Consider the following 46,555-nt stretch of genomic DNA (forward strand, 5'->3'; position numbering starts at 1 on the left):
GGATGTCCTTGGTGGCGGCGGTGCCGCTCAGCACTGCTGCACCGTTGAATTTGGTGTCGGTCGAGATACGCCCGATTTCAGTGTTCAGCGACTGGACTTCGGTGTTGATGTTGCTCCATTCGGCAGTGCCGTTGGTGCCGTTCGAGCCCTGCACCGCCAGTTCGCGGATACGCTGCAGCGCGTCGGAGATGTTCGACAGTGCGCCGTCGGCGGTCTGGATCAGCGAGATGCCGTCGTTGGCGTTACGCGCTGCCACGGTCATGCCGCGGATCTGCGAGTCCATCTTGGTGGCGATCGACAGGCCGGCCGCGTCGTCCTTGGCGCTGTTCACACGCAGACCCGAGGACAGGCGCTGCAGCGAGGTCGACAGGTCGTTGGCGGAGGTGCCGAGGTTGCGTTGTGCGTTCAGCGAAGCCAGGTTGGTGTTAATGACGGACATGGTGGTTCTCCTGTTATCAGAGTACGGCTTGGTAAGTTCGTTTGTTGGTTCGTCGCTTGTTCAGCGGGGTTGATTTCTTTAACGGAGTGCTTCGAAAAAGCTTGAGGGTATTTTTTAAAAAAAGTTGGATATGGCCAACTTTTCATGATTTCCCTGCTACGCCCTCCGTCTTGCAAACCCTTGAATTAAGGGCGCTTTCACGATTACAACGGGCAATAAATCTTCGCTGCCTCTCGCTACAATGCTGGCTGTCAAAACTCGCCCGCGCTGTTGTTGCCGTTTTCGTCAGCGCCGGCGTTTTCTTTAACTGGACATCCCGCGCATGCACACCATCGACCAAGCACCACCGAGCCAAGCCGACGAATTCTTCGCCCAGGGACTGGACGCGCACCGCCGCGGCGACCTGGGCACGGCCGTCCACTTGTACGAACAGGCACTGCAGCGCGAGCCGGGTCATTTCGACGCCCTGCACCACATCGGCATCGCGGCCTATCATGCGGGCAATCACGACATCGCCCTGCAGTTCATCGGCGCCGCCATCGAGCGCAATCCCCAGGTGTCGACCGCCTATGGCAACCTGGGCAATGTGTACCAGGCCCTCGGCCAGCATGCCGCGGCACTGGCCTGTTACGACGAAGCCCTGCGGCTGGACGATGCGAATGCGGATGCGCACTACAACCGCGGCAACGTGCTGCGGCGCCTCGACCGGCTCGAGGACGCCCTGCAGAGCTACGAGCGCACGCTGGCGCTGCTGCCGGGCGACGTCTCGGGCTGGAACAACCGCGCGGTCGTGCTGCAGGACCTGAAACGCTACGCCGCGGCGCTCGCGAGCGTCGACCAGGCCCTGGCCCTGGCGCCCGGCCTGGCGGCCGCCCACAATAACCGCGGCAACATCCTGGTTTACCTGCACCGCCGCGACGAGGCGATGCGCAGTTTCGAGACCGCCATCGGGATCCAGCCCGATTACGCGGACGGCTGGTCGAACCTCGCTGCCAACCAGGCCGCACTGGGCCTTTACGAGCAGGCGCAGGCAAGCTACGCGCGCTCGCTGGCGCTGGGGCCCGAGGTACCCGAAACCCACAAGCGCAAGGCCGACCTGCTGCGCGCGCGCGGCGACCACGACGGCGCGCTGGCCGCCTACGAACGAGCGGCCACGCTCAGGCCCGCCTATGCCGAGGCCCAGCTGGAGCGCGGACGGCTCCTGATGGAATGCGACCGCCACGACGAGGCGCTGGAGTGCCTGCAGGCGGCGATCGCCGCCGATCCCGACAACCGCCTGGCCCACCTCCACCGCGGCCTGCTGCTGCATCGCCGGAAAGAGTATCAAGCGGCGCTGGCCAGCTTCGACAAGGCGATCGCCCTGAAGGAAGACGATGACGCCGATTCCCAGGTCGTGCGCGGCAATACGCTGCGCGAACTGGACCGTTGCGAGGAGGCCGTGGAAGCCTACGAGCGCGCGCTCGCGCTCGCGCCGGCGCACTACAACGCGCTGGTCGGGCATGGCATCGCCCTGCAAAGGCTGCGCCGCCACGACGCGGCCCGCGCGAGCCTGGCCCGCGCGATCGGGATCGCCCCGAAGGAAATCAGCGGTCATCTCAACCTCGGCAATCTGCTGCAGGACATGGGCGACACGGGAGGCGCGCTGGCCAGCTATGACATCGCGATCGCGCTGAACCCGAACGAGCCGATGATCTACAACAACCGCGGCAACCTGTACGAGGGCATCGGCCAGTTCGATGCCGCGCTGCGCGAATTCGACAAGGCGATCGAGCTCAAGCCCGACTTCGTCGCCGCCCACTGGAACAAATCGCTGGTGTGCATGCGGATGGGTGAATTCGGCCAGGGCCTGGACGGCTACGAATGGCGCTGGAAAGCCGAGCACCTGGCGGTGTTCCGCGAAAACCGCGACTTCCCCCAGCCGCTGTGGCTCGGCCAGCAGGACCTGGCGGGCAAGACCATCCTGCTGTATGCCGAGCAGGGGCTGGGCGACACCCTGCACTTCTGCCGCTACGTGCCGATGGTGGCGGCGCGCGGCGCGCGCGTCATCATCGAAGTCCAGCGCCCGCTGGTGAAGCTGATACAGCCCCTGTCCGGCGCCGCCGAGGTGATCGCCAAGGGCGACGCGCTGCCGGCCTTCGATTTCCATTGCCCGCTGCTGAGCCTGCCGCTGGCGTTCAAGACGACCCTTGCCACGATTCCGGCCCCGGACGCCTATCTGTCCAGCGACCCCGTCCGGGAAGCCGGCTGGCGTGAGTTGCTGGGCCCTGCCCGCGGTCCGCGCGTGGGCCTGGCGTGGAGCGGCAACCCCGTCCACAAGAACGACCACAACCGCAGCATCCCCTTCGAGGAATTCGCGCGCGTGCTCACTCCGGCCTGCGAATTCGTCTCGCTGCAGAAGGAGCATCGCGAAGCCGACCTGCCGCTGCTCGCGGACAGCGCGGTGCGCGATCTCAGCGAACTGCTGCACGACTTCACCGATACCGCCGCCCTGTGCGCCGCCGTGGATGTGGTGGTGGCGGTCGATACCAGCATCGCCCACCTGGCCGGCGCGCTGGGCCGGCCGGTCTGGATCCTGCTGCCCTATGCGGCCGATTGGCGCTGGCTGGTGGAACGCAGCGACAGTCCGTGGTATCCGAGTGCGCGCCTGTACCGCCAGCAGCTCGGCGAGGATTGGGGCGCCGTGCTGGCGCGCGTGCGCGCCGACCTCGACGCCCTGGCGGAAAACCGGCCATGAGCGGCCCGATCGAAGCGCGGGCCGAGCGGCTGTTCGCCCAGGGCCTGGAGTGGCACCGCCAGGGCGCGCTGGGCGAGGCGCTGGCGGCGTACGAACAGGCGCTGCAGCTGCAGCCAGGCTACGCCGAGGTGCTGCACCACATCGGCATCCTCGCCTACCAGACCGGCGACTACGCCACCGCGGAACAATTCCAGTACGCCGCCCTCGAGATCGACGGCGGCGCGGTGGCGGTGTGGAACGCGCTCGGGAACGTCCTGAAGGCCTGCGGCCGCCACGAGGCGGCGCTGGCCGCCTACGCGCAGGCGCTCGCAATCGACCAGGAATACACGGACGCCCATTACAACTGCGGCAACACCCTGCTGGCGCTGGGCCGTCACGAGGAAGCGCTGGCCGGCTACGACAGGGCGCTCGCGCTCGATCCCGGCCTGGTGCAGGCCTGGAACAACCGCGCCGTGGCGCTGCAGCAGCTCGGGCTGCTGGCGGAAGCGCTGGCCAGCATCGACGCCGTGCTCGGGCTGCAGCCGGGACATGCCGAAGCCCACAACAATCGCGGCAACCTGCTGATGCGCCAGCGGCGCAAGGAAGCGGCGCTGGAAAGCTTCGAGCGCGCACTGGCCTGCCGCCCGGACTATGCCGACGCCCTCGTGAACCGCGCCAGGGCGCTCGATGAGATGGGCCGCTTCGATACCGCACTGGAAAGCCTGGATGCCGCGCTGAAGCTGCAACCGGAACACGCCGAAGCCCACAACAACCGCGGCAACCTGCTGCTGCGGCTGCGCCGGCACGAGGCCGCGCTGGACAGCTTCGCGCGGGCACTGGCCTGCCGCCCGGACTACGCCGACGCCTACGTCAACCGCGCCAAGCTGTTCAAGGACCTGGGACGCCTCGATGCGGCCCAGGCCGACCTCGAGCACGCCATCGGACTCGATCCGGAACTCGCCGCCGCACACTGGAACCTCGGCTTGCTGGCGCTGCTGCGCGGACGCCTGGCGCAAGGCTGGCAGGGTAACGAATGGCGCTGGAAGGTCGACCAGCTGATGCAGGACGGCGAACTGCAGCGCTTCGAGCAGCCGCTGTGGCTGGGCGAGCAGGACCCGGCGGGCAAGACCATCCTGCTGTGGGCGGAACAAGGCCTGGGCGACACGATCCAGATGGCCCGCTATGCCGGCCTGCTGGCGGCGCGCGGCGCCGGCGTGATCCTGGAGGTGCAGCCGGCGCTGGTGGGCCTGCTGTCCGGCTCGCTGACCGGCTCGCAGTCCAGCTTCACGGCGCGCGTGCTGGCGCGTGGCGAGGCGCTGCCCGACTTCGACTTCCACTGCCCGATGATGAGCCTGCCGCTGGCCTTCGGCACCGAACTCGCCACCATCCCGGCCGCGCCTTCCTACCTGCGCGCCGCCCCCGAGCGGATCGCGCAGTGGCATACGCTGCTGGGCCCGGCCGCCCGCGTGCGCGCCGGCCTGGCCTGGAGCGGCAATCCGGACCACACGAACGACCATCACCGCAGCATCGCCTTCGCCGAATTCGCGCAGGCGCTCACGCCGGCCTGCGAATTCGTCTCGCTGCAGAAGGAGGTCCGCGCGAGCGATGCGGCGGCCCTCGCCGCCGGCGCGGTGCGCGACTTCGGCGCGCAGCTGCACGACTTCGGCGACACCGCCGCCCTGTGCGCCGTCATGGACGTGGTGGTGACGGTCGACACCAGCATCGCCCACCTGGCCGGCGCCCTCGGCAAGCCGGTCTGGATCCTGCTGCCGTATGCGCCGGACTGGCGCTGGCTGCTGGAGCGCGGCGACAGCCCCTGGTATCCGGGCGCGCGCCTGGTCCGCCAGGGATACGGCGAGGACTGGAGCGCCGTGCTGGCCCGGGTGCGCGCCGACCTCGATGCACTGGCGGGCGGCCCCAGATGAGCGGCTTCATCGATCCGCGGGCCGCGCATCTGTTCGAACAGGGACTCGCGCTGCATCGCCAGGGCGCGCTGGGCCAGGCCCTGGCCTCCTATGAGCAGGCCTTGCTGCTGCAGCCGGGCCAGTTCGACCTGCTGCACCACATCGGCATCCTCGCCTGGCAGGCCGGCGACCTCGCCACGGCGGAGCAATTCCTGCTGGCCGCCCGCGAGACCGGCGACGGCGTCTCGGCGCTGCACGGCAACCTGGGCAATGTGTTCAAGGCGGGCGGCCGCCTCGAGGAAGCGCTGGCCAGCTATGCGCGGGCGCTGGAGCTGGACCGCGCCAATGTGGACGCCTGGTACAACTATGGCAACACCTGGCAGGCGCTGCGCCGCTTCGACGAGGCGCTCGCCTGCTACGACCAGGCGCTGGCGCTGCAGCCGGACGATGGCCAGGCCTGGAACAACCGCGCCGCCGTCCTGCAGGAACTCGGACGCCACGACGACGCCCTGCACAGCTTCGACTCGGCGCTGCGGCTCCAGCCCGGCAATGCCGAGGCCCACTGGAACCGGGCCCTGCTCCATCTCCGCCACGGCCGCTTCGCCGAAGGCTGGCGCGGCTACGAGTGGCGCTGGCGGGTCTCGCACCTGTCGGTGTCGCGCCAGCGGCGTGACTTTGTACAGCCGCTGTGGCTGGGGGAACAGGACCTGGGCGGCAAGACCATACTCCTGCACGCCGAACAAGGCCTCGGCGACACCCTGCAGTTCTGCCGCTACGCCACGCTGGCGGCGGCGCGCGGCGCCCGCGTCATCCTCGAGGTGCCGCCCACGCTGGTGAACCTGATGCGCACCCTGCCCGGACCGGCCATGGTCCTGGCGCGCGGCGAGGCGCTGCCGCCGTTCGACTACCACTGCCCGCTGATGTCGCTGCCGCTGGCTTTCGGCAGCGCGCTCGAAACCATCCCCGCACCGCCGGCCTACCTGCGGGCCGATGCCGCCAGGGCCGCCGCCTGGACCGCCCTGCTCGGACCGGCGGACAAACCGCGCGTGGGCCTGGCCTGGCGCGGCAGCCAGGAGCACAGGGACGACCAGCGGCGCAGCATCGATTTCGCCACGCTGGCGGAGATCCTGAGCCCGGCCTGCGACTTCGTCTCGCTGCAGGACCGCCACCGTCCCGAGGATGCCGCCCCGCTCGCCGCCAGTCCGGTGCGCACGTTCGGCGCGCGCCTGGCCGACTTCGGCGACACGGCGGCGCTGTGCGCGGCGATGGATCTCGTCATCACCGTCGACACCAGCATCGCCCACCTGGCCGGCGCCCTCGGCAAGCCGGTCTGGATCCTGCTGCCGGCCGCCACCGACTGGCGCTGGCTGCTGGATCGCAGCGACAGCCCCTGGTATCCGCGCGCGCGCCTGATCCGCCAGCGGCGCGGCGAGCCCTGGAGCGCGGTGCTGGCGCGGGTGCGCGACGGGATTGACACTATGACAAACCCGGCCAAGCAGCGAAATAGCAGGGATTCATTGCTCTTAAGTTCGGATGAATCCGGCCGTTAACTAGGTACATTACAGTCCGTTCAAATCGAAAAGTTTCACACGGAGGTTCAAGATGTTTGGAATGACGCCACGCGGCGTGCAAGCTTACGCCAAGGTAGGGTTGGAGACCTCGGTGGTCGCCGCGTCGCCCCATGAGCTGATCGTCCTGCTGTTCGACGGCGCACTCGCCGCGATCCACTCCGCACGCCTCCATATGAAGGCAGGCAAGATCCAGGAAAAAGGCGCATCGATTTCGCGCGCCATCGAGATCGTCAACGACGGCCTGCGCGCCAGCCTGGACAAGAAGGCCGGCGGCGACATCGCCAACAGCCTGGACGGTCTTTACGGCTACATGACCGACCGCCTGCTGCAGGCCAACCTGAAGAACTCGGTGGACATGCTGGACGAAGTGCAGGTCCTGCTGGTCGACCTGCGCGACGCCTGGGCCTCGATCGGCAAGACGCCGGCGGCGCCTGCGGCGGCAGTCCCGAGCGCGGCAGCCATCCTGGCGAGCGCCTGATGATGACCGGCGACGAAATGCTGTCGACCTACGAGACGCTCGAGCGCATCACCGGCGAAATGCTGAGCGCCGCCCGCAGCGCCCAGTGGGACCGCCTGGTCGAACTCGAGCAGTCGTGCACCCTCCACGTGGCGCGCCTGCGCGACAGCGGCGAGGTGGCCCTCGCCCCTGAAGGACGCCAGCGCAAGGTGGAGCTGATCAAGAAGATCCTCGATGCCGACCGCCACATCCGCGACCTCACCATGCCGTGGATGGAAAAGCTGTCGGCGATGATCAACAGCACCACCACCCAGCGCAGGCTGGTCAACGCCTACGGAGGCGTCTGAGGCGGAAATGGCCACGCGCCTCACTTCCACCGGCGCGAATCCGGTCGGCCAGACCGTGCCGGTCGCCGGCATCGAGGCGACCGGCCAACCCCGCCAGCAGGCGAGCCAGCCCACGCTGGCCAGCCTGCTGGGCAAATCCTTGCAGGCCCAGGTGCTGGCGCGCTTGCCCGACGGCAGCTTCGTCGTGCGCATGAACGACCTGGCCGCACGCCTTTCCCTGCCGCCCGGCACCCAGCTCGGCACCCGGTTGCCGCTGACCCTGGTGGCGCTGACCCCGCGTCCCACCTTCCAGCTCCAGACCGGCCAGGGCAGCGCCTTTGCCGAAACCCGGCCCGCGCCTCCCGAGGGCGACTTCCGGCAGGCGCTGCCGCTGTCCTGGATCGGCGGCGGCGAAGCGGCGCCGGTCCGTGCCGCCGCCATGCTGGCCACCAGCCTGGCGGCGGCCAGGCTGCCCGAGGCGGGCGCCGATACCGAACATGCGTCGATCAGCGCCGCCGGCAAGCTGCTGGGCGAGGTGATCGCCGCGGCCCAGAAGGATGGCGCGGCGGCGGCAGTCGCCGGCCGCACGCCGCTGCTGACGGCGCCGAGCGCGGACGCCGCCCGGGTCGCGGCTGCGCTGCAGGAGGGGCTCGCGAAAAGCGGCCTGTTCTACGAGGCGCACGTCGCCGAGTGGGCACAGGGCGCGCGTCCGCTGGCCGACCTGGCCGCCGAACCGCAGGCGCGCGGCATGCCGCCGCCCTCGGATCCGGCCACCGCCCAGCTCATCAACCAGCAACTGAACGCCCACGAGCAGGCGCGCGTGGCCTGGCAGGGCCAATTGTGGCCGGGCCAGGAGCTGCGCTGGGAGATCGAGCGCGACGTGCCCGAACGCGAGCCGGGCCGGCATGACGGCGACGGCGACGGCGATGGCGCCCGCGGCAGCTGGCAAAGCAGCCTGCGGCTGCGCTTCGGACAGCTGGGCGAGGTCAAGGCGCAGGTCGTGCTGACCGGCGACCAGCTGCACATCCGCCTCGACGCGCCGGAATCGGCACGCGCCCTGCTGGAAGCCGGCAGCGGCCGCCTGGCCGACGCCCTGGCCGCCGCCGGCACGCCCCTGAACACCCTGGCGATCCACGGCGATGACGAGCGCCGATAACAGCCGCCGCCAGCATGCGGTGGCGCTGGCCTATGGCACCGGCGATCCGGCGCCGAAAGTGGTGGCCAAGGGCCAGGGCCTGGTCGCCGAACAGATCATCGAACGCGCGCGCGGCGCCGGCGTGTTCGTGCACGAGTCGAAGGAACTGGTGGCGCTGCTCATGGAAGTCGACCTCGACCGGCAGATTCCACCCCTTCTCTATCGCGCCATTGCCGAACTGTTGGCATGGCTTTATTATATTGAGTCAGCGCAAGCTACCGGCCAGGCCTTATCCCCGCCCCCGGACACGAAGCGACTCCTGCAACCAGAAGAATCACCGGTTGGAACAGATGCAAGCAATCACTGATGCCGAACTTGAAGCCTGGCACGACTATGAAGTGGAGTCGCGCAGGGAAATCGTCGCACTGCTGCGCCAGATCGCCGAAAAGAACCAGCTCGTCCGCGTGCTGATCCGGGGCGAGGCCGACGTCTGCGTCACCTCGATCCTCGACGTCGATCCGGACACCAATACCATGGTGCTCGACCGCCCGGTCAGCCGCGAGCAGAGCGAACGCATCGTCGCCGCCGGCACGGTGCGCTGCGAAACCTCGCTCGACAAGATCCGCATCCTGTTCGGCGCGGACGGCTTGCGCGAGATCAGCTACGACGGCGGCACCGCGGTGCGCGCCAACATCCCCGCCAGCCTGATCCGCCTGCAGCGCCGCGAGTTCTACCGGATGGCGACCCCGGTCAGCAATCCGGTGCGCGTGACCATCCGCCTGGCCGCCGAACTGGGCGGCAAGCTCGAGACCTTCCCGCTGGCCGACATCAGCTGCGGCGGCATCGCCATCCTCGACAACAAACAGGTGCTCGGCACCACCATCGGCGAAACCTACGTCGGCTGCCGCCTGGAGCTGCCGGACATCGGTCCGGTCATGACCTCGCTGCAGATCCGCAACTCGCTGGACCTGACCCTGCTGAACAACAAGACCAACCGCCGCCTCGGCTGCCAGTTCGTCGACATCTCCCGCGGCAACCTCGCCGCCGTGCAGCGCTACATCACCAAGCTCGAGCGCGAACGCAACGCCCGCCTGGCCGGCCTGGTCTGACCCGCTGAAATTCGGGGTCAGAGCACTTTTTGGCTGAAATTCGGGGTCAGAGCACTTTTTTGATCAATTTTGCTCCGTCAACAAAAAAGCCGCTGTTCCGGCGCCCCAGCGGGGGCGACGACAGCGGCCTGTTTTTTATTGCCGAAAGGGCATTGCGCAAAAAAGTGCTCTGACCCCGAATTTGTCCCAAAAAGTGCTCTGACCCCGAATTTTAGACTTGCATGTTCATGATGTCGTGATAGGCCGACACCAGCTTGTTGCGCACCTGCACGGTCGCCTGGAAGGTGATGCTGGCCTTCTGCATTGCGATCATCGTATCGGACAGGCTGACCGAATCGTCGCCGGCGGCGAACTTCTTGCCCATCTCGTCGGCCTGGTCCTGGGCCTTGCTGACATTGTCCAGCTGGGCTTTCAGCGCATCCGAAAAGCTGACCTTCGACGACGACTCGACGCCTTCCGCGCCGCCCGTCCTGCCCAGGCCGCCGATCCCGCCGATCCCGCCCACGCCGCCGGAAGCCAGCGCCGATGCCGCGGAGCCGGCCGAGGGCGTGGCCGGCCTGGTGGCTGCCGCCTTCAGTTGCGCCATCATCGCTTCGATACGGCTGCTGTCGATTCCGCCGATATTCATGTCCGCCTCTTGAAAACAGGTTCATTCAGGCTGTCAGAATATCAGCGCCCCAGCAATGCCTGCCTTTGAGCAGCACCGTAAACACCCCCCTTTTCCCGGTATTGGATGTTGCCGTACGGCTTCATAATGGCGTTCAACTACCCTACATCCCCGACCACCAACCATGGCAACAGCAGCGGAAACCCTCCTCGACGACGATCTCGGCGCCCAGGCCGAACCCAAGCCGAAGTATTGGGAAACCCCGATGGGCAAGAAAGTCGTCATCGGCGGCGCCATCGCGGCCGCCATGGCCGTCATCGCCGCGATCTGGCTATGGAGCTCGGCGCCCGACTACAAGGTGCTGTTCTCGAACTTCAGCGACCGCGACGGCGGCGCGATCACCGCGTCGCTCGACCAGATGGGGGTCAAGTACAAGTTTTCCGAAGGCGGCACCGCGATCCTGATCCCGGCCGAGCAGGTGCATAACGTGCGCCTGAAGCTGGCCGCCCAGGGCCTGCCGCGCGCCGGCAACGTCGGCTTCGAACTGCTCGAGAACCAGAAGCTGGGCACCTCGCAGTTCGTCGAGCAGGTCAATTACCAGCGCTCGCTGGAAGGCGAGCTGGCGAATTCGATCCAGTCGGTGTCGGCGGTGTCGTCGGCGCGCGTGCACCTGGCCCTGCCGAAGCCCTCCGTGTTCGTGCGCGACCAGCAGAAGCCCACCGCCTCGGTGCTGCTCAACCTGCAGCCGGGCCGCGCCCTCGACCAGGCCCAGGTCAGCGCCATCGTGCACCTGGTGGCATCGTCGGTGCCGGAACTGACCCCGTCCAACGTGACCGTGGTCGACCAGAACGGCACCCTGCTCTCCGACACCAGCGCCAAGAACGGCAAGCAGCTCGATCCGAACCAGCTGAAGTACGTCGACGCGCTGCAGCAGAACATCGTCAAGCAGGTCGAATCGATCATCGCCCCGATCGTCGGCCAGAACAATGTGCGCGCCGAGGCGACCGCCGAAGTGGACTTCGCCCAGGTCGACACCGCCGCCGAGCTGTACAAGCCGAATTCGCCGCCGGAACCGCAGGCGATCCGCAGCCAGCAGACCTCGGAGTCGACCGGTCCGGGCAGCCAGAACCCGTCCGGCATCCCGGGCGCGCTGTCGAACCAGCCGCCGGGCGTGGCCACCGCCCCGATCGACGGCGCCGCCCCAAGCGCCGGCCAGCAGACCAGCACCGCCCCAACCAGCAAGAACGCCACCACCAATTACGAAGTCGACAAGACCCTGCGCTTCGAGCAGAAGCCGATGGGCGGCATCAAGCGCCTGACCGTGGGCGTGGTGGTCAACTACCGCCGCAGCGTCGATCCGAAGACCGGCAAGGTCGTGATCAAGCCGCTCAGCGCCGCCGAAGTCGCCCAGATCAACGAACTGGTCAAGCAGGCGATGGGCTACAACCAGGCGCGCGGCGACACCCTGAACGTGGCCAACGCCCCGTTCGACGGCGTCGACAAGCCAATTGAGGTCGCCCCGGACTGGTGGAAGGACCCGAACAACCTGCCGATGGCGAAGGACGTCGCGAAGTGGATGTTCATCGCGCTGGTGCTGCTGTTCCTCTGGTACCGCATCCTGCGTCCGATCATGAAGCCGGTGATGAAGAAATTCGACCAGGCGGTCGAGATGCCGCCGGAGCCGGAACCGGAAGAACCGGAGCCGGATCCGGAACCGGACCACGATGAAATCGCACGCATTGCGCGCGAAGCGGAAGCACAGAAGCAGGTCATCGTCTACAAGAGCAACCTGGRGATGGCCAAGACCCTTGCGCAGAATGACCCGCGCATCGTGGCAAACGTGATCAAGGAATGGCTGGGCGCCGAATAAGACATGAGCGACAAAGACAAAGACAACGTCAACAAGGCGGCCATCCTGATGCTGGCCCTGGGCGAATCCGAAGCGGCCGAGGTCATGAAATTCCTCGGCCCGCGCGAAGTGCTCAAGCTGGGCGCGGCGATGGCGCAGATGAAGGCGGTGCAGCACGAGGAAGTGACCACCGTACTGGGCGAATTCCGCGAGCGCGTCGACCTGCAGTCGACCGTCGGCCTGGACTCGGACGAGTACATCCGCCAGGTGCTGACCAAGGCGCTCGGCGACGACAAGGCCGCCGTGCTGCTGAACCGCATCCTGGGCGGCAAGGACGCCTCCGGCATCGAAAGCCTGAAGTGGATGGACTCGCCCTCGGTGGCGGAGCTGATCCGCAACGAGCACCCGCAGATCATCGCCACCATCCTGGTCCACCTCGAGCGCGACCAGGCTTGCGAGATCCTGGCGTACTTCACCGACCGCCTGCGCAACGACGTGGTGCTGCGTATCGCGACCCTGGACGGCGTCCAGCCGGCCGCCCTGCGCGAGCTGAACGACGTGCTGACCAAGCTCCTGTCGGGCAACGAGAACATCAAGAAGTCCTCGCTGGGCGGCGTGCGCACCGCGGCCGAAATCCTGAACTTCATGAGCGGCGAGCAGGAAAGCTCGGTCATGGAGAACATCAAGAACTACGACAACGACATGGCCCAGAAGATCATGGACGAGATGTTCGTGTTCGATAACATCATCGACATCGACGACCGCGGCATCCAGCTGCTGCTGCGCGAAGTGCAGTCCGAGATGCTGATCATCGCACTGAAGGGCGCCTCGCAGGACCTGCGCGAGAAGGTTTTCAGGAACATGTCGCAGCGTGCGGCCGAGATGATGCGCGAAGACCTCGATTCGAAGGGACCGGTGCGCCTGTCCGAAGTGGAATCCCAGCAGAAGCAGATCCTGCAGATCGTCCGCCGCCTGGCCGACGAAGGCCAGATCGTCCTGGGCGGCAAGGGTGAGGACTCGTTCGTCTGATGGTGAACTCGAAAGACGTCCAGCCGATGTTCAAGCGCTGGGAAATGACCTCCTTCGGCGACGACCGCGCAAGCCGGGTCGCCGAACGCCAGGCGGCCGAAGCCGCCGCCGCGCAAGCCCAGGCCCAGGCACTGGCCGCCCAGCGCGCGATGGAAGCCGCGCCGCCCCCCATGGCGCCGGCAATCGGCGAAGAGGAACTCGAGGCGATCCGCGAAGCGGCGCGCCAGCAGGGTTATGCCGAAGGCCATGAAGCCGGCCTCGCCACCGGCCATGCCAGCGGCTACGAAGACGGCCTGGCCGAGGGCCGCGCCGAAGCCGCCGCCGAACTGAGCCACCTGCAGGGCATCGCCGCCGACTTCGGCAACGCTGTCACCCAGGCCGACGAAGCCATCGCCGCCGACGTGCTGGAACTGGCCCTGCACCTGGCGAAGAACATGGTGCGCACCGCCTTCGAAGTGCGCCCCGAACTGATCCTGCCGGTGGTGCGCGAAGCGGTCGACTACCTGCCGACCCTGCAGCAGCCTGCCCTGCTGGTCCTGCATCCGGAAGACGCCCTGATCGTCCGCGGCGGCATCGGCCACGAACTCGAAAAGACCGGCTGGCGCATCGTCGAAGACGCCCACGTCGCGCGCGGCGGCTGCCGCATCGACACCGCCAGCAACCAGATCGACGCCCAGATCGCCTCGCGCTGGCAGCGCCTGGCGCATGCGCTGGGCCGCAACGTGGAGTGGCTGGGATGAACGAAGCAGCGGGCCTCGACCGCCACACCGCGCGCTGGAAGGCCTACCTGAAGGACTGCGGCAATCTGCTCGATTTCGTCGAGCCGATGCAGGTCTCGGGCCGCGTCACCCGCGTGGCCGGCCTGGTGATGGAATGCGTCGGCCTGAAGCTGGCGGTGGGCAGCGCCTGCACCATTCCGGTCGCATCGGGCGCGCGCATCGAGGCCGAAGTGGTCGGCTTCGAGGGCGAGCGCCTGTTCCTGATGCCGCAATCCGACGTCGAAGGCGTGGTGCCCGGTTCGCGCGTGTTCCCGGTCGAGCCGAGCGTGCCGAAGCCCGGCAGCGTCGATCATCCGCGCCGCCGCCCGATGGACCGTGCGCGCCACCTGCCGGTGGGCTGGGGCCTGCTGGGCCGCGTGGTCGACGGCGCCGGCCGCCCGCTGGACGGCAAGGGCCCGCTCGACAGCACCGAGATGGGCCCGCTGAACGCGCGCCCGATCAACCCGCTGGAGCGCGCGCCGATCTCGGACACCCTGGACGTCGGCATCCGCGCCATCAATTCGATGCTCACCGTCGGCCGCGGCCAGCGTCTCGGCCTGTTCGCCGGTACCGGCGTCGGCAAATCGGTGCTGCTGGGGATGATCGCGCGCTACACCACCGCCGACGTGATCGTGGTCGGCCTGATCGGCGAACGGGGACGCGAGGTGAAGGAATTCATCGAGCAGATCCTGGGCGAGGAAGGCCTGGCCCGCTCCGTCGTGGTGGCGGCACCGGCCGACTCGCCGCCGCTGCTGCGCATGCAGGGCGCGTCCTACGCCACCGCCATCGCCGAGCACTTCCGCGACGAGGGCAAGAATGTCATGCTGATCATGGATTCGCTGACCCGCTACGCGCAGGCGCAACGCGAGATCGCGCTGGCGATCGGCGAGCCGCCGGCCACCAAGGGCTATCCGCCTTCGGTGTTCGCCAAGCTGCCGGTGCTGGTGGAACGCGCCGGCAACGGCCAGGAAGGCGGCGGCTCGATCACCGCCTTCTACACCGTGCTGTCCGAGGGCGACGACCAGCAGGACCCGATCGCCGACGCCGCGCGCGGTATCCTGGACGGCCACATCGTCCTGAACCGCAGGCTGGCCGAAGCCGGCCACTACCCGGCGATCGACATCGAACAGTCGATCTCGCGCGCGATGCACAACATCACGTCGCGCGAGCACCAGCAGGCGGCGCGCACGCTCAAGCAGCTGTACTCGCGCTACGAACGCTCGCGCGACCTGATCAGCGTGGGCGCCTACGTGGCCGGCAGCGATCCGGTGCTGGACAAGGCGATCGTCCTGCACGAGCGCATCGAGGCCTTCCTGTGCCAGGAAATCCACGACAACGCCAACATGCTGCAGAGTTTGGGGGAATTGACCTCTCTGTTCGGCTGATTGAGCGAAGGCCGCGGCCGATATACTTGACCTACCATGGCCAACACCTCCGCACTCCAGACCCTCGTCGACCTCGCACAGCGCGATTCGGACAAGCATGCCAAGCGCCTGGGGGTGGCACTGAAGGCGGTCGAGGAAGCCGAACAGAAGCTGCAGATGCTGCTGGGTTACCGCCAGGATTACGCGGACCGCCTGGACCAGGCCCAGATGAACGGGATCACGCCTTTCGCCTACGCGAATTTCGTGGCCTTCCTGGGCAAGCTGGACAACGCGATCAACGGCCAGCGCGAAGTGATCAAGCATGCCGAATACAAGGCCGATACCGAACGCAAGGCCTTGCAGGAGAGCGAACGCAAACGCCTCTCCTACCGCACCCTGAACGAACGCGCGGCGGCCCAGGCGCTGGCGATCGAGACCAGGCGCGACCAGAAGATGATGGACGACTTCGCGGCCCGCACCGCACGCATGAAACGCTGAACGAGACAACGATGCAGACCAATTCCCTTCCGATCCAGCTGAACACCAACGCCCAGGCGCCGGCCCAGCGCAACGGCGCTTCCGCCGGCAGCGACGGCGCCCAGTTCAGCTCCATGCTGTCGAACGAGATGGAACTGCGCCAGCCGGCGCCGAGCCCCGCGCCCGCGCCCGCGCCCGCCCCGAAGACGGCGGCGCCGAAGCCCAATGCCGCCGACAAGCCGGCCCAGCCCGACGGCGGCGCCGGCACGCAGGAAGCCTCGAAACCGGAGGAAGCCGCGCAGCCGGCCGACGCCGACAAGACCGTCGAAGCCAGGGACAGCGACGATGCGGACAGCCAGGATGGCAAGGACGATGCGCAATCGGGCCAGGCCGGCGATCCGGCCAGCGCCATGCTGGCCCTGATGGCAAGCCTGCAGCAGCCGAAGGATGCGAAAGCCCTGCCCGCCACCGACGCCGCGGCCAAGGCCTACGACGCCCTGGGCGGCGCTGCCGGCAAGGGCAAGCGCGTCGACGCCGCCCAGCTGGCCGCCTTGCAGGCGGCGATGAAGTCAGTGTCGAAGGACGGCGCCGGCATTGCCACCACCGCCGGTAAAGCCTTCTCCGACACCGCGGCACTGCGCAACCCGGCCCTGGCCGCCGCCGGCGCCGCCCTCGGCGCGGACGACAAGAGCGCGGCTGTGGATGCGGGGGGCAAGCTGGGCGCCGACCTGCGCGCGGCCCTGGCGGCCACCGCCGGCAAAGGCCAGGCCGAGCCGCAAATCGATACCGCGGAACTCAGCCTGCTGCAGGCGCGCGAGACCGCCGCCGCCCGCGAACCGGCGGCCGCCGTGGCCGCGCTGGCCCAGGCCCAGCCGGCCGTGATGGAAGCCGTGCAGGCCGCCGCCGGCGCCGCCGAAGGACTGAGCGCACGGGTCGGCACCGATGCCTGGGAAAACCAGGTCGGCCAGAAGGTCGTCTACATGGTCGGCAGCGAAGAGCAGACCGCTTCGCTGACCTTGAACCCGCCGGACCTCGGTCCGCTGCAGGTGGTGCTGTCGGTAACCAACGACCAGGCCAGCGTGACCTTCTCCGCGAACCAGGAAGAAGTGCGCCAGGCCCTCGAGAACGCCCTTCCCCGCCTGCGCGAAATGATGAGCGAGAGCGGTATCGCGCTGGGCAGCGCCACCGTCAACGCCGGCATGCCGGACAGCGGCCAGGCCCAGCAGCAGGCGGCGCGCAATAGCGGCGGCTTCGGCGGCAATGGCCGCGGCCGCGGCGACAGCAGCAGCGGAACCGAGGATGCGAGCGCCCGTCCAGTCACCCGCACCGCAACGCTCGGCAATCGCGGCATGGTCGACACGTTCGCCTAAGAAACAACAAGATAGCCCCCGATCTCCCCTCTTTTCAATCATTGCTCCTGCTCACTTTTTCCCGATAATGACATAATGACGGGACGAACCACAGCGGGACCGAGGTATCTTGAAAGCGAATCCAAAAATGAAAGCTGATCCGAAAGCGGATGCAGCGGCGGCGCCGGCAGCGGGCGGCAAGAGCAAGCTCTTCATCATGATCGGCGCGGCCGTGCTCGTGTTGGGCCTGGGCGGCGGCGGCGGCTGGTACTTCCTGCACGGCAGCGGCGGCGCCGAAGCGGCCGAGCCGGCCAAGAAGGACCACGGCAGCAAGAAGAAGGGCAAGAAGGAAGCGCCACCGGAATACCTGGCGATCGAGCCCTTCACCGTGAACCTGCAGCCGGAAAACGGCGACCAGTACCTGCGCGTGGCGTTCACGCTGCAGGTCGACGGCGCCGAGCAGGCCGAGCTCATCAAGGCGAACATGGCCAAGGTGCGCAGCCGCGTGCTGCTGCTCCTGTCCGGCAAGAAGGCGTCCGAGATCAACACGGTCGAAGGCAAGCAGCAACTGGCCGGCGAAATCCTGGCCGCGGTCAAGACACCCTTCGAGTCGCATGGCGAGGACCAGGATGTCTCGGACGTCCTGTTCACCGAGTTTATTATCCAATGAGCATTCAGTAAGACTTGATAGAGCATGGCCGATAATTTTCTCTCACAGGAAGAAGTCGATGCCCTCCTAAAGGGGGTCAACGGCGATCAGGACGATGTCGCGGCTCCTGAAGACACCTCGGGAGTCCGCACCTATAACCTGGCAACGCAGGAGCGGATCGTCCGCGGCCGCATGCCGACGCTCGAGATCATCAACGAGCGTTTCGCCAGGTATCTGCGGGTCGGCCTGTTCAACTTTTTGCGCCGCAGCGCCGAAGTGTCCGTCGGCTCGGTGCGGGTCTCGAAGTACAGCGAATTCATCCGCAACCTGGTGGTGCCGACCAACCTGAACCTGATCCACATGAAGCCACTGCGCGGCACCGCGCTGATGGTCTTCGATCCGGGCCTGGTGTTCCTGCTGGTCGACAACCTGTTCGGCGGCGACGGCCGTTTCCACACCCGTGTGGAAGGCCGCGACTTTACCCAGACCGAGCAGCGCATCATCATGCGCATCCTCGACATCGTGTTCGAGGCCTATGCGAAGTCCTGGGAACCGGTGTACCCGATCGAATTCGAGTACATCCGTTCGGAGATGAACACGCAGTTCGCGAACATCGCCACCCCGAACGAAGTCGTGGTATCGTGCACCTTCACCATCGAGCTCGGTTCGGTGTCGGGCCAGATCCACTTCTGCATGCCGTATTCGATGGTCGAACCGATCCGCGATGCGCTGACGTCCAGCATCCAGGGCGAGGCCCTCGAAGTGGACAAGCGCTGGATCCGCCTGCTGACGCAGCAGATCCAGGTGGCGGAAGTGGACCTGGTGGCCGTGCTCGGCCACGGCAAGGCGAACTTCGACGAAATCCTGAACATGAAGGTCGGCGACGTGATCCCGATCTCGGTGCCCGAAACCATCCAGGCGACCGTCGACGGCGTGCCGGTGATGGACTGCACCTATGGCGTATCGAACGGGCAGTACGCCCTGAAAGTCGAAAGACTGATCGCCAACAGCGAAACCTTCAACAAATAACACGTAGTACGTAATACGACCCGGAGAATGTCCATGTCCGACACCCAAGACGACCAAAGCAGCCTCGACGACGATTGGGGCGCCGCGATCGCCGAACAGGCGGCCGCTGAAGCCGCTGCGCTCGCCAGCCAGCAGCAGGCGGCCAGCGCCGCCGTGTTCCAGGACTTTTCGAACAAGGGCCTGCGCCCGGATACGCCGAACGATATCGACTTCATTCTCGATATCCCGGTACAGTTGACGGTCGAGCTGGGACGCACCAAGATCGCCATCAAGAACCTGCTGCAGCTCGCGCAGGGTTCGGTGGTGGAACTGGACGGCCTGGCCGGCGAGCCGATGGACGTGCTCGTGAACGGCTGCCTGATCGCCCAGGGCGAGGTGGTGGTCGTGAACGACAAGTTCGGTATCCGGCTCACCGACATCATCACGCCATCGGAACGTATCCGCAAACTGAATAAATGACGACAAGCGCGCGCCTGCTGACCATCCTCACTCTCTTGCTGCCGCTGACTTGCGGGGCGCAGACCGCGGCCGCCCAGCAGCACGCCGCGGACAACACGCAGGCTCCAGCAGCCGGCGCCCCGGCCACGGAGCCACCGGCCGTCCCTGCCCCGGCAGCCAACGCGCCGGTCATGAACCCGTCCAGCCCGGGCGCGCCCGAGACCACCGTCGGCGGCGGCGCCGCCAACCGCGGCGCCCCCGCGGTCGCCCCGGTCCAGATGCCTTCCGGCTCGGCCACCGGCAGCCTGCTGCAGACCCTGTTCGCCCTGATCGCGGTGCTGGCCGTGCTCGCCGCCCTCGCCTGGTTCCTGAAGCGCTACGGTCCGAAAGCCGGCGCCGGCAGCGCCAACCTGCGCGTGGTCGGTGCCCTCAACCTCGGCGGACGCGAGCGCGTGCTGGTGGTCGAAGTCGGCAACCAGTGGATCGTGGTGGGCGCCTCGCCCGGCCGTATCAACGCCCTGGCGACGATGCCGAAACAGGAGGACGCCGAGATGAGCGGAAGCGGTGCCACGCTGGCGCCACATTCGCAACCAGCGAACAACTTCGCCGACTGGCTGAAGCAGACCATTGACAAACGTAAGTAAATGCGTAAACAGACTTTCCTGCTGGCGGCCGGCCTGATGGCCCTGTCGCTCGCCGCAGCCACGGCCGCCATCGCGGCGCCCGCCATCCCCGCCTTCACCACCAGCCCCGCGCCGGGCGGCGGCACCGCCTACTCGCTGCCGGTCCAGACCCTGCTCCTGATGACGGCGCTGACCTTCATCCCGGCGGCCCTGCTGATGATGACGAGTTTTACCCGCATCATCATCGTGCTGTCGCTGCTGCGCCAGGCGCTCGGCACCCAGACCGCGCCGCCCAACCAGGTGATGGTCGGCCTGGCCCTGTTCCTGACCCTGTTCGTGATGGGCCCGACCTTCGATCGGATCTACACCGAGGCCTATGTGCCGCTGCAGGAGAACCGGATCCAGATGGGCGAGGCGATGGACAAGGCCGCCGCGCCGCTGAAGGGCTTCATGCTGAAACAGACCCGCCAGTCGGACCTGGCGCTGTTCGTGAAGATCTCGCGCACGCCGGCGCTGCAGGGTCCGGACGACGTGCCGCTGCGGGTCCTGATCCCGGCCTTCATCACGAGCGAGCTGAAGACGGCTTTCCAGATCGGCTTCGCGATCTTCATCCCCTTCCTCATCATCGACATGGTGGTCGCCTCGGTGCTGATGTCGATGGGTATGATGATGATGTCGCCGGCGGTGATCTCGCTGCCGTTCAAGCTGATGCTGTTCGTGCTGGTCGACGGCTGGCAGCTGCTGCTGGGTTCCCTGTCCCAGAGCTTCAATTAAGGATTGCAGAGAATGACTCCGGAAAGCGTCATCGCGATGGGCCGCACGGCCATGGAAGTCACCCTGATGGTGGCGGCGCCGCTGCTGCTGGTGTCCCTGATCATCGGCCTGGTGGTCAGCATCTTCCAGGCCGCGACCCAGATCAACGAACAGACACTGTCCTTCATCCCCAAGCTGGTCGGCGTGTTCGTCGCCCTGGTGCTGGCCGGCCCGTGGATGCTGACCGTGATGACGGACTATATGCGCACCGTGTTCACGGGCATTCCGGGCATGATCGGTTGATCTCGTTTACGACCACCGAGCTGTACGCGTGGATCGGGGGCCTGCTGTGGCCCCTGACGCGCATTCTCGGCCTGGTGGCGGCCGCGCCGGTCTTCGGCAATACCGGCGTGCCCTCCCTGGTCAAGCTGACCCTGGGCGTGCTGCTGGCGGCGATCGTCGCGCCGACCATTCCCGCCATCCCCGCCGTCGACCCGACCTCCTGGGCCGGCATCCTGATCGCCGGCCAGGAAATGCTGATCGGCATGGCGATGGGCTTTTCGATGCGGCTCGTGTTCGCCGCCATCGAATTCGGCGGCGAACTCGCCAGCTCCACGATGGGATTTTCCTTCGCCAGCTTCTTCGACCCCAACTCGGCCGGCCGCTCCTCGGCGGTCAGCCAGTTCATGGCGCTGGTCGCGACCATGGCCTTCCTGGCCATGAACGCCCATCTGGTGCTGGTGGAGGTACTGGTCGAAAGCTTCTTCACGCTGCCGATCTCGGGCACCCCGATGTCGCTCGCCGCGCCGCTCGAGATGGCGCGCTGGGGCGGCCGCATCTTTTCGGCGGGGCTGCAGCTCACGCTGCCGATCGTGGCGGCCCTCCTGATCACCAACGTCGCGCTGGCGATCCTGACCCGCGCCGCGCCGCAGCTGAACCTGTTCGGCATCGGCTTCCCGGTCACGCTGGGCGCCGGCCTGCTGGTGCTGAGCCTGACCCTTCCCTACCTGAACACGCCGCTGCAGAACCTGTTCAACCAGGGCATCGAGGCGAGCCGCCGGATCCCGCGCATCGGCGCGGAAAGGCCGGCGCAGCCGCGGCCGGCCGCGCCGCCGGCGGCGATCGTGCCGGCGTCCTGAAACAGGACGCCCGGCCGGACAGCGCTATGCCGCGGCCTTTCATGATTCGGTCAGGCGACCTTATTCGCAGCCATATCCCAACCACCGATGGTCGAGCCGCCACCATTGGAAGCCACCCTCGCCCTGGCTGCCTTACCGGCTCAGGCCGCTTCAGGAAAGCGCTACGAGCAGGCAGTCAGCGGCCAATGGCGCCTCACGGCAGCGCTGGATGGCGCCGACGTCGCGTCTCTGGACGAGAAGGAATCACATCGGCTGGTCGGTCGGGTAGTAAGCATCCGGAGAGAGTCGGTGAAAGCGCGTTACTGCCTGGCGCGCAGCAGCTCCGCAATCTCGCCCAGCTTAGCCTCGATCGAGCGCAGCACGACCAGCTGTTCGTCGCCCTCGCTTTTCTGCTGCGGCGCATGGCGCAAGGCTTCGCGCGCCTGCAGAATCCTGGCGCGGAAGGCCTGGGCGTCGATGATGCCGGTCAGGCGCATGTCCGAGGCCTGGCCGGCGCTGTGTCCGGCGGTTTCGAATTTCAGGGTGCTGAGGTTGAAGTGGCGCAGGATTGGTCCTTCGATGAAGGTCACGTCCTGGATGTTCTCCAGCGGGATGGTCTTTTCGGTGGTGACCAGGATGCCCTTCCGGTAGCGCAGGCTGCGCTCGCCCAGCTGGCATTCGAGCTTGTCGAAATAATGCTGGGCCCACCAGCGGCCGACGCCCAGGAACCAGGCGATCGCCAGCGGAATGCCGACGATGGTCAGCATCATCGTGACGCCGATCTGCATCACCAGGAAGGGCTTGATGAGCGGGTTGAATCTTGCGCGGATGGTGATCGGTTCGATGGTCATCGCTCAAGTATCTGCCAGCCGGCTCCGCTCAGCTGATGTAGTTGAACAGCGACAGGCCCGACATCGTCTTGAAGGACATCTGCGCCGCCTGCAGCGTCTGCTGCTGCTGGGTGAACAGCGAGATCGCCTTGGCCATGTCGAGGTCCTGCAGGCCGCTCAGCGTGGTCTGGTACTGGATGTCCAGGTCCTGGCCGCTGCTGTCGAGGTAGTCGAGTTCCTTCAGGCGCGAACCGACCGAGGCGCGGACCGAGAGGATGTTGTCCAGCGCCTGCCCCAGGTTGGCGCCCGCCATCGTCACGCCATTGCTCATCAGCGCCTTGCCGGCCGGGGTGTCGGTCGGCGTGCGCAGCGCCCCGATCAGGTTGGTCAGGGTGGTGAACAGGGACTGCCTGGAACTCGGCTGCACGTTCATCGAATCGCCGTCGGCCGGCGCACCGTCGATCTTCATCGACATGCCGCCGAAGGTGATCGGCTGGCCGGCCGTATAGGTGCCGGTCGACACGGCGGTGTTGGAGCTTGCGTCGGTCACGGTGTAGGTCGTCACCGCCGGCGAGCCCGTCACCTGGAATTTCAGGCTGTAGTTATGCCCGGTCAGCTGCGAGCTGTCCGTCACGGAGTATGTGCTGGCCACGGCGCTGCCCTGGTTGGCGCTGCCCGGGCTCACCTGGAAGGTGCCGTTCCCGGTCGGGATGTTCTCGAACACGTTGCTGCCGGTCTCGCTGATGGCCATGTTGCGGATCGCCCCCACCTTCAGCACGCGCTGGCCCTGGTCGCCCTGGTAGGTGGCGCCGGTCGAGGTCTGCACGAAAGGCATGGTGGTGGTCTGGTAGCCCGAGAACAGGTAGGCGCCGGTACCGTCGGCCTTGTTGGCCACGCCCAGCAGGTCGGTCATGCGCGCCTCCAGCTCGGTCGCCAGCATGCCGCGTTCGGTATCGCTCAGCGTGCCGTTGCCGGCCTGGACCGTCAGCGTCTGCACGTCTTCCAGCAGGTTGGTGGCGTCGTCGAGCGCGTTCTCGACCAGCGACAGTGAGGTCTTGGCATTGGTGCGGTTGGTGCCGTACTGGCTGTTCATCGACTGCGACTGCGTCACCTCGAGCGCGCGCGCCGAGGCGATCGGGTCGTCCGCCGCGGTCAGGACGCGGCGGTTGCTGGACAGCTGCTGCTGCGTCTTGGCCATCTGGGCCTGCAGCGTATTGAGCTTGGTCGTTCCCGCCGCGAAGATGGCGCTCGTACTGATCCGTAAAGCCATGGTTTGCTCCGCTTATTTATTTAATGACCGATCTGCAACAGCGCGTTGAAGATGGTATCGGCCACCTGCATCACCTTGCCGCAAGCCTGGTAGGCCTGCTGGTACTTCAGCAGGTTGGCCGCTTCTTCGTCGAGGTTCACGCCCGAGACGTTGTTGGCCGCGCCCTGCGCCTGTTCGAGCTGGGTCGCGGCGGCTTCGGCGTTGACCTGGACCTCGCGGGTCTTGTTGCCGATCGCGCTGACGATGTGGGCATAGGACGACTGGTAGGTCGCGGTGCCGCCGTCGAGGATGGTCTTCGACTGCAGGTCGCCCAGCAGGCTGGCGTTGCGGGTGTCGCCCGGACCGGTATTGCGCTGGATGGTGAAGGTGTCGCCGTCCTTCGGCAGCCCCGTCAGCGTAAAGCTGATGCCGGCCACGGTATAGGTGGCGCCGTCCTTGAACGGGACCGGGTCGCCGGCGGCGATCTCGGTCTGGGTGCCGCCGACCATCATCGTCACCTTCTGGCCCGCGGGCAGGCCGCTCAGGTTACCGCCCGAGTAAGTGAGGTTCACCGGACCGGTGAGCGGCGATGCGAGGTAATCCTTGGTGACCGTGCCGGCGCTGATCTTGGCGGTGCCGTTGTTCGTCAGCGGAATGCTGGTCGAGATCGGGGAGCCGGCCGCGACCTGGGACTGGTCGGTCAGCGCCAGCTTGAAGTTGGCGGCGCCGTTGATGGTCGGGCGCACCAGGAAGTTGTCGCCGGCGGCGGCGCTGCCGCTGATCGAGAACGACAGGCCGTCGATGACCTGCGGGTCGCCCTTGATCTCGGTGGCCGTGTTGTCCGACAGGCGGTACACCATGTACTTGGCGCCGTCGTACTGGACCTTGTAGTCGCTGGTGGTGAGCTGGGTGGCGTCGACGACCGTGGCGCTGACCTTGGTGGTGCTGGTCTGGTTGTTGTTGACGTTCTTGGTGACCTCGGCCGGCGACACCGTGAAGAAGTCGCCGCCCGGATTGCCGTTGGCGTCCACGCCCAGGTGGTGCTGGTCGTTGAAGGTCTGGGCCAGGCTCAGGGCGATGCGGCCCAGCGAATTCTGCGCCAGGTCCAGCGACTGGCTGCGGAACTCCAGCACGCCGCCCAGTTCGCCACCGGCCAGGGCGCTCTCCGGAATCGGCRACACCTTGGAATTGGTGACGTAGGCGACCGTCATCCGGGTCTGGTCGGTGGCGGAGCCGACCGCCGCCAGCTGGAAGGCGCTCGAGCCGACCACCAGCGGCTGGCCGTTACCGATCGATACCGTCAGGCTGTTGTTATCGCCCGGAATGACGGTCGCCTTGACCTGCTTGTTCAGCTCCATGACCAGCTGGTCGCGCTGGTCCAGCAGGTCGTTCGGCAGGTTCAGGTTGTCGCCCGCAGCGAGCTTGCCGATCTGGTCGTTCAGCTTGGCGATCTGGCCGGCATAGCTGTTGATGAGGTTGACGCTCGAGGTGACCTGGGTGTTGACGCCCTTGCGGATCTCTTCGAGGCGCTGGTTCATGCTCTGGAAGCGGGCCGCCAGCGTGTCGGCGGAACTCAGCAGCGCGCCGCGCGAGGGCACGCCGGCATGGTCGCCGGTCAGGTTCTGGACCGACGAAAAGAAATCCTGCAGCGCCGGCGACAGGCCGGCCGTGGAATCGGACAGCAGGTTGTCGATCTGGGTCACCTGCGCCTGGTAGGCTTCGAGTCCGCTGTTGGCCGCCTGCGCGGTACGCACCTGGGCGTTCAGGAACTCGTCCGAATAGCGCTTGACCTGGGCGATCTGGGTGCCGGTGCCGTAAAAGCCATTGCTGCCCCCCATCGAAATCGACGTTTCCTGCACCACCACCTGGCGGCTGTAGCCTGCCACGTTGGCGTTGGTGATGTTGTGGCCGGTCGTCGTCAACGCCGCCTGGGCGGCGTACAGACCGGACTTGCCGATGCTGAGGAGGGACATGTGCTCTTCTTCCTGTGTACTCTGTTGTTTTCGGCAAGACCCGCTAAAACTTTAAGCAAGCGAGTGCTTGATGATCCGCGACAGCTTGGCCGCGTACTGCGGATCGGTGGCGTAGCCGGCGCGCTGCAGGCCGTGCGCGAAGGTGGCGGCGTCGCCGCCATGGGCCAGCACCTTCTCGTAGCGCGGGTTATTGCTGAGCATCTTCGCGTAATCCTTGAAGGCGTCCGCATGCGAGGCGTAAGAACGGAATTTCTCGACGCGCGTGTGCGGCTGGCCGTTCACATACTCGGTGGTGACGGCGGTGGCGACCTTGCCTTTCCAGCCCGGGCCGGCCTTGATGCCGAACAGGTTGTTGCTGGAGGTGCCGTCCTGGTTGCGGATCACGCGCTTGCCCCAGCCGGTTTCCAGCGCGGCCTGGCCCAGCATGAACTTGGCCGGCACGCCGGTGACCTGCTCGGCTTCCTCGGCGGCGTCGGCCAGCTTGTCCTGGAAGGCGCGCACGTGGGCCGGCTTGCCGGCGTCGCTGGTGCTGCGCGCAGAGCCGGTGATACCGGAGGCGGAAGTGGAAGCGGCGCCGTCGGTCGACATGGTGTCGGCGTCGCGCATCAGACGCGCGGTGCCGGCGCCGCCCTGCGCGGTGCCGGCGTCGGCGCCGATCGCCAGCGCGCCCGACTGCATCTGCTTGGCCAGCGCCTGGCCCTGCTGCTGCACCGACAGCTGGCGCACCAGCACGTCGGCCAGGCCGATGCCGCGCTTGGCCAGCTTCTGGCTCATCTGCTGGTCGAGCATGGTGGTGAAGGTGCGGGTCTCCTGGCTGTCCATCGGACCGTCCTGCGGCGTGGCGTCGCGCATGCTCTTCATCATCATGTTGACGAACATGGATTCGAACTGCGTCGCCGCGCCTTTCAAGGCTTCGGGAGAACCGGCCTTGGCGGACTGTTTCAGGTCGCCGAGGCTGTTGGTATCGAGCGCGAATTTTCCGGACAGGTCAGAGGTCGAGCCGAGCATGGTTTGCCTTCCTGTTTAGATGATCTCGAGTTCCGCACGCAGCGAGCCGGCGGCCTTCAGCGACTGCAGGATCGAGAGCAGGTCTTGCGGGGTCGCGCCGATCGCGTTCATCGCCTTCACGACTTCGGCCAGCGAGGCGCCATTGTTCAGCATGATGACGCGACCAGCGTCCTTCTTGACCGAGGCCGACGGGGTCTGGGTCACCACGGTGGCGCCGCGCGAACCGGGCTGCGGCTGGCTGACCTGGGTATCGGCGCCGATCGTCACCGTCAGGTTGCCGTGCGAGATCGCGCAGGTGTCCAGGGTCACCGCGCGGTTCATCACGACCGAGCCGGTGCGTGCATTCAGGATCACCTTGGCCGCGGCTTCCGACGGCCTGACGTCCATGTTCTCGAGGATGCCGAGGAAGGACACGCGCTGGTCGCTCGACGACGGCACGCGCACGCGGATCACGCGGCCATCCAGGGCGGTGGCGATGCCGGGGCCGAACTTGTCGTTGATCGCCTCGACCACCCGGCTGGCGGTGGAGAAGTCGGTGGTGTTCAGTTCCAGCTTGACCTGGTTGTCGGCACCGAGGTTCGATGCCACCGCGCGTTCGACGGTGGCGCCGGCCGAGATGCGGCCCACCGCCAGCTGGTTCACCTGGGTCGAGGCGCCGCCGCCCGAGGCTCCCGCGCCGCCGACCAGGACGTTGCCCTGGGCCATGGCATACACCTGGCCATCGGCGCCCTGCAGCGGCGTCATGAGCAGCGTGCCGCCGCGCAGGCTCTTCGCATTGCCCATCGAGGACACGGTCACGTCGATGGTCTGGCCGGGCTGGGCGAAGGCCGGCAGCGAGGTGGTGACCATCACGGCCGCCACGTTCTTCAACTGCAACTGGGTGCCGGCCGGCAGGCTGATGCCCTTCTGCTGCAGCATCGCCATGATCGACTGCACGGTGAACGGCGTCTGGGTGGTCTGGTCGCCGGTGCCGTCGAGGCCGACCACGATGCCGTAGCCGGACAGCTGGTTCTGGCGCACGCCGCCGAAGCTGGCGATGTCCTTCAGGCGCTCGGCCTGGGCCGGGGTCGACAGGATCGGGCCGATCAGGGCGGTGGCCAGGATAAGCAGCTTGAAATTCATAGTCATCGTCTAGTCAGTTGGGGTCGGAGCCCACCCGAGTGAACCGGGCTCTGCCCCCAAATATTAGTCAGTTGGTAGTCAGTTGGGGTCAGAGCCCACCCGAGTAATTCGGGCTCTGACCCCAAAAATTTAAAATGGCAGCATCGACTGGAAGAAGCGCGACATCATCGAGGTCAGCTCGGCGCGGTCGATCGTGCTGTTGGTGCGGTACTCGACGCGGGCGTCGGCCACCAGTGTCGACGACACGATGTTGCCGGGCTGGATGGTGTCCGGATTGACCATGCCCGAGAAACGGATGAATTCGATCCCCTTGTTCATCGCGACCTGCTTTTCGCCGACCACGATCAGATTGCCGTTGGAGAGCACTTCCGAGACCGTCACGCCGATGGTGCCGGTGAAGGCGTTCGACGCGCTCTGGGTGTCGCCGTCGGCATACTTGTTGGCGGTGCTGGCGGAGATGTTCGCACCCAGCTTGCCGGCAAGCGGACCCGGCACGCCGAAGCTGGCGCTGCCCGACTTGTTGCCGGTGGCGGCGCCGCTCTTGTTGGCCGAGGTCTTTTCGACGATGCTGACGGTGAGGATGTCGCCGATGTGGCGCGCGCGGCGGTCCTCGAACATCGGGCGGAAGCTGCTGCTGTTGTAGATCGCACCTTCGGAAGGCAGCCCGGCGTCGGCGATCATCGGGCGCACCGAGGTCGGGCCCTTGACGATCGAGGTCGGGGTGCTGGCGCAGCCGGCCAAGGCCAGCAGCGCCGCAGCGATACTAAGAACGTGTTTCATAACTGAGCCAGCTTCTGCAGCATCTGGTCGGAAGTGGTGATCGCCTTCGAGTTGATCTCGTAGGCGCGCTGGGTCGTGATCATGTTGACCATCTCCTCGACCACGTTGACGTTCGAGGTTTCGACATAGCCCTGCATCAGCGCGCCGGCGCCGTTGGTGCCCGGAGTGTTGGCGTTGGCGGTGCCGGAGGCGCCGGTTTCCACGTACAGGTTCTCGCCGCGCGATTCGAGGCCGGCCGGGTTCACGAAGGTGTTCAGCTGGATCGAACCGATCTGGGTCGGCGCGGTCTGGCCCGGGGTGGTCACGGAAACGGTGCCGTCGCGGCCCACGGTCAGGGACAGCGCATTATTCGGGACCGTGATCGGCGGCTGCAGCACGTAGCCGCTGGAGGTCACCAGCTGGCCGTTGGAATCGGTCTGGAAGGAGCCGTCACGGGTATAGGCCTGGGTGCCGTCGGGCAGCAGCACCTGGAAGTAGCCGGCGCCGTTGACCATCACGTCCTTGTCGTTGCCGGTCTGCTGGGGATTGCCCTGGGTGTGGATGCGCTCGGTGGCGACGGTGCGCACACCGGTACCGATCTGCAGGCCGGACGGCAGCTGGGTCTGTTGCGAACTCTGCGCGCCGGGCTGGCGCACGTTCTGGTACAGCAGGTCCTCGAACACCGCACGCGACTTCTTGAAGCCGTTGGTGCTGACGTTGGCGAGGTTGTTGGTGATGACGTCGAGGTTGGTCTGCTGGGCTTCGAGACCGGTTTTTGCGATGAATAAGGAACGGATCATGGTGTTCTCCATACGGCGACGGAACCCCATCGCCCACCATGAAATTATGTCCCAGCAGCAATCAAGTCAAAGCGAGGATCTGGGTGGCTTTCGTCGCGTTATTCTCGGCGTTCTTCAGCAGGCTCATTTGGGTTTCGAAGGAACGCGCCAGCGAAATCATGTTCACCATCGAGTCCACCGCCGACACATTGCTGCCCTCGAGGGCGCCGCCGGCCACGGCCACGGCGGGGTCGGCCTGGGCGCTGCTGCCGTCCTTGAGGCGGAACATGCCGTCGTCGCCGCGCACCAGGTCGGCCTCGTTCGGATTCACCAGCTTGAGGCGGCCGAGCACCGTCGGCGCGGCCGGCGTGGTGGTGGTCGACAGGGTCGAGATGGTGCCGTCGCTGCCCACCGCCACCGTCACATCCGGCGGAATCGTGATCGGACCGCCCTCGCCGGCAATGGTCATGCCGTTCGAGGTCTGCAGGATGCCGTTGGGGCTGATCTGCAGCGAACCGTTGCGCGTGTACGACTCGGTGCCGTCCGCATTCTGCACCGCGATCCAGCCCTTGCCCTTGACCGCGACGTCGAGATCGCGCCCGGTCACCTGCAGCGGACCGGAAGAAAAATCGGCGCCAGTGGTGTTGTCGACCACAAAAGCCCGCGTCGGCAAGCCCTCGCCCTGGACCGGCACGGCACGAAACGTATCGAACTGCGCCCGGAAACCCGTGGTGCTGAGGTTCGCCAGGTTATTCGACGTCGTCGCCTGCTGTTCCAGGATGTGCTTGGCGCCACTGGCTGCCGTATAAATCAACCGATCCATGTTTTTCCAGTCCCTTCAATTCGGGGTCAGAGCACTTTATTGTCGAAATTCGGGGTCAGAGCACTTTTTGAGGAAATAGCTAACGAGCATATGCAGGCCCTGGCTCTCCAGTGCAACGCCCATCGGACGCGCGCTTTTTTTGCCGGCGGCACATTGCTGGAAAAAGTGCTCTGACCCCGAATTTCCAGCGAAATGTGCTCTGACCCCGAATTTTATTAGCGCATGTTCACCAGCGTCTGGAGCACCGAGTCCTGGGTCTTGATGGTCTGCGCGTTGGCCTGGTAGACGCGTTGCGCGGTGATCATGTTGACCAGCTCGGCGGTCAGGTCGACGTTCGAGGCTTCGGTGGCCGAGGATTGCAGCACGCCCAGGCTGCCGGTGTCGGGGGTGCCGACCAGCGGGGTGCCCGAGGCCGAGGTTTCGGCGAAGGCGTTGTTGCCCAGCGGTTCCAGGCCGCCCGGATTGGTGAAGTTGGCGAGCACGATCTGGCCCAGCGGCTTGGTCTGGCCGTTGCTGTACTGGCCGAGGATGGTGCCGTCCTGGCCGGCCGAGAAGCGCTGCAGGTGGCCGGCGGTGTAGCCGTCCTGGGTGGTCTTCTTCTCGCTGGTGTCGGCGCCGTACTGGGTGGTGCCGGCGAAGTTCAGCTTGATCGGCAGGCTGGCATTCGCGCCGGTCGGCGGGTACACCGGCAGGTTAACGGTCAGCGGCAGCGTCTGCGGCGACATCAGTTGCGCCGACAGCGCGCCGTTCGAGTCGAAGTTCAGGTGGCCGACCGGCACCGACGGCACGGAAACGGCCTTGGCGATGTCCTTGTCGATCTGGTCCGGGCTGTAGCCGGCGGTGTTGCCGGCGCTGGTGGCCGCGCTCTGGATCGCGGCGATGGTCGCGGGGCTGGCGCCGGCGGCGGTGGCGGCGCTCACGACGGCAGCCGAGGCTTTGCTCGCATAGTCGCTCAGTGCGGCCGAGATCGCGTTGGCATCCGGCGGCACCGCCTTGGTGGCGGTCAGCCAGGTGTTGCGCGCGGCCTGCACGCCGGCGTTCTGCTGCCCGGCCGCGGCCACGTTCACGTTGGTCAGTTCGGTGCCGTCGCTGCCGGCGTACACGTCCCAGGTGCCGGCGCCGGTCTTCACGTAGTACAGCGACATCACGTGCGCATTGCCCAGGGTGTCGTAGACATCGACCGGGGTCTGCTTGTTGTAGGTGGTCGGGTCGTCGGCATTGAACGGGAAGTTGGTCGGCGGGGTGGCGCGCGAATCCAGGTTCAGCGAGGTGTCGACCTTCGACGTCGGCACCGGCTTCAGGTCGGCGGTGCTGATCTGCAGCGGCGTCGGCGAACCCGCCAGGATCTGGCCGCTGGGACCGACGCCGTAGCCGGTCAGGTTGGCGCCCTGCGGGGTCACCAGATAGCCGTTCTTGTCGAGCGAGAACTGGCCGTTGCGGGTGTACTGGACCAGGCCCGAGGTCTCGGTGCGGAAGAAGCCGGAGCCGTTGATCGCGATGTCGAGCGGATTGGCCGAGGTCTCGATATTGCCCTGGGTGAACTGTTGGGCGATGCCGGCCACGGCCACGCCGATACCGGCCTGGTTGCCGCCCGCGCCGTTCAGCGAACGCGCGTAGACGTCGGCGAACTGCGTGGTCGAGCCCTTGAAGCCGACCGTGCTGGCGTTGGCGATGTTGTTACCGATGACGTCCAGCGATTTCGCGGCGCCGTTCAAGCCGCTCAGGCCCTGTTGGAAAGACATGTTCTGCTCCTAGAATTTACAAGACTTGCTTGATGTCGGCCAGCGCAACCACGCCCTTGCCGGGCAGGTTCAGCTTGACGCCGTCGGTGCTGTTGGTGGTGACCGAAGCCACGCTGTCGAAGGAGAGCGGCTTGGCGTCGCTCAGCTTGTCCGCGCCCTTGGTCGCGGTGACCTGGAAGGTGTAATTGCCGTCGGCCAGGGTGATCGGCTTGCCGTTGCTGTCGAGCTTGGTAGCATCGGGGACGCCGTCCCAGGCCAGCGGAATCACGCCGGCCTTCTGCTTGCCCAGGTCCATGGACTGCACGATCTTGCCGTTCTTGTCCATGATGTCGACCTTCACGCTGTCGGCGTCGGTACCCAGTTGCACGCCGAGGATGCCCTTGCTGCTCGACAGGGTCACGTTGCTGCCGTCGACCAGCACGCCGTGGCCGATCAGGCTGGTCGCCTGCATCGCTTCCGAACTCTGATAGCTGGCTTTCAGCGTATTCAGGGTCTCGTTCAACTTGTTCACGCCGGTCACGGTCTGCAACTGGGCCAGCTGGCTGGTGACCTGGGCGTTGTCGAGCGGGTTCAGCGGATCCTGGTTCTTCAGCTGGGTGACCAGCAGGGTCATGAACTTGTCGGTATCGGCCTGCACGCTGTCGCCGCTGGCGGTCGCGGGCTTGCCGTTCATGGTCGCCATCAGGTCGTTGATGGTGGTGGTCGATCCGGTATTGTTATTAACGGTGGTCATGGATAGGGGCTTTCAGTGTTACTGACCGATCGTCAGGGTCTTGAGCAGCATGGTCTTGGCCGCGTTCATGGTTTCGACGTTGGTCTGGTAGGAGCGCGATGCCGACAGCATGTTGACCATCTCGTCGACCACGTTCACGTTCGGCATCGTCACATAGCCTTTGCCGTCGGCCAGCGGATTCTTCGGGTCGTACACCTGCTTCATCGGCGACGGATCGTCCACCACTTCGCGCACCTTGACGCCGGTGGAGCCGGACGCCACCGGCACGGCCTCGAACACGACCTGCTTGGCGCGGTAGGCTTCGCCGGTGGCGCTGGTGGCGCTGTCGGCGTTCGCCAGGTTGCTGGCGGTGGTGTTCAGGCGCTGCGACTGCGCGCTCATCGCCGAACCGGCGACATTGAATACGTTAAATAGCGACATGGTTACTGGCCTCCCTGGATGGCGGCGAGCAGGTTGCGGATCTGGTGGTTGATCATGGTGATGCCGGCTTCGTAACGCAGCCCGTTGTCGGCGAACTGGGTGCGCTCGGTGTCCATGTCGACCGTATTGCCGTCGACCGCGCCCTGGGACACGTTGCGGTACAGCACCGGCGTGCCGTCCGTCAGCGCCTTGCCGTCCGCCGCCACCGGGCCGTTGGCGATATGGCCCTGGGCGGTGGTGGCCAGCCCGCCCTGCTGGGCGCCGCGCGACAGCGCGCTCTGCAGCGCGTTCGAAAAATCGATGTCGCGCGCCTTGTAATTGGGCGTATCGGCGTTCGCGATATTGGACGCCAGCAGTTCCTGGCGCTGCGAGCGCAGGCTCAGCGCCGTTTCGTTAAAACGCAGGTAGTCGTCGAGTTTGCCGATCATGCCGCCTCCGGGCCTTCACTTATTGGACAGCATCGATCATACGGGCCTGTCGAGTCTTCCAATCGGGCAATAAAGAGACCCAAACCGCGGCTATTCCAAGTTTCAGTACCGGATCGGGACGCCTAAGATGGCAGCATCGAATCTCCTCGCAAGCCTTTTCCCATGCTCCGCACCCTGTTTGTTTCCCTGTTGGCCGCTCCGCTGCTCGCCCTGCCCGGCCTTGCCGCGGCCGCGACCGGCGTCCAGAACGTGAACGCGCTGCGCGCCGTGGTCGAGCAGTTCCTGCTGACCCAGACCGCCGGCCTGCCGGGCGAAGTCTCGGTGAAGGTGGGCGCGGTCGACGCCCGCACCGCGCTGGCCAGCTGTCCGGCGCCCGAAGCCTTCCTGCAGCCGGGCGCGCGCGCCTGGGGCAAGACCACGGTCGGGGTGCGCTGCACGGCGCCGTCGAACTGGACCATCTATGTACAGGCCCAGGTGAACGTGAAGGCGGACTATGTGGCGGCGGCGGTGCCGCTGGCCCAGGGCCAGCCGGTCGAGCAAGGCCAGCTGATGTTGGTAAAAGGCGACATCGCGGCGATGCCGAACGGAATCATCACCGACATGGCGCAGGCGATCGGGCGTACCCCGACCGTCTCGCTGGCGGCCGGCACGCCGCTGCGCCTGGACACCCTGCGCAGCAAGCCGGTGGTGCAGCAGAACCAGGCGGTGCGCCTGGTATTGAACGGTAACGGTTTTTCGGTGTCGTCCGAGGGCCGCGCGATCGGCACCGCCGGCGAAGGCCAGGTGGTACAGGTGCGCACGGCGTCCGGCACGGTGGTCAGCGGGACGGCGAAGGCCGGCGGCCTGGTGGAAGTCGCGTTTTGAGCTTGAGAGTATCCTAAAGTTTTCGGCAGCCAGGCCGTTACAGAATGCAGATCCCGGGCTTTCTGTTCCGAACCGCAAAGGATAATGCTGTGAAAATCAACGATACCCTCAAGAACAACGCAGGCGTTCAGGCGAACAATACGCCGCCCGCCAACGCCAAAAGCGCCGACAACGCGGCGGCTGCCGTTGCGAGCGCGACCACGCCCGCGGCAACCGACACCGTGCGCCTGTCCTCGCAGGGCCAGGCGCTGGCTGCCGGCGGTACGAATCAGGTGTTCGACGCCAAGAAAGTCGAGCGCATCAAGGCGGCCATCGCGGATGGCCAGTTCCAGGTAAATTCGGAGAAAGTAGCGGACGGCCTGCTGGAAACGGTACGCGACCTGCTGCACTCCCGCAAACGATAGATAAGACATGGCCATTGCATCCCCCGGCGCAACGCTGCGCGACGAACAGCAACTGATCGGCTCCATCGTGGAGCTGATGAAATCGGAACAGCAGTTCCTGGTCGATGCGGATGCCGATGGCCTCGCCACCCTCACCCCGAAGAAGCTGCAGCTGGCCCAGCAGGCGGCCGAGCTGGCGCGGCTGCGCCACAAGGCGCTCGGCACCGCCGGCTTCCCCGCCGGCGAGACCGGCATGGAGCCCTGGCTGGCGGTGGGCGGCAACGCCGACGTGCGCGCCCACTGGAACCGCCTGCTCGAGCTCACGCGCGAAGCCAAGGAACTCAACCGCGTCAACAGCATGCTGGTCAACAAGCAGCTGGCGCACACCCAGAACATGCTGAACGAACTGCGCCCTGCTTCGGCCGGCGCCGCCGTGTACGGACCGGCCGGCCAGGCACTGGGGTCGGGACCTTCGCGGCGTTACGTGGTCGGCTGAATCCCGTCGCCCCCTCGACTCCCCTGCTCCTTCAATAACTCCTCGACCCGCTCCGCCGTCACCGGCCGGCTGAAGTAGAAGCCCTGCATCCGGCTGCAGCCGTGCGCGCCCAGGAAGTCCAGCTGGGCGGCGCTTTCCACACCTTCGGCGATCACCTCCAGCTTCATCGACTGCGCCAGCGCGATCACCGCCTTGACGATGGCGGCGTCATCGCCTTCGGTGGCATCGCTGCCGGCGATGTCGGACACGAAGGAACGGTCGATCTTCAGGCAGTGGATCGGGAAGCGTTTCAGGTTGGCCAGGCTCGAGTAGCCGGTGCCGAAGTCGTCGACCGCCAGATGCACGCCCATGCTGGAGAGGCGCGCCATGGTGTCGGCGGCCGCGGCCGGGTTCTCCATCAGCACGCTTTCCGTGATCTCCAGCGTCAGCCAGGACGGTTCGCAGCCGGTTTCCCGCAGCAGGCGCTCGACGTTGGCCGCCACGTCGCGCTCGCGGAACTGGCGCGCCGACATGTTCACACTCATGCGCGGCGGCGCGCCGCCAGTCAGTTCCGCGAAGCGCGCCTGCTGGCGCAGCGCCTCCTCGAGCACCCACTCGCCGATCGGTACGATCAGGCCGGTTTCCTCGGCCAGCGGAATGAAGTCGCCCGGCGCCACCATCGGGCCGCCGTCCGGCTGCCAGCGCAGCAGCGCCTCGATGCCGACGATGCGTCCGCTGGCGGCATCGACCTGGGGCTGGTAGTGCAGCACGAACTCGCCGCGCAGCAGGCCGCGCTGCAGGCCGTTCTCGATGCGCAGGTGCTGCTCGGCCTTGACGGCGAGATCGGCCGCGTAGAAGGCGTAATGATTGCCGCCACTGCCCTTGGCGCGGTACATCGCGCTGTCGGCCGCCTTCAGCAGGGCTTCGCTGTCGCGCCCGTCGCCCGGGTACATGGCGATGCCGATGCTGCCCGACGGGAACACCTCCTGGCCGCACAGCGCCAGCGGCTGGAACAGGCTCTCGAGCAGCTTGGACGCCACCAGCGCGGCATCGTCCGGCCCGGCCAGGTCCGCCAGCACCACCACGAATTCGTCGCCGCCCTGGCGCGCCACGGTGTCGCTCTCGCGCAGCACGCCGGACAGGCGGCGCGCGAGAGCGACGATCAGCTGGTCGCCGGCTTCGTGGCCAAGGCTGTCGTTGACGTGCTTGAAGCGGTCGAGGTCGATGAACATCACGCCGACCTGGCGCCGCGCGCGCTGGGCCTGGGCGATCGCCTGCGCCAGGCGGTCCTGCAGCAACAGTCGGTTCGGCAGTCCGGTCAGGGCGTCGTGGCTGGCCATGCGCAGCAGCGCTTCCTCGGCCTGCTTGCGGCGCGAGATGTCCTCGACCGCGACGATCAGGCGCAGGTGGCCGGAGGCGGCTTCGCGCATGGTCGAGGCGCTCAGCGCCACCCAGACCTCGCGCCCGTCCTTGCACAGGTAGCGCGTCTCGCGCTGGAAGTCGCGGACCTCACCGGCCACCAGGCGCGCCACCAGGGATTTGTCCTCATCCAGCTCGTCCGGATGGGTGATCTGGTGGAAGAAGCGCTGCAGCAGTTCGATCTCGGTATAGCCGACGATGCGCGACAGCTTGCGGTTCACGCGCAGGAAGCGCCCTTCGCGCGACAGCAGCGCGATGCCGACCGCGGCCTGGCTGAAGGTCAGTCGAAAGAACTCCTCGCTCTCCTGCAGGCGCAGCCTGGCCTGGCGGCGGAAGGTGACGTCCTGGCCGATCAGGAGCAGCAGCTCGTCGCCGGCCTGGCGGGTGCGGCGGATGTTGAACTCGAACCAGCGCACGCCGTCCGCGTGGCCGTACACCGGCACCACCACCGCATCCTGCGGCGCGCTGGTCCGTAGCGCGGCCGTCACCCGCTCGCCCAGTTCCGGCGCCGGAATCAAGGCGTCGAGTTCGGGATGGGCGCTGAGCACGTCCTCGGGCACGCCGAGCATGGCGCTCATGGTGGCGTTGATCGAGCGGACGCGAAGTCCGGCGTCGACCACCAGCAGGCCGGCCGGCATGCCGTCGATGACCTGCTCCAGGTAGTTCTTGTACTGCAGGACGCTGCGCTGGCCGGCGTGGCCATAGGTGTCCAGGGCCAGGCCGATGTCGAAGGCGACCACCTTCAACACCGCCTTGTAGGCGGCGCCGAAGCGCGCCGGATCGCCCTTCAAGCGCTCCCACAGCAGCGGAATCATCTCGGCCAGGTATTTGCGGTAGGCGCCGATATACCACTTCGGCTCGAGGCCGATGCTCTGGTGTACCACGCCGGCACGCAGGCGGTCGTGCACGTAGTCCGGGCCGTAGTCGCCGGCGGTCAGGCGGTGGAAATACACGCTCAGGGTGTCGCGCAGGCGCGCCATGACGGCATCGTCCTTCAGCAGCGCGCGCAGCTCGCCGAACTCCAGCAGGTGGTTGTAGAAGGCTTCGGAAAAGGAGGCGCCGTCGGCGCCGGTGAGGGCGTGCACTTCGCGCAGCAGGGCCTCGTCTTCCCCGTCCAGTTCGAGGAAGCGCTTGCGCGCCGCGAGCTCGCGCTCGTCCAGTCCGATCTCGCTTGCGATCGCTGCCACTGAATTGTCTGATCCGCTCATAAACCGATGTTCGATGAATGCGCCCGCCGATGGTTGCGCCCCGATCTGGCGCGCCAATGCGGCAGCCACCGCGGCAGGCGCAAGCGCGGTGGTTCGGGGGTGCTGTGGGACGCATCTCGTGGGTCTTTACGCGCGTTGTTTGGGCGGCGCAAGAGCGGTCAGGACCTGGGTATTTCTGTCGTGAAACTCGTATGTTCTTTCAGCATCATTACATTCTAACAATCGTGCACTGCACAAGAAACCAAATTTGTGACAAGCAATCAATCCGTTGCGCTAAAGCCTCACTCATAGTGTGGTTTCTTGCGACACGGCAATATTTCCCGGCGCCCGGCTTGCTACAACCGGTTTTTGGACAAGCACCGGGAGGAAGACATGGACTGGAAAACGATCATCGGGGCGGCGCTGGCAACGGGCCTGCTGGCCGGGTCCGGCGCCGCGGCGGCGGCCGCCGACGTCACGATCCGGGTCACGCCGGAACGCCAGAACCTGGCGAAGAGCGACAACGTGGTGGTCGAGGTCAGCGTCACCAACGCGACCGCGGCCACCCAATACCTGCTGAAGTGGCAGACGCCGTTCGGCGCCATCGAGGCACCGCTGTTCGAGGTCACGCGCGACGGCCTGCCGGTGCGCTACCTGGGCATCCTATTTCTGGGTATGGCTGAACATGACCGCGTCGGTCTTGATATCGGCCGCGGAGTCGAGCTGGCGCACGTCCGCCAGCGCGCTGCCCTCGTAACGGATCACATAGGTGTGCGTGCCGGGCCGGAAGGCGTAGGCATGGGTGATGTCGATGGTGTGCGCGTGGGCCGAGTGCGGCGCCAGCTCGACGTAGTCGTCCAGGGTCAAGGAGCCGCGCTTGACCATGCGGCCCGTGTACGGCACCGGCGCCTCGCCGGGATGCTCGCGCAGGTCGAACAGGCGGCGCGCCAGTTCGGTATCCGCCGCGATCTCGCGCGGCAGGCCGACCCTGCGCTCGCCGCGGTTCTCGATCCTGAACGTCACCAGCACCTTGTCATGCCTGGCGTCGACGCTCAGGCTCGCATGCACATTCATCGGTTCTCCTCCATCGGCGCGGGCGGCGGTGGCCGTCATGAGCCACAGCGCGGCGCACAGCATCGTTCGTCTGCGCATCGACATCTCCTGTCGGGTTGAACGATTGTGCTCCGGCATGGCCGAAATGCCAAGCGTGCGCAGGGTGGATTACTCCGTGCCGGTGCCCGCCAGGATGGTGACGGCCACGCGCCGGTTGCGCGCGCGCCCGACGGGATCGTCGTTGGAAGCGATCGGCTGGTTGGCGCCGCGCCCGATCGCGGCCAGGCGGCGTTCAAGCACGCCGTTCTCGATGAACAGCCGCACCACGGTCGTGGCGCGCACCGCCGACAGCTCCCAGTTCGAGGGGAAGGCCGCGTTGGCGATCGGGGTGGTGTCGGTGTGGCCCTCGACCTCGATCGCATGCGGGTCGTCCTTCAGCAGGCCGGCCACCGTGGCGAGGGTCTCGCGGGCATTGCCGGCGAGGCCGGCGTCGCCCTCGTCGAACAGCACGCTGGCGTTGATCTCGATGGTGATGCCGCGGGCATTCCGGTTGATGCGCACCTTACCGCTGTTGACCAGCGGCGCCAGCACGCTGTCGAGTTTACGCGCCAGCAGGTCGAGGCGCTCGCGCTCACGCTTGGCCGCCTCCGCACGCTTGTGCGCGATGATGTTCGCCAGCGGCAGCGGCAAGGGGTCGGTCTCGACCGAGGTATTGATTTTCGCGGCGGCGCCGCGCCCGCCGAAGGCGTCGCCGAGGGCGTCCGACAGCACCTTGTACTTGCCGACGTTGACCACCGAGACCGCATACATCACGACGAAGAAGGCGAACAGCAGGGTGATGAAATCGGCGTAGGAGATCAGCCAGCGTTCGTGGTTCTCGCTGTCTTCGACGAAGGGTTTGCGGCGCGCCATGTGCCCGGCCCGGATCAGTGCTGCGCCATCAGGCAGGCGATGCGTTCCTCGAGCACCCGGGTGGTGTCGCCGGTGGCGATGTCGTGGAACACGTCGGTCAGGATCTCGTACTGCAGCACGCGCTCGGCGACGATCCCTTTGAGTTTATTTCCCACCGGATGGAACAGCAGGTTGGCCAGGCCCACGCCGTACACCGTGGAGACGAAGGCGACCGCGATGCCGGCGCCCAGGCGCGAGGGGTCGCTCAGGTTTTCCATCACGTGGATCAGGCCCAGCACGGCGCCCAGGATGCCGACCGTCGGCGCATAGCCGGCCGCCGCTTCCCAGATGCGGGCGGCCTGGCGCTCGCGCATCTCGTAGCTGTTGATCTCGGTTTCCAGCAGGCTGCGCAGCTTGTCCGGATGGATGCCGTCGACCACCAGGCGCAGGCCCTTCTGGATGAAGGGGTCGGCCTTCACCATATACTGTTCCAGCGACAGCAGGCCGTCGCGGCGCGCCGACAGGCTCCACAGGTGGATTTCGCGCGCCAGGTGCTGGCGGCGGTCGGGCGGCGGCGCGAAGACCCAGCGCAGCATGCGCAGGCCGCGGATGAAGGCGGATTTCCTGGTCTGCAGCAGGACGGCGCCGAAGGTACCGACCACCACGATCGCGAACGCGGCCGGCTGCACCAGCGAGGAGAACTTGCCGCCGTCGAGGTTGTGGCCGACGATGATGCCGGCGATCGCCAGCAGCAGCCCGAGCAGGCTGGCTATGTCCACGCGCGCTCCCGCAGGTAGGCGCGCAGGCGGGCCACCGCCTGGCTGTGCAGCTGCGAGACGCGCGACTCCGACACGCCCATCACCGCGCCGATCTCCTTGAGGTTCAGCTCTTCCTCGTAATACAGGCCCATCAGCAGTTTTTCGCGCGGCGGCAAGGCGTCGATGGCGTCGATCACGGCCTGGCGGAAATCGGTTTCCATCAGCGCGCGCAGCGGGTCGTCCTCGTCGACGGCATAGCGGTCGAGGAAGCTGTCGCTGCCCTCGTCGCCTTCGCCGCTGTGGAAGTCTTCGTAATAGAGCAGCTGATGGCCGCCGGAATCGCCCAGCATTTCCTGGTAGTCGGCCAGCGGCAGCTTGAGCGATTTCGCCACTTCGGATTCGCTGGGCGGACGGCCGAGCTGCTGCTGCAGCGCGGCCATCGCCTGCTCCACCTTGCGCATGTTCTGGCGGGTCGAGCGCGGCATCCAGTCGCTGCTGCGCAGTTCATCGAGCATGGCGCCGCGGATCCGCAGCACCGCATAGGTCTCGAACTGGGCGCCGTGGTTCTCTTCGTAGCGGCCGATCGCATCGAGCAGGCCGATCATGCCTGCCTGTACCAGGTCATCGACTTCGACGGACGGCGGCAGCTTCGCCTTCATCTGGTGGGCGAGACGCTTCACCAACGGCATATGCTCCGTCAGCAAGTGATTCTTGTCCGCTTTCCCTTTAACCGTGTACATTTTTGCTTATTCGTATTCTCTTATGCTGCGTGGCTCATGCCTGTCGCAAAACGGCCGGCCAGGCGGCGGAATGCCACCGAAGCGCCCGCCAGCGGGAAAGCGTCGACCACGGCACGCCCGAGGCGTGCGGCGCGGTGCAGGTACTCGTCGGCCGGTACGGAGCCCATGGAGCTCAGAGTTACCGCCAAGTAACGTGTTGCCGCAGATGACATATTATCGTATACCACCTTCGCCTCGGCTTCGGTAGCGCCCGTGACAAGGATGCCGAAGGGACGGCGGCCCAGATGCTGGGACAGGCGCTTGATCAAGGCATAGGCATTCGTGATGGATGTCGCGCCGGTCGAGACCTGGACCACGATCTCCGACGAGGCCATGATCGGCACCGGAAAGCCGCCCTCCTCGCTGAATTCGCCGTCGACGATGACGATGCTGCCGGCCGCCTGCTTGACCAGCACGTCGAAGGTCTTGGCCAGGCGGCGGGTTTCATCGGCTGTGCGGCCGGCATCCAGCCTGACTACCGAAAAGCCCTGCGGCGCCGGATGGATCACCTGGTTCAGCGCACACTCCTGGCGCGCCACCTGCAGCAGGCCGGGACCGTGGTCCACGCCCAGGCGCCGGGCCACGCCGTAGTCGCGCTCGCAGGCGTCGACGATCAGCACGTCGTTGCCGCTCTGCGCCAGCGAGGCGCCGAGGTTGATCAGCATGGCGCCCTTGTCGTCCTGCGGGGTCGCCGAAAGGAAGGTCACGATGCGCGGCTTGGGGCCGGCCAGCATCCGGCGCAGGCCTTCGGCCTGGTCGAAGTCGAAACTAGCCAATGGTCACCTCGCGCAGCGAACGGTCGCTGTTCAGGTTGCCGAGGCCGGCCATCATCAGCGGCAGGTCGGCATCGGAAAACTGGGCCGCGGCCTCCTTCTTGTTGCGGAAGGCGCGGTCGACCAGCATGGCGCGGTCGGCCAGGTGCAGATCTTCCGGCACGCGCTGGCCGGTCGACACGTAATACAGGTTCAGCTTCTGGCGGATCATCACGTCCAGGACGCCGCCGATCGAAGCGGCTTCGTCCAGCTTGGTCATGATGCAGCCGGCCAGGCCGGTGCCCTGGTAAGCGCGCACCACTTCGTTCAGAGTCTCGTTGGTCGAGGTCGCGTTCAGGCACAGCAGGCGCTGCACGTTGGCGCCGCTCTCCGTCAGCATGGCCACCTGCTCGGTCACCATCTGGTCGCGCTGCGACATGCCGATGGTATCGATCAGCACGGTGTGCTTGTTGCGAAGCTCTTTCAGGGCGATCCGCAGGTCGGCCTCGTCCTTCACCGAGTGCACCATCACGCCGAGGATCTTGCCGTAGATGCGCAGCTGCTCGTGGCCGCCGATACGGTAGGCGTCGGTGGTGATCAGGGCCAGCTTTTCCGGGCCGTGGCGCATCACGCAGCGCGCCGCCAGCTTGGCGGTGGTGGTGGTCTTGCCGACGCCGGTCGGGCCGACCAGGGCGAACACGCCGCCGCGGTCGAGGATCGCGTCTTCGTCGCTCATGGTGGTGATGTTGCGCGCCAGGACCGTCTTGATCCAGCGGAGCGATTCGACGGCATCCTTGCCGGCCGGGAGCTTGTCTACAAGATAGCGCGACAGGCTGGCCGAAAAGCCGGCGCCCAGCATCTCCCGCAGCACGGCGGCCTTTTGCGGTTCGCGCTGCTGGGTGCTGCCCCAGGACAGCTCTGGCAGCCGCGCTGGCTGCCGATTCCTTGGCCTGGGCGATCGCGGCCGACATCATGGCCGTCATCGCGGCCATGTCGAAGCTTGGTGCTTCCGGCTGCGGTGCGCGGCGGTTGGCGTAGGTTTGCGGGGCCGGCTCTTCCAGGTCGTGGAAGGACGGCATGGCCGGGCGGGCCATCGGAGTGCGTGCCGCCGGCTCGGCCGGAGTTTCGAAGGACGGTGCGCTGTAGGGGCGCGGGGACGGTCCGTCGATACGGCCGGCTGCATGCAGCGTGCGGGCCGCCGGTGCCGCCGGCGCATCGTCCAGATGCTGCAGCTGGGGACGCGGGGCCGCCATTTCCGACTCCGGCGCCGGCGAGGCCAGCGAGGCGACGTCGTCGTTGTCCAGCGCCAGGATCTCGACCACGCCGTCCACCGGGCGGTTCGACAGGATGACCGCGTCCGGTCCCAGGGCATCACGCACTTTGCGCAGGGCCTCACGGGAAGTCGGGGCTGTAAATTTCTTCACGTTCATCGTTGGTCTCCGCTCTTGCAGGCAGGTGTTACGTCAGTCGGTCGCTATTCGTTGGCGGGCGCAGTGGCCCATTCACGGATAGGATTATTGACGATGCCGCACGGAAACCATCGGGGGAAAAGGATGGGGAAACCAGCTTATTTCCCATTCGCGTCGAGTTGGCGCAAGATGCGGTGATGAGACGCACCATGTCAATTGCACACAATTGTGTTGAATTGTAACAACCTGCACCAAAGCTCGTGTTAGACTGTGTTCAAGTAATCTTTCGACATGGTCCATGAAAGGCCAGCACATGAAACTGAGACTACCGAAACGCCAAGCTGAACGGCCAGAGACCGTTCTCGCGCACTATTGCGAAGCGCTCGACCGTAGCATCCCGGTATTGCGCACAGCATTCATCGTCGCCGGCCTCGTCGTGGCTGCGGTCCGTGGAGGCAGACTGGCCGATTTCCTCTTCGTCACCGGCATGCTCTTCCACCTTGCGATCTCATTCGAGCACTGGTGGATAACAAAACGGACCCGCTAAGGGTCCGTTTTTCGTTCTACTCTCAAGCTTTGGCGCTCAAGGCATTTTTGCCCCGGCACGCATGTCGGTGTTAACCCGAGCGACCTGACCTGTCATCCAACGGCCTCGAACCAGACGGCCGTATACCATTACATACATTGCGACCTGGACCGCGACGATCAGCAGGCCTACCGGTGCGGAGGCGCCGAGCGCCACGCTGCCTGCCACGCACATGGCAACCGCCGGGGCGATGACGCACACGACTGCGGCGTTACGCTTCCAGGGACGGACGGCGTCCTGGCGCACATGCTTGAACACGAGGCGGCGGAACACGAGGGTATGCAGGTGCAGCGCATCAGGCGCACCCGGGCTCACCTTCTGGATAACCTTGCGGCGGTACATGCTGAACAGGACTTCGATGACTGGATAGGCGCAAATCGCCAGCACCTGCCAGGCAGTCACGGACGGGTTGCGGACCAGCAGCAGCACCGCCATCTCCGACACCCAGAAACCCAGGAAATAGGCGCCGCCGTCACCCAGGAACAGCTTGCCTCGCGGGTAGTTCACGGCCAGGAAGCCGAGCGTGGCGCCAATACCCAGCGCACCGAGCATGACCACGAGGCCGTCGCCATGCTGGAATCCGACCGCCGCAAGGCCGGCCGCCATGATCATGATGGTGCTGCTCGACAGGCCATTGAAACCGTCGATGATGTTGATCGCATTGGAGCCACCAGCCACCACGATGGCGGTCACGAACACGGCAAACGGCGTAAAGGCCAGCAGCGTATCGACACCCCACAGATCGAGTTGATTCACGGTTGCACCGAGCAAGGCACTCGCAATGACCGCACTCAAAGCCGTGGCAGCCAGGCGTGCTTTTACGGACACACGCTTGGTCATGTCCTCGACCACACCGGCAACGAAAGCCGGCAGGCTGGCCGCAAGCAAAAGGAGGATTTCCCGGGTATGCGATGCCTGTGCAGGCGCCGCGAACCGGTACTGGAAATACAAGAAGCCCAGCACCAGGCCGGCAACGACGCCTACGCCGCCAATACGCGGCACAGCCGTCGTATGCACTTTCTGCACGCCGTCGAGGTCATGGTCATGGGACAGGCTGCCGTGCCATTTTTGCGAAAGCACGATAAGCATGCATGCAACGAAACTTGCACCGAATATGATCAATCCGAGCTGAAAAAACTGAAACTCCGGCATGAATTACTTCCCTTTATTCGTAAGCTCGCGGTGACAGCGCTACGCGGCGAATAGATACCAAACTGCTAGCGCGGCAGAAATGTTAGCACAAATCAACTTAACATTTGACCGCATGCATGAGGAAAAGCGCTACTTGTTGTAGCCCGACAACCGATAATTAACTTATAAACGCGAGTCTTGTATGCCGGCCGCGGAACTATGCGGTGCCGACCAGGCTCGTCACCCGGATCGTCTTGGTTTCCGGAATCTCCGAATGCGACAGCACCTTCAACTGCGGGAGCGCCCGGCGCAGGAAGCGCGACAGCAGGGTGCGCAGCGGTCCCGGCACCAGCAGCACCGGCGTCAGCCCCATCGCCTCCTGCTGCTGGGTGGCGTTGGCGGCCTGCTGGACGATGGTGTCGGCCAGGCCCGGCTCGATGCCGGTACCGTCGCCGCCGGCGTTCAGGGCTTGCACCAGCAGGCGCTCGAGGCGGTTGTCCAGGGTCATCACCGACAGCTCGTTGGTGCCCGGGAACAGCTGCTGGACGATGGCGCGGCCCAGCGCGATGCGCACCAGCGCCGTCAGGTCGTTCGGATCCTGCACCGCCCCCCCATGCTCGGACAGGGTCTCGATGATGGTGCGCATGTCGCGGATATGCACGCCTTCCTGCAACAGGTTCTGCAGCACTTTCTGCAGGGTCGACAGCGACACGACCTTCGGCACCAGGTCCTCGACCAGCTTCGGCGCATCTTTTGCCAAATGGTCAAGAAGTGCCTGCACCTCGGTGCGGCCCAGCAGCTCCGAGGCGTGGGTCGTGATCAGGTGATTCAGGTGGGTGGCGATGACGGTGCCGGCGTCGACCACCGTATAACCCATGTTCTGCGCCTCGTCCTTGAGGCCGGCGTCGATCCAGATTGCCGGCAGGCCGAAGGCCGGATCGGTGGTGACCGTGCCGGGCAGCGTGCCGCTCGCCATACCGGGGTTGATCGCCAGGAACTGGCCGTTCATGGCTTCGCCGCTGCCCATTTCCACGCCCTTCAGGGTGATGCGGTAGCTTGATGGCTTCAGTTCCAGGTTGTCGCGGATGTGCACCGGCGGCGCCAGGAAACCGACTTCCTGGGCGAACTTCTTGCGGATGCCCTTGATGCGCTTGAGCAGGTCGCCATTCTGGCCCTTGTCGACCAGCGGAATCAGGCGATAGCCGACTTCCAGACCCAGGGTATCGACCGGCATGACGTCCTGCCAGGTGGCCTCTTCCTGCTCGGCCGCCGCAGCCGCCGCGGCACCGCCGGCGCCTCCCGCCC

Annotated in this window: 48 protein-coding genes and 1 pseudogene (1 of these 49 only partly in view); 25 read left to right on the plus strand and 24 right to left on the minus strand. The window is 66.3% G+C overall.

All coding sequences use genetic code 11. From position 1 onward, the window contains the following. On the minus strand, window positions 1–439 hold the 5' portion of the coding sequence (locus tag AC1DIX_RS07025) for a flagellin N-terminal helical domain-containing protein (protein WP_442122375.1). Its footprint begins 374 nt before the window's first position; the window shows 439 of its 813 coding nt (coding positions 1–439); the start codon lies at window positions 437–439; its stop codon lies beyond the left edge, outside the window. Between the two features lie 322 nt (window positions 440–761). Between AC1DIX_RS07025 and AC1DIX_RS07030 the strand changes: the two genes are divergently transcribed. The 8 genes from AC1DIX_RS07030 to AC1DIX_RS07065 all read left to right on the plus strand — a co-directional run bounded on the left by AC1DIX_RS07030 (window position 762) and on the right by AC1DIX_RS07065 (window position 9,654). Continuing rightward, the gene (locus AC1DIX_RS07030; RefSeq protein WP_477323118.1) at window positions 762–3,173 is read left to right on the plus strand and encodes a tetratricopeptide repeat protein; all 2,412 of its coding nucleotides are present in this window, start codon (window positions 762–764) and stop codon (window positions 3,171–3,173) included. Beyond that, window positions 3,170–5,077 carry a tetratricopeptide repeat protein gene (locus tag AC1DIX_RS07035; RefSeq protein WP_477323120.1) on the plus strand — a complete coding sequence of 636 codons (1,908 nt, stop codon included), beginning with the start codon at window positions 3,170–3,172 and terminating at the stop codon, window positions 5,075–5,077. The genes AC1DIX_RS07030 and AC1DIX_RS07035 overlap by 4 nt, the downstream gene beginning before the upstream one ends. Continuing rightward, window positions 5,074–6,606 carry a tetratricopeptide repeat protein gene (locus AC1DIX_RS07040; protein WP_477323122.1) on the plus strand — a complete coding sequence of 511 codons (1,533 nt, stop codon included), beginning with the start codon at window positions 5,074–5,076 and terminating at the stop codon, window positions 6,604–6,606. The genes AC1DIX_RS07035 and AC1DIX_RS07040 overlap by 4 nt, the downstream gene beginning before the upstream one ends. 61 nt (window positions 6,607–6,667) lie before the next feature. Further along, window positions 6,668–7,105, plus strand: coding sequence for a flagellar export chaperone FliS (fliS, locus tag AC1DIX_RS07045; RefSeq protein ID WP_477323124.1), 438 nt, complete (start codon window positions 6,668–6,670; stop codon window positions 7,103–7,105). Further along, complete coding sequence (locus AC1DIX_RS07050) at window positions 7,105–7,431, plus strand: flagellar protein FliT (RefSeq protein WP_442122370.1); 327 nt, start codon at window positions 7,105–7,107, stop codon at window positions 7,429–7,431. The genes fliS and AC1DIX_RS07050 overlap by 1 nt, the downstream gene beginning before the upstream one ends. Before the next feature lie 7 nt (window positions 7,432–7,438). Then, on the plus strand, window positions 7,439–8,566 hold the full coding sequence (gene fliK, locus AC1DIX_RS07055) for a flagellar hook-length control protein FliK (RefSeq protein WP_477323127.1): 1,128 nt from the start codon (window positions 7,439–7,441) through the stop codon (window positions 8,564–8,566). Then, the gene (locus AC1DIX_RS07060) at window positions 8,550–8,912 is read left to right on the plus strand and encodes an EscU/YscU/HrcU family type III secretion system export apparatus switch protein (protein WP_442122368.1); all 363 of its coding nucleotides are present in this window, start codon (window positions 8,550–8,552) and stop codon (window positions 8,910–8,912) included. Before fliK ends, AC1DIX_RS07060 begins: the two co-directional genes overlap by 17 nt. Then, window positions 8,896–9,654, plus strand: a complete 759-nt coding sequence (locus AC1DIX_RS07065; RefSeq protein ID WP_477323129.1) for a flagellar brake protein — start codon at window positions 8,896–8,898, stop codon at window positions 9,652–9,654. Before AC1DIX_RS07060 ends, AC1DIX_RS07065 begins: the two co-directional genes overlap by 17 nt. 211 nt (window positions 9,655–9,865) lie before the next feature. Here the strand turns inward: AC1DIX_RS07065 and fliE are convergent, their stop codons facing one another. Continuing rightward, a complete protein-coding gene (gene fliE, locus AC1DIX_RS07070; RefSeq protein ID WP_477323131.1) occupies window positions 9,866–10,282 on the minus strand; it encodes a flagellar hook-basal body complex protein FliE in 417 nt (138 codons plus the stop codon). 163 nt (window positions 10,283–10,445) lie between these two features. Between fliE and fliF the strand changes: the two genes are divergently transcribed. The 13 genes from fliF to fliR all read left to right on the plus strand — a co-directional run bounded on the left by fliF (window position 10,446) and on the right by fliR (window position 21,718). Beyond that, window positions 10,446–12,131, plus strand: coding sequence for a flagellar basal-body MS-ring/collar protein FliF (gene fliF / locus AC1DIX_RS07075; protein WP_477323133.1), 1,686 nt, complete (start codon window positions 10,446–10,448; stop codon window positions 12,129–12,131). A 3-nt stretch (window positions 12,132–12,134) separates the two neighbouring features. Then, entirely contained in the window at window positions 12,135–13,139 is a 1,005-nt protein-coding gene (fliG, locus tag AC1DIX_RS07080; RefSeq protein WP_477323135.1) for a flagellar motor switch protein FliG, read from the plus strand. Beyond that, a complete protein-coding gene (locus AC1DIX_RS07085; protein WP_477323137.1) occupies window positions 13,139–13,879 on the plus strand; it encodes a flagellar assembly protein FliH in 741 nt (246 codons plus the stop codon). Before fliG ends, AC1DIX_RS07085 begins: the two co-directional genes overlap by 1 nt. Continuing rightward, on the plus strand, window positions 13,876–15,282 hold the full coding sequence (fliI, locus tag AC1DIX_RS07090) for a flagellar protein export ATPase FliI (protein ID WP_477323139.1): 1,407 nt from the start codon (window positions 13,876–13,878) through the stop codon (window positions 15,280–15,282). Before AC1DIX_RS07085 ends, fliI begins: the two co-directional genes overlap by 4 nt. A gap of 36 nt (window positions 15,283–15,318) precedes the next feature. Beyond that, entirely contained in the window at window positions 15,319–15,759 is a 441-nt protein-coding gene (fliJ, locus tag AC1DIX_RS07095; protein ID WP_477323141.1) for a flagellar export protein FliJ, read from the plus strand. A gap of 11 nt (window positions 15,760–15,770) precedes the next feature. Continuing rightward, complete coding sequence (locus tag AC1DIX_RS07100; RefSeq protein WP_477323143.1) at window positions 15,771–17,108, plus strand: flagellar hook-length control protein FliK; 1,338 nt, start codon at window positions 15,771–15,773, stop codon at window positions 17,106–17,108. 127 nt (window positions 17,109–17,235) lie between these two features. Continuing rightward, entirely contained in the window at window positions 17,236–17,757 is a 522-nt protein-coding gene (gene fliL / locus AC1DIX_RS07105; RefSeq protein ID WP_477323145.1) for a flagellar basal body-associated protein FliL, read from the plus strand. A 24-nt stretch (window positions 17,758–17,781) separates the two neighbouring features. Next, a complete protein-coding gene (fliM, locus tag AC1DIX_RS07110) occupies window positions 17,782–18,765 on the plus strand; it encodes a flagellar motor switch protein FliM (protein ID WP_442122358.1) in 984 nt (327 codons plus the stop codon). Window positions 18,766–18,798: 33 nt separating this feature from the next. Continuing rightward, a complete protein-coding gene (gene fliN, locus AC1DIX_RS07115) occupies window positions 18,799–19,224 on the plus strand; it encodes a flagellar motor switch protein FliN (protein WP_477323147.1) in 426 nt (141 codons plus the stop codon). After that, a complete protein-coding gene (gene fliO / locus AC1DIX_RS07120; RefSeq protein WP_477323149.1) occupies window positions 19,221–19,847 on the plus strand; it encodes a flagellar biosynthetic protein FliO in 627 nt (208 codons plus the stop codon). Before fliN ends, fliO begins: the two co-directional genes overlap by 4 nt. Continuing rightward, window positions 19,848–20,600: a flagellar type III secretion system pore protein FliP gene (fliP, locus tag AC1DIX_RS07125; protein WP_477323151.1), complete on the plus strand. Its 753-nt coding sequence runs from the start codon at window positions 19,848–19,850 to the stop codon at window positions 20,598–20,600. It begins immediately after the preceding gene. A 12-nt stretch (window positions 20,601–20,612) separates the two neighbouring features. After that, the gene (gene fliQ / locus AC1DIX_RS07130; protein ID WP_477323153.1) at window positions 20,613–20,882 is read left to right on the plus strand and encodes a flagellar biosynthesis protein FliQ; all 270 of its coding nucleotides are present in this window, start codon (window positions 20,613–20,615) and stop codon (window positions 20,880–20,882) included. Further along, the gene (gene fliR, locus AC1DIX_RS07135; protein WP_477323155.1) at window positions 20,879–21,718 is read left to right on the plus strand and encodes a flagellar biosynthetic protein FliR; all 840 of its coding nucleotides are present in this window, start codon (window positions 20,879–20,881) and stop codon (window positions 21,716–21,718) included. The genes fliQ and fliR overlap by 4 nt, the downstream gene beginning before the upstream one ends. Window positions 21,719–22,017: 299 nt before the next feature. Here fliR and AC1DIX_RS07140 read toward each other — a convergent pair whose 3' ends face one another. From AC1DIX_RS07140 to flgB, 12 genes are all read right to left on the minus strand, one after another. Continuing rightward, a complete protein-coding gene (locus AC1DIX_RS07140) occupies window positions 22,018–22,548 on the minus strand; it encodes a PH domain-containing protein (RefSeq protein ID WP_442122352.1) in 531 nt (176 codons plus the stop codon). 28 nt (window positions 22,549–22,576) lie between these two features. Continuing rightward, complete coding sequence (gene flgL / locus AC1DIX_RS07145; RefSeq protein WP_477323157.1) at window positions 22,577–23,797, minus strand: flagellar hook-associated protein FlgL; 1,221 nt, start codon at window positions 23,795–23,797, stop codon at window positions 22,577–22,579. Window positions 23,798–23,817: 20 nt separating this feature from the next. Then, window positions 23,818–25,749: a flagellar hook-associated protein FlgK gene (flgK, locus tag AC1DIX_RS07150; RefSeq protein ID WP_477323159.1), complete on the minus strand. Its 1,932-nt coding sequence runs from the start codon at window positions 25,747–25,749 to the stop codon at window positions 23,818–23,820. 51 nt (window positions 25,750–25,800) lie between these two features. Then, window positions 25,801–26,757 (minus strand): flagellar assembly peptidoglycan hydrolase FlgJ, encoded by a 957-nt coding sequence (gene flgJ / locus AC1DIX_RS07155; protein ID WP_477323161.1) that lies wholly within the window; start codon window positions 26,755–26,757, stop codon window positions 25,801–25,803. 15 nt (window positions 26,758–26,772) lie between these two features. Next, window positions 26,773–27,879 (minus strand): flagellar basal body P-ring protein FlgI, encoded by a 1,107-nt coding sequence (locus tag AC1DIX_RS07160; RefSeq protein WP_442122348.1) that lies wholly within the window; start codon window positions 27,877–27,879, stop codon window positions 26,773–26,775. Window positions 27,880–28,008: 129 nt separating this feature from the next. Next, entirely contained in the window at window positions 28,009–28,659 is a 651-nt protein-coding gene (locus AC1DIX_RS07165; RefSeq protein WP_442122347.1) for a flagellar basal body L-ring protein FlgH, read from the minus strand. Beyond that, window positions 28,656–29,438 (minus strand): flagellar basal-body rod protein FlgG, encoded by a 783-nt coding sequence (gene flgG, locus AC1DIX_RS07170; RefSeq protein ID WP_442122346.1) that lies wholly within the window; start codon window positions 29,436–29,438, stop codon window positions 28,656–28,658. Before flgG ends, AC1DIX_RS07165 begins: the two co-directional genes overlap by 4 nt. Window positions 29,439–29,499: 61 nt before the next feature. Then, window positions 29,500–30,240, minus strand: a complete 741-nt coding sequence (flgF, locus tag AC1DIX_RS07175) for a flagellar basal-body rod protein FlgF (RefSeq protein WP_477323163.1) — start codon at window positions 30,238–30,240, stop codon at window positions 29,500–29,502. A gap of 215 nt (window positions 30,241–30,455) precedes the next feature. Beyond that, the gene (locus AC1DIX_RS07180) at window positions 30,456–31,982 is read right to left on the minus strand and encodes a flagellar hook protein FlgE (RefSeq protein ID WP_477323165.1); all 1,527 of its coding nucleotides are present in this window, start codon (window positions 31,980–31,982) and stop codon (window positions 30,456–30,458) included. Between the two features lie 16 nt (window positions 31,983–31,998). Further along, window positions 31,999–32,715, minus strand: a complete 717-nt coding sequence (locus AC1DIX_RS07185; RefSeq protein ID WP_477323167.1) for a flagellar hook assembly protein FlgD — start codon at window positions 32,713–32,715, stop codon at window positions 31,999–32,001. A gap of 18 nt (window positions 32,716–32,733) precedes the next feature. After that, on the minus strand, window positions 32,734–33,135 hold the full coding sequence (gene flgC / locus AC1DIX_RS07190; protein ID WP_442122342.1) for a flagellar basal body rod protein FlgC: 402 nt from the start codon (window positions 33,133–33,135) through the stop codon (window positions 32,734–32,736). Window positions 33,136–33,137: 2 nt separating this feature from the next. Beyond that, a complete protein-coding gene (gene flgB / locus AC1DIX_RS07195; protein WP_442122341.1) occupies window positions 33,138–33,563 on the minus strand; it encodes a flagellar basal body rod protein FlgB in 426 nt (141 codons plus the stop codon). A gap of 162 nt (window positions 33,564–33,725) precedes the next feature. Between flgB and flgA the strand changes: the two genes are divergently transcribed. The 3 genes from flgA to AC1DIX_RS07210 all read left to right on the plus strand — a co-directional run bounded on the left by flgA (window position 33,726) and on the right by AC1DIX_RS07210 (window position 35,306). Continuing rightward, window positions 33,726–34,427 carry a flagellar basal body P-ring formation chaperone FlgA gene (flgA, locus tag AC1DIX_RS07200; RefSeq protein ID WP_477323170.1) on the plus strand — a complete coding sequence of 234 codons (702 nt, stop codon included), beginning with the start codon at window positions 33,726–33,728 and terminating at the stop codon, window positions 34,425–34,427. An 89-nt stretch (window positions 34,428–34,516) separates the two neighbouring features. Beyond that, window positions 34,517–34,831, plus strand: coding sequence for a flagellar biosynthesis anti-sigma factor FlgM (flgM, locus tag AC1DIX_RS07205; protein WP_477323172.1), 315 nt, complete (start codon window positions 34,517–34,519; stop codon window positions 34,829–34,831). 7 nt (window positions 34,832–34,838) lie between these two features. Further along, on the plus strand, window positions 34,839–35,306 hold the full coding sequence (locus AC1DIX_RS07210; RefSeq protein ID WP_477323176.1) for a flagella synthesis protein FlgN: 468 nt from the start codon (window positions 34,839–34,841) through the stop codon (window positions 35,304–35,306). Here AC1DIX_RS07210 and AC1DIX_RS07215 read toward each other — a convergent pair. The 8 genes and pseudogenes from AC1DIX_RS07215 to flhF form a co-directional block, all read right to left on the minus strand. Next, on the minus strand, window positions 35,291–37,891 hold the full coding sequence (locus AC1DIX_RS07215; protein WP_477323181.1) for an EAL domain-containing protein: 2,601 nt from the start codon (window positions 37,889–37,891) through the stop codon (window positions 35,291–35,293). The genes AC1DIX_RS07210 and AC1DIX_RS07215 overlap by 16 nt on opposite strands. Before the next feature lie 356 nt (window positions 37,892–38,247). After that, window positions 38,248–38,520 carry a hypothetical protein gene (locus AC1DIX_RS07220; protein ID WP_477323185.1) on the minus strand — a complete coding sequence of 91 codons (273 nt, stop codon included), beginning with the start codon at window positions 38,518–38,520 and terminating at the stop codon, window positions 38,248–38,250. Between the two features lie 34 nt (window positions 38,521–38,554). Beyond that, window positions 38,555–39,043 carry a hypothetical protein gene (locus AC1DIX_RS07225; protein WP_477252601.1) on the minus strand — a complete coding sequence of 163 codons (489 nt, stop codon included), beginning with the start codon at window positions 39,041–39,043 and terminating at the stop codon, window positions 38,555–38,557. A 69-nt stretch (window positions 39,044–39,112) separates the two neighbouring features. Continuing rightward, the gene (motD, locus tag AC1DIX_RS07230) at window positions 39,113–39,856 is read right to left on the minus strand and encodes a flagellar motor protein MotD (RefSeq protein WP_477323190.1); all 744 of its coding nucleotides are present in this window, start codon (window positions 39,854–39,856) and stop codon (window positions 39,113–39,115) included. A gap of 14 nt (window positions 39,857–39,870) precedes the next feature. Beyond that, window positions 39,871–40,614 carry a flagellar motor protein gene (locus tag AC1DIX_RS07235; RefSeq protein WP_477252597.1) on the minus strand — a complete coding sequence of 248 codons (744 nt, stop codon included), beginning with the start codon at window positions 40,612–40,614 and terminating at the stop codon, window positions 39,871–39,873. Further along, window positions 40,605–41,333, minus strand: a complete 729-nt coding sequence (locus tag AC1DIX_RS07240; RefSeq protein WP_442122333.1) for an RNA polymerase sigma factor FliA — start codon at window positions 41,331–41,333, stop codon at window positions 40,605–40,607. The genes AC1DIX_RS07235 and AC1DIX_RS07240 overlap by 10 nt, the downstream gene beginning before the upstream one ends. A gap of 20 nt (window positions 41,334–41,353) precedes the next feature. Further along, window positions 41,354–42,148: a MinD/ParA family ATP-binding protein gene (locus tag AC1DIX_RS07245; protein WP_477323192.1), complete on the minus strand. Its 795-nt coding sequence runs from the start codon at window positions 42,146–42,148 to the stop codon at window positions 41,354–41,356. Continuing rightward, window positions 42,141–43,554: pseudogene (gene flhF / locus AC1DIX_RS07250) on the minus strand (flagellar biosynthesis protein FlhF). The gene AC1DIX_RS07245 and the pseudogene flhF overlap by 8 nt, the downstream one beginning before the upstream one ends. Window positions 43,555–43,831: 277 nt before the next feature. Here flhF and AC1DIX_RS07255 point away from each other — a divergent pair. Continuing rightward, a complete protein-coding gene (locus tag AC1DIX_RS07255) occupies window positions 43,832–44,080 on the plus strand; it encodes a hypothetical protein (RefSeq protein ID WP_477323194.1) in 249 nt (82 codons plus the stop codon). Window positions 44,081–44,116: 36 nt separating this feature from the next. Here the strand turns inward: AC1DIX_RS07255 and AC1DIX_RS07260 are convergent, their stop codons facing one another. Continuing rightward, window positions 44,117–45,271, minus strand: a complete 1,155-nt coding sequence (locus tag AC1DIX_RS07260; protein WP_477323196.1) for an MraY family glycosyltransferase — start codon at window positions 45,269–45,271, stop codon at window positions 44,117–44,119. A 196-nt stretch (window positions 45,272–45,467) separates the two neighbouring features. Beyond that, on the minus strand, window positions 45,468–46,555 hold a 1,088-nt coding region (locus AC1DIX_RS07265; RefSeq protein WP_477323198.1), incomplete at its 5' end, for an FHIPEP family type III secretion protein.

The organism is Massilia sp. 05N420, assembly GCF_056397205.1.

Coding starts and splice junctions, on each gene's coding strand:
- AC1DIX_RS07030 (WP_477323118.1), top strand. CDS start 762: ATGCACACCATCGACCAAGCACCACCGAGCCAAGCCGACGAATTCTTC.
- AC1DIX_RS07035 (WP_477323120.1), top strand. CDS start 3,170: ATGAGCGGCCCGATCGAAGCGCGGGCCGAGCGGCTGTTCGCCCAGGGC.
- AC1DIX_RS07040 (WP_477323122.1), top strand. CDS start 5,074: ATGAGCGGCTTCATCGATCCGCGGGCCGCGCATCTGTTCGAACAGGGA.
- fliS (WP_477323124.1), top strand. CDS start 6,668: ATGACGCCACGCGGCGTGCAAGCTTACGCCAAGGTAGGGTTGGAGACC.
- AC1DIX_RS07050 (WP_442122370.1), top strand. CDS start 7,105: ATGATGACCGGCGACGAAATGCTGTCGACCTACGAGACGCTCGAGCGC.
- fliK (WP_477323127.1), top strand. CDS start 7,439: ATGGCCACGCGCCTCACTTCCACCGGCGCGAATCCGGTCGGCCAGACC.
- AC1DIX_RS07060 (WP_442122368.1), top strand. CDS start 8,550: ATGACGAGCGCCGATAACAGCCGCCGCCAGCATGCGGTGGCGCTGGCC.
- AC1DIX_RS07065 (WP_477323129.1), top strand. CDS start 8,896: ATGCAAGCAATCACTGATGCCGAACTTGAAGCCTGGCACGACTATGAA.
- fliE (WP_477323131.1), bottom strand. CDS start 10,282: ATGAATATCGGCGGAATCGACAGCAGCCGTATCGAAGCGATGATGGCG.
- fliG (WP_477323135.1), top strand. CDS start 12,135: ATGAGCGACAAAGACAAAGACAACGTCAACAAGGCGGCCATCCTGATG.
- AC1DIX_RS07085 (WP_477323137.1), top strand. CDS start 13,139: ATGGTGAACTCGAAAGACGTCCAGCCGATGTTCAAGCGCTGGGAAATG.
- fliI (WP_477323139.1), top strand. CDS start 13,876: ATGAACGAAGCAGCGGGCCTCGACCGCCACACCGCGCGCTGGAAGGCC.
- fliJ (WP_477323141.1), top strand. CDS start 15,319: ATGGCCAACACCTCCGCACTCCAGACCCTCGTCGACCTCGCACAGCGC.
- AC1DIX_RS07100 (WP_477323143.1), top strand. CDS start 15,771: ATGCAGACCAATTCCCTTCCGATCCAGCTGAACACCAACGCCCAGGCG.
- fliL (WP_477323145.1), top strand. CDS start 17,236: ATGAAAGCTGATCCGAAAGCGGATGCAGCGGCGGCGCCGGCAGCGGGC.
- fliM (WP_442122358.1), top strand. CDS start 17,782: ATGGCCGATAATTTTCTCTCACAGGAAGAAGTCGATGCCCTCCTAAAG.
- fliN (WP_477323147.1), top strand. CDS start 18,799: ATGTCCGACACCCAAGACGACCAAAGCAGCCTCGACGACGATTGGGGC.
- fliO (WP_477323149.1), top strand. CDS start 19,221: ATGACGACAAGCGCGCGCCTGCTGACCATCCTCACTCTCTTGCTGCCG.
- fliP (WP_477323151.1), top strand. CDS start 19,848: ATGCGTAAACAGACTTTCCTGCTGGCGGCCGGCCTGATGGCCCTGTCG.
- fliQ (WP_477323153.1), top strand. CDS start 20,613: ATGACTCCGGAAAGCGTCATCGCGATGGGCCGCACGGCCATGGAAGTC.
- AC1DIX_RS07140 (WP_442122352.1), bottom strand. CDS start 22,548: ATGACCATCGAACCGATCACCATCCGCGCAAGATTCAACCCGCTCATC.
- flgL (WP_477323157.1), bottom strand. CDS start 23,797: ATGGCTTTACGGATCAGTACGAGCGCCATCTTCGCGGCGGGAACGACC.
- flgJ (WP_477323161.1), bottom strand. CDS start 26,757: ATGCTCGGCTCGACCTCTGACCTGTCCGGAAAATTCGCGCTCGATACC.
- AC1DIX_RS07160 (WP_442122348.1), bottom strand. CDS start 27,879: ATGAATTTCAAGCTGCTTATCCTGGCCACCGCCCTGATCGGCCCGATC.
- AC1DIX_RS07165 (WP_442122347.1), bottom strand. CDS start 28,659: ATGAAACACGTTCTTAGTATCGCTGCGGCGCTGCTGGCCTTGGCCGGC.
- flgG (WP_442122346.1), bottom strand. CDS start 29,438: ATGATCCGTTCCTTATTCATCGCAAAAACCGGTCTCGAAGCCCAGCAG.
- flgF (WP_477323163.1), bottom strand. CDS start 30,240: ATGGATCGGTTGATTTATACGGCAGCCAGTGGCGCCAAGCACATCCTG.
- AC1DIX_RS07180 (WP_477323165.1), bottom strand. CDS start 31,982: ATGTCTTTCCAACAGGGCCTGAGCGGCTTGAACGGCGCCGCGAAATCG.
- AC1DIX_RS07185 (WP_477323167.1), bottom strand. CDS start 32,715: ATGACCACCGTTAATAACAATACCGGATCGACCACCACCATCAACGAC.
- flgC (WP_442122342.1), bottom strand. CDS start 33,135: ATGTCGCTATTTAACGTATTCAATGTCGCCGGTTCGGCGATGAGCGCG.
- flgB (WP_442122341.1), bottom strand. CDS start 33,563: ATGATCGGCAAACTCGACGACTACCTGCGTTTTAACGAAACGGCGCTG.
- flgA (WP_477323170.1), top strand. CDS start 33,726: ATGCTCCGCACCCTGTTTGTTTCCCTGTTGGCCGCTCCGCTGCTCGCC.
- AC1DIX_RS07210 (WP_477323176.1), top strand. CDS start 34,839: ATGGCCATTGCATCCCCCGGCGCAACGCTGCGCGACGAACAGCAACTG.
- AC1DIX_RS07225 (WP_477252601.1), bottom strand. CDS start 39,043: ATGCGCAGACGAACGATGCTGTGCGCCGCGCTGTGGCTCATGACGGCC.
- motD (WP_477323190.1), bottom strand. CDS start 39,856: ATGGCGCGCCGCAAACCCTTCGTCGAAGACAGCGAGAACCACGAACGC.
- AC1DIX_RS07240 (WP_442122333.1), bottom strand. CDS start 41,333: ATGTACACGGTTAAAGGGAAAGCGGACAAGAATCACTTGCTGACGGAG.
- AC1DIX_RS07255 (WP_477323194.1), top strand. CDS start 43,832: ATGAAAGGCCAGCACATGAAACTGAGACTACCGAAACGCCAAGCTGAA.
- AC1DIX_RS07260 (WP_477323196.1), bottom strand. CDS start 45,271: ATGCCGGAGTTTCAGTTTTTTCAGCTCGGATTGATCATATTCGGTGCA.